Here is a 49,767-nt window from a genome sequence, read left to right on the forward strand (position 1 = left end):
GAAAATAAATAACAAGTCCAAAGTTGCCATGGATATTTTTCATCAGGCAAGAAGATAAATAGCCCTCATAGCGGGCTATTAGGTTAATTTGTAGCCGTAGGATGATGGGAAATGAGCTGGCAAATGGACTTATTATTTATTTGATTGTGCCTTATTAAGTTAAATTGGATGATATTAAAATGATTCCAGTTTAACTTTTTTTATTAAATAATTAATTAAAGGGATAATTATGACTATAGGCCATAGAACTACTTCTTTAAGAATAAAAAAACAAAACAGACAGATAATATAATTAGTTATGAGTTAAATAATAATTGTGTGTAGATAATCTAAAAATTACAGGTAATAAATCAATACCTAGACCTATAAAACGAAAATACATACATATTTGCTAGATCTTAAGTTAACACATAAATCTGAGATTAAAGTTGTTTAGTTATAAGCACATAGAAAAGAGGGGATAAGATGTTTAAAGAATTTAAGGAATTTGCAATGAAAGGAAATATTATTGATTTGGCAGTAGGAGTTATTATTGGAGGCGCTTTCAGTAAGATAATTACATCATTGGTCAATGATATTATAATGCCCTTAGTAGGACTGCTAATTGGAAAAGTAGATTTTTCTAATTTATTTTTTACATTAGGAAAGGGAAATTTTAAAACTATTCAGGAAGCAAAAGCTGCTGGTGTTGCAACAGTAAACTATGGTTTATTCATAAATAATGTAATAGATTTTTTAATAGTGGCCTTTTCTATTTTTATTGCTGTTAGGCAAGTCAATAAATTGTTTAAGAAGAAGGAAGAAAATTCTGAGCACAATAAGAAACAATGTAAATATTGCTACAGTGAAATTGATATCAATGCGACAAGATGCCCGAATTGTACTTCTCAATTGCAATGAATTTACTATGATAGAAATTTGATAAATGCAGAAAAATGAAAGAAAAAAATTTAAAAATTTCATATTTGATGAAAAAAATGTATTGAGATCAGAGAAAAAATCATGTAAAAATTAATAGAAAATATAAATAATATGTGTTAAATAGGATTAAATATGATATAATCTATTATGTCGATTTTAGGCAAGTAAAATTTATATTATGGCAATTTATGAGTTGTGAAAATTGCATTTTTTGTATTCAAAATTATTCGCAATTGAAATGATTCATATGAAATATATAAAAATAAGCAATAAAGGAGTTGTATTTTAATTGGGGAAGAAATTTAAAAGAGTACTGGTTGCTAATAGAGGCGAAATAGCAATAAGAATTTTCAGAGCATGTCATGAGCTTGGCATAAGAACAGTGGCTATATACACTGAAGAGGATAAGTTTGCACTATTTAGAACTAAAGCTCACGAGGCATATCAAATAGGGAAAAATAAGGGGCCGGTTGAAGCATATTTAAATATTGATGAAATCATAAACCTTGCTCTTAAGAAACACGTGGATGCTATACATCCAGGGTATGGTTTCTTATCAGAAAATCCTGAATTCGCTAGAAGATGTGAAGAAGCTGGTATAGAATTCATAGGTCCAAAATCAGAAATGATGGAAAAATTGGGGGATAAAATTAAATCAAAAATAGTAGCTAAAGAAGTTGGCGTTCCAGTAATACCAGGGGTAGAAAAACCTATATCTTCTGAAGAAGAAGCAATTGAAATTGCTAAATTATGTGGCTATCCTGTAATGATAAAAGCGGCTGCCGGTGGTGGTGGTAGAGGAATGAGAATAGTAAGAAGCGAAAATGAGCTTCTACCTTCTTTTAGAAATGCTAAGAATGAAGCAAAAAAAGCTTTTGGTAATGATGATATGTTTATTGAAAAATACATAGAAGGACCAAAGCATATTGAAATACAAGTGCTTGGAGATAAATATGGCAACATAGTGCATCTTTATGAAAGAGACTGCTCTATTCAAAGAAGACATCAAAAGGTTATTGAAATTGCTCCAGCATTATCGCTTACACAAGAAAAGAGAGAAGAAATCTGCGTGGATGCGCTTAAAATAGCTAAATCTGTAGGTTATAGAAGTGCAGGAACTCTAGAGTTCTTAGTTGATATGCACGGAAATCATTACTTTATAGAAATGAATCCAAGAATTCAGGTTGAACATACAATTACTGAAATGGTCACTGGAATTGATATAGTTCAAAGCCAGATTTTAATAGCAGAAGGCTATGAGTTAGGCTCTGCAGAGGTAGGTGTACATTCTCAAGATGATATACAGCCAAGAGGATATGCAATCCAATGTAGAATAACTACAGAAGACCCTGCAAATAATTTCTCACCAGACACAGGTAAAATTGATGTTTACAGAACTGGATCAGGTTTTGGTATCAGACTTGATGGAGGAAATGGATATAGTGGTGCAGTAATAAGCCCATATTATGACAGTTTACTTGTAAAGAGTACTGCATATGCAAGAACTTTTGATGATGCTGTTAGAAAATCTATACGTGCAATCAAGGAGCTTACAATTTCAGGTGTTAAAACCAATGTAGACTTTTTAATTAATGTATTGAATAATGAAACCTTCAAAAAAGGTGAGTGCGACACTAACTTTATAGCAGACAATCCACAATTATTTGATATAAGACCTAGAAGTGATGAAGAATACAGAGTATTAAAGTTCATCGGTGAAAAGATCGTAAATGAAACTAAAGGTACTAAGAAAGAATATGATGTGCCAGATATTCCAACTATAACATCTGTAGAAGGCTTAAGTGGAACTAAGCAGATTTTAGATGCAGAAGGTCCAGAAGGCGTAGTTAAATGGATAAAAAATCAGAAGAAACTGCTTCTTACAGATACAACTATGAGAGATGCTCAGCAGTCATTAATGGCTACTCGAGTTAGAACTCAGGACATGAAGAATATTGCAAAGGCAACAGCAGTTTTTGGAAATGATTTATTCTCACTTGAAATGTGGGGGGGAGCTACTTTTGATACTGCTTATAGATTCTTAAAGGAATCTCCATGGAAGAGACTTGAATCGTTAAGAAAGAGAATTCCAAACGTAATGTTCCAAATGCTTGTTAGAGGAGCAAATGGTGTAGGTTATAAGAATTATCCTGATAATGTTATAAGGGAATTCATCAAGGAATCAGCTGACAGCGGAATAGATGTATTTAGAATTTTTGATTCTCTTAACTGGCTAAAAGGCATAGAGGTATCTTTAGAGGAAGTATTAAAATGCAATAAGGTAGCTGAAGTTGCATTATGCTATACTGGAGATATTTTAGATGAAAAAAGAGATAAATATAGCTTAGAGTACTATGTAAATAAAGCTAAGGAAATTGAAAAAATGGGAGCTCATATTCTTGCAATAAAGGATATGTCAGCACTACTTAAACCTTATGCAGCTAAGAAGCTTATAACTGCACTAAAGAATGAAGTTTCAATCCCTATTCATCTTCATACTCATGATACTACTGGTAATGGTGTTGCTACAGTATTAATGGCAGCAGATGCAGGAGTTGATATTGTTGATACAACGTTTAATGGTATGTCAGGACTTACAAGTCAGCCAGCTTTAAACTCAGTTGTTGCGGCTCTTCGTAATACAGACAGAGATACAGGTATTCACTTAAGCGGAATTCAAAAGATATCTGATTATTGGGATACAGTAAGACCAGTATACAGCCAGTTTGAATCAGACTTAAAATCAGGAAGTGCTGAAATTTACAAATTTGAAATTCCTGGTGGACAATATTCAAACTTAAAGCCACAAGTTGAAAGCTTTGGTCTTGGACATAGATTTAATGATGTAAAATACATGTATAAAGATGTAAATGATATGCTTGGAGACATAATCAAGGTTACTCCATCATCAAAAATGGTTGGAGACTTAGCTATTTTTATGGTTAAGAATGATTTAACTCCTGAAAGTATAGTTGAAAAGGCTAAGAATATGGCCTTCCCAGATTCTGTAGTTTCATATTTCAAAGGAATGATGGGTCAGCCAGAAGGCGGTTTCCCTAAGGATTTACAAGAAATTGTATTAAAAGGAGAAGAGGCTATAACTGTTAGACCAGGTGAATTATTACCACCAGAAGACTTTGGAAAGATTGAAACATACTTAAAAGAAAAGTATAAGTTCACACCATGCAAAAAAGACGTAATAAGTTATGCATTATATCCAGATGTATTTGAAGCATATATAAAATCTATATTAGAGTACGGTGATGTAAGCCGTATGGGTAGTGATGTATTCTTCCATGGACTTGCAGAGGGAGAAACCAGCGAAATTGAAATAGCAGAAGGAAAGACTATGATTGTCCAATTAGTTAAAATAGGAGATCTTGATGCTGAAGGAAATAGAACCTTAGATTTCGAAATCAATGGAAATAGAAGAGAAATAAAAATAAAAGATAAAACTGAAAGAATTATCAGTAATTCAGGTAAGGATGATTCATCTAAGATGGCTGACCCTGATAATAAGCTAGAAGTTGGAGCAAGTATCCCTGGAACCATAATCAAGGTACTTGCAAAAGAAGGGGACAGTGTAAAAGAAGGAGACAGCTTACTTGTAATAGAGGCAATGAAGATGGAAACAAATATTGTTGCATCTACCACAGGAACTGTTGAAACTGTACTGGTAAGTGAAGGACAGCAAGTTAAGACCGGTGAGTTATTGGTAAAAATAAAATAATATAGTTAAATAAAAGGCTGCTTCAAAAGTTAAGAAATTCAACTAAAAGTTTTGATTTTCATGATGCTTTTGGAGCAGCTTTTACCTATATATCTATAGGGTGTTTAAAGGTCTTTTATAATGGAAAATATAATAGATGTAAATATTTCAAATTTATTTACAGAGAAAAATAAAACTGTTAGTATAAAAGTAGGGAAATTTATAGAAAAATTTAAGATATTGTGTTGTTTATTTAAACTTAAATTACAAGATATGTAAGGAGTAATAATAATGCCAAATATGATGCAGATTCTAAAAAGTCAGACTTTCAAGCGAGTAATAACATTTTTGTTAATATTCATATTTTTATATTTAATGGAAAGTATGATTAGCCTTATGCTCTTAATTTTTGTATTCACGTATTTAATTGATAGTGTTTCAAAATTTTTAATACGTAAGTTGGAAGGGACAATAAGGATTAATTATAAAGTTACAATACTCACGGTGTCGTTATTAGTAACAGCAATGTTATTTGTAGTAGCAATAGATTTTCTACCATTAGTGATTCATGAATTTAGACTGGTTATTTGGCAGATAAATAAAATATATTCTACTCCTCAGGACAATGAAATTATTAATTTTGCAAAGGAAAAACTGGATCAAGTCTATGGAACAATTTTTTCAACAGAGGGTATAAACTATATTGTATCATCAGTATCTAATATAGGAAGAATAGGGTTTAATATTGTAATAGCTCTAATTTTAAGTATCTTCTTGCTTTTAGAAAAGCAAACAGTAATAAAGTTTTCTGGTAAGTTTAAACAAAGTAAAATAGGACCAATATTTAGTGAAATGGAATTCTTTGGAAGAAAGTTTGTATCATCTTTTGGGAAGGTTATTGAGGTACAAATAATCATAGCAACCGTTAATGGAATGCTTTCAGTTATAGGCTTATCTATAATAGGTTTTCCACATTTATTAGGTTTTGGTATGATGGTAATGTTACTTGGACTTATTCCTGTAGCTGGAGTGATTATATCATTGGTACCATTAAGTATAGTAGCATTTAATTATGGTGGGTTTATAGATGTGGTATATGTTCTTATTATGATTGCAATACTGCATGCTTTTGAAGCATACATATTAAATCCAAAGTTAATGTCATCTAAAACTAAGATGCCTATATTTTATACTTTAAGTATACTTATAGTGTCAGAGCATATTGGTGGAGTTTTAGGTCTGATTATTGGAATACCTATATTCATGTTTATTTTAGATATAATTGGAGTACCATTAACGGAAAAAAAGAGAGAGGATAAGCCTGAAAGTTAGATTTGAATAATTTAGAAAAAGTGAATTTTTATTATTAAAATACTAAATTTTGTTGAGCAATGTTGAATTTTAAAATATAATATTATTATAGGTTTATTCACAATTTAATGGAATTAGATATATAAAATAATTATCATATTCAGCTTATGTGAATCGACTATATCTTAGGATAAAGGGTAGGTGTAATTATGAAAAAAGTGAATATTGTAATAGTTGATGACTCACCTTTTCAAATTGCTTTATTGAGGGATTTGTTGACGGAAAATGGATTCAACGTTGTAGGAGAGGCAAGTTCTTTAGAAGAAACCATTGAAGTGGTAACTAGCACAAAGCCAGACTTAGTAACAATGGACATGACTATCCCAGGAACTGATGGGTTTGAATGCACAAAAGAAATACATAAAATTGACCCAAATATAAAGGTGATAATTGTTAGTTCTATGATGGATGATGAAATTGTAAAGAAAGCAAAAAAAATTCATGTGAGTGGATATGCTCAAAAACCAGTCGATGCAGAGGAGCTAACTTTATTAATTAATAGAGTAATGGCAGATGAAGAATTATTTGCAGAATTAGATGGAATGTATTCTTCAGTGTTTAAAGAAGCGATAAAAGATGTTTTGAATAGACTTACTAAGACTATTCCGGAAATTGTTAATGAAAATAACGATAATGAGGAAAAAGTCAGTCAAGGAATTTCAATTGTCATGGGTATCATAGGAAAATATTCAGGCAGAATTATTTTTGACATGCCATTTGAGACAGCAGAGAATTTAGCCAAAAAATTGTTAAAGAGAGAAATCAAAAATAATGAGGAAATGCTTAATGTTATGTCTGAAGTAGCTAATATGGCTGCAGGAAACGCATGTTCAATGTTAAATAAAAAGAACAAGGTATTTGGCTTAAGGGTTGCACCACCAACTACATTCCATGGAGAATCAATTAGTATTTCAAAGGGAGAATTGAAAATCACTTACGCTGCAAATGTTGAAACTCAATTTGGAGATTTATCAATAAGCATAGGTTTTGGAAGAGGTGAAGGGGAATGGATGTCAATTATATAAATCCTATATTAAATGCCTTTACAAATGTTATGCCGCAATTAGGACTGTCTAATGTGGAAAAGAAAGGTATGACTCTTAAAGGAAGATTTATTGAAAGTCCAGGAGTTGTTATTATTCTTGGTATTATTGGAGATATAAAAGGAAATATCATTTATGGACTAAGCATAGAGGATGCAAAAAAGATTGCATCAACAATGATGATGGGTATGCCAGTAAATGATTTTGATGAATTAGCACAAAGTGCAATTTCAGAATTAACTAATATGCTGACTGCAAATGTAGCAACTAATTTTTCACAAGATAATATTATGATAAATATTTCTACGCCAACTCTTGTACATGGAAAATTTACTGCAAATGCAAGCTCGGACAAGGTTATTTGTGTAACAATGGGAGTAGGAGATATGACCATTGAAGTTAACATATCTATGGAGAAAAATACAATTTAATATATTTTAATATACATATAAAACCATTTATAATTTATAATTATAAATGGTTTTATTTAAAGATTACAAGAAAGAGGTGAATTTATATTAATAATTTTAATTCAAACATATTAAAAAGAACATCGCAAATTTTAATTTGTATATTTTATGCTATATCTATTATTTCTATTGCTGTTTTAGTTGTTTTAAATATAACAGACATATATAAGTATGTTATATTTAAATATGATCTGATTCAATATACTGGATTATCAGCAGAAGTTTTGATGGATAATTATAAAAGAGCAGTTTATTATGTTCAAAATCCATTTATTAAAGAATTAAAGTTTAATACTATACCTATAAGTAATTTTGCACAGATTCATTTTTATGAGGTAAAACGGATATTTATAGCTCTATATATCTTTAGTATTGCTTTTATAATAGTAATGATTATTAAGGTATTATCAAAGAAAAATGATGAATTTGGGAAGAATATTATAAATAGTTTTAGTAAAAGTACAAATATCATAGCTTTAATATTCATATTTGTTTCTGTAAGCTCTGCAATAGATTTTGATAAGACTTTTTATTTTTTTCATAAAATATTCTTTAGAAATAACTATTGGATTTTTGATCCAGCCATTGATCCTATAATAAATGCCTTGCCAGAGGAACTTTTTGCTATAGAGCTTGGGTTAATAGTAGCGGTGCTTGTAATATTTACAATAATAATTAAAATATTAAGTAGAAAAATTAAAGCAGTTAGAGGTTAAGAGTTGAAGATGAAGATCATATAGAAAGTTTAAGAAAATCAAAACTGTAAACTGTTAATTGTTAACTGAGAGAGCAGGGGTGTTAATTTGCAAAAAATAATTTACGTAGGAATAGGGGGTTGCATAGGAGCAATACTCAGATATATAGTTACTATGCAGTCAGCGAAGATGATGAATTCAAGTTTACCAATTGGAACATTAATTGTAAATGTAGTTGGCGGTTTTTTAATAGGCATGATAGCAGAGCTTAGCATGTCAACAGATTTAATATCGCCTAATTTAAAACTTTTTTTAACTACAGGAATTATGGGAGGGCTTACAACCTTTTCTACCTTTAGCTTAGAAACAATAACTTTAATGAGCGATGGGAGATATATCCTTGGAATGATCAATGTCTGTTTAAACGTATTTTTAAGCTTAGGCGGAGTTGTTTTAGCAAGGTTACTATGCAGGGTAATTGTATAGAGTGAGAAAAATATAATATACATACCTTATAAAATCTAGAGGCGGTGAATTATTTGAAGTGCAAAATATGTGGTATGGACATAAATGAAAGGAACTATAATTATAATGAATCAGCGTTCCTTAATAAAAACTCAAAGGATAACATTATATATTGTCCATTTTGTGGAGTAGGGCATGAGTATTTAAGTGATGAAAACGAAATTATTAATTTAGAGAGTAGTGTGCTTGATGAAAAGACCTTAAAGATCTTAGACCATGCTGTTAAACTTGAACTTTTTAATGGTGATTTTTATAATACAGCAGCAAATATGGCTAAAGATGTTGAAGTAAAGAGGGTATTTGAAGCATTAGCCAAAATAGAAATATTTCATTCTAGAATACATCAGAGACTAGGGGGCTTTAAAGAAGCACCTAACTTAAGTAAGGTAAGTTATGATAAATATGACACAGATAGAGCTCTTTTAGAGTTAGCAAAGCTGAAAGAAGAACATGCGGTGAGTTACTACGAAAGATATAAGTATGAAGTAAATAATGAAAAGTTATTTGAAATTTTTGAAGCTTTAGCAGGTGTTGAAAAGGAGCATATTGTTCTAGTTAAAGAAGAATAAAAATATGATTTTTTTATTTTTCAAAAGGTTATACCAAGTATGGAATAAATTTAATTTAAAGACAGAGATAATATTCTTGAATTTAAGGAGTTTATGTGTTATTATTAACAAGTGTCAAAAAATGTGTAGGAAATATTCATTAATAAAAATATGATTTTTGAGAAGAATATTAATAATTAGTGGTTATAATAGATTACATTATTTTGATAGAAGGCAATGATAATATGGTTTGGCGTCCACTCTGGGGGCGGGGATTTTTTTATGAAAGAAATTTCTGAGGTTCAAACCCTCGACATTCCACCATTGCCATGCTAGATGGGGAGTTAGCGGTGCCCTGTAACCTGCAATCCGCTATAGCAGGATTGAATTCCTCGCTTAGGTATTAGCGATTTATAGTCCGACTCTTGTAAGTGGTGTTGATGACTGGGTCCCACGCAATGGAAGCCCATGAACCTCGTCAGATCCGGAAGGAAGCAGCGATAAGTGGTTTCTTTCATGTGCCGTGGATCAATCTGGTCTGAGCTAACTGCAGGAGTAACGTATAGAAAACTAATAACGAAGCGAGGTGCATGGTTTATTTAAATATTTATTTTCGTTAAGAATTAAATTAGGTTATTCTTCAATAGGATTAACATAGGACACAATAGGATAAGAAAGTGAGGGCATTTCAGCGATGAAATACCCTCATTTTCTTTTCATTTAGTATTTAAACTTAATTTATATATGTTTTGATAAGCTTGTTTGAGTAACTAAGTTTTGATTTTTACTCAATAGTATTTTTAAGGCAGCCTATGCCTTCAACTTCACATTCAACCACATCTCCAGGCTTTAAAAATTTTGGAGGAGTAAAGCCCATACCCACTCCAGCAGGTGTACCCATTGATATAATAGTTCCAGCCTTTAAGGTCATTCCTTGAGATAATTCATGAATTACTTCTTCAATAGAAGTTATCATAAGATCTGTCGTACTATTTTGTCTTAACTCACCATTAACTCTTGAACATATTTTTAGTACGGGTGGAGTGTCAAATTCATCCTTAGTGACAATTGAAGGCCCCATTGGTGTAAAACCGTCTAAGCTTTTACCAAAATACCATTGCTTATGTTTGGTTTGAACGTTTCTAGCACTTACATCATTTATTATTGTATATCCGAATACATAATTAAAAGCATCATTTTCAGATACATTTTTAGCATCCTTACTAATTATTACTGCAAGTTCAGCTTCATAATCTAAGCTGTCTACAAGTTCAGGATAGCTAGGTATGTAAGCTCCATCTCCAATTGCAGCGTTAACTCTTTTTGAAAAATATATAGCATCTTCTCTGTCTTTTTCAAAAGCTTCCTTCTTATATCTAGCTGATTCTTTTGCATGCTCTATATAATTTATACCTAAACAGATGATATCTTGCTTAGGAACAGGTATAGGAGCCATTTTTTCAATATTATTAACAGAAATTGCATATTTATTATTGTCCTTTTCTATCTCTGTTTTTAATACTGTCATCTCCTGATCTGTTATATTTTCAATCAAATCATTCATAGAGTTATAATTTATCCCAAGAACTTCAAGTGGATAGACTTGATCCTCATTTTTAGATAAAATACCTACTTGCTCTTTGCTATTGTACTTAAAAGTTATTAATTTCATATATAAAACCCCCTTTTAATTAGTTTACAGTTAATAATTTACAGTTTCGAATTTGATTTATTCATTGAATTCACCATTCTCGTTTGAAATCATAACTTGAGTTGTTTAGGTAATTTAAAGATTAAAGTTTTTTAAAATCTATAAATTTATAATGAAGACCATTTTTTTCGTCTACAAACTGTTCTGACTCATATTCCATTTTGAATTCATCAAAATTAATTTCAGGGAAATGAGTATCACCTTCAAAAGTTTCTTCTATTTTAGTAAGATATAATTTCTCAGCATAAGGAAGAAACTGTTTGTAGATTTCTGCACCACCAATAACAAAGACTTCTTCATCAGAACTTGAATATTCCTTGATAAGAGAATTTAAGTCATAAACTATCTTAACCATATCAGAATCGACCTTGAAATTTTTATCTCTAGTTAAAATTATGTGCTCTCTGTTTGGCAAGACGCCAGGTAATGATTCGAAGGTTTTTCTTCCCATAATCATTTTTTTCCCAGTAGTAATTTTTTTGAATCTTTTTAAATCTTCTGAGATGTGCCACAATAATTTATTGTCTTTTCCGATTACATTATTTTTAGCTATGGCAACACTTATTGATATCATTTATTATTCCTCCTCTTAGAAAAACATGCAGTAAATTTTTGATTGTGCCTTACTATACTGAAACATCCATCTTTATTGTTTCGTGGTGTTTATAATTTATAAGTTTTATATCGTCAGGTGTAAAGTCATAGAAATCTTTAATTTCTGGATTAATCCAAAGCTCAGGAGCTTCGTATTCATGACCTTTTCTTGTTAATTGAAGCTTTATTCCTTCGACTTGATTTTCGTACACATGAGCATTATTTATTACATGAGTGAATAATCCGGGCTTAAGACCTGTAACTTGAGCTACTAAGTGAACTAAAACAGCATATTGTGACGTATTAAATGGAACGCCAAGTCCCCAGTCTCCACTTCTTTGTACAAGCATACAGTTAAGCTTACCATCTGTAACATCCCACATTGTAAGGAAACAGCAAGGATATAAAGCACCCCCATCTAGATAAGGTATCTGCCATAAATTAATCATCATTCTTCTATCCTGCGGATTATTTTTTAAAGCATCAATAAGCTTATCCATTTGATTGAATTTTTTAACTACCCAGCCGTAAGAAGTTCCAATTGTTCCGTCTTCCATCATCCATTCATCCCAAATCTTTACGTTTTGAGCCTGAAGGGCTTTCACATCGTTTGATTGGTCTTTAAAAATCCATAAAAGTTCTTTGACAGCAGTTTTGAAAGCTACAAATTTTGTTGTTAATATAGGAAATTCTTTTTCTAAATTAAACTGCATGATCTGATGTGGCAATTTATAGGTTTTAACGCCTGTTCTATTAGTGTCAAAATAGCCATTTTCTAATATATCATTGGCAATAGATAAGTATTTATCATCATATGAACTCATTCTATGTATTCCTCCTTATTATCCTGCGTGAAATTTAAAATTTTCGAAAACAAATCCATTCATTATACATTTTAACCTAATGTGTTTAACAAGTCATCCTATATATTCTACATTGAGTAACCTGGCCTTTGAGTATTACAGCTTACCATCATTAATTTGCAGCTTAGCTAAAGTCTGTTGAATGCAGTAAATTGCTAATATATACTATAAATATAAAGGAAAGGGAGTGGTTATAATGAAAATTACCATTGAGAATATCCCTGTTGGAAGTGAACCAGAAATAATAATAAAATGTAATGAGCCCGACGAATCATTACTGCAGCTTATTTATTCAATTAAGTCGACGCCTAAAAAGCTAATTGGCTTCACAGATTTAAAGATGCATATTGTTAATCCTAAGGATGTATTTTATTTTGAGTCAGTAGATAATAAGGTGTTTATTTATTGTAAAGAGAAAGTTTTTGAATCTAAACTAAAGCTCTATGAAATTGAAGCACAATATGAGAACTTAGGTTTTTTTAGGGCATCAAAATCAACTATTCTTAATATTGGGAAAATAGAATCTGTGAGTCCAGTGTTTTATGGAAAGTTAGAGGCCTTACTGCAAAATGGAGAAAAGGTATTCATTTCAAGACAATATGTATCTGTATTTAAGAAGAAATTAGGATTGTAAGGAGGATATTATTATGAAAATTAATGAGTATTTAGGAGATTTCTTTAAAGAGTTCTTGGAAGCTTGTGGATTTTTGACAATCGTGAGTGCAGTTTTCTTTGAGGCTAGTTCAAAGGATGCAATTATAACTTCAATGTTTTGGCAGATAATAATAGGTGCTTCAGTATATAGTTTTTTCAAGTTTGCTTTTACTAATAAATATAATTTTCAAAAAAAGCTTCAACTTATGAATTTTACTATTTTCTCTGCTCTCGCAGATATAATGATTATATTATGGCTATGTTTATTTAGTACGAATAGATTTGTTAATAGAAGTCTCATTGCTATCTATATAATTGCAATTTTAGGGGCAAAAACATTTGTATATGTGATGATGTATATTAATGATAAGACACAAGCAAAACAGATAAATGAAAAACTTAAAGATTATAAGAACAACAATGAATAAATTAAAAATAATTCTGTAATATTTTACGGCATAAATAAAAAGTCAGAAAACATGTAAAATATATTTATGAAAAGAGTGAGGCCTAAGAATTATCTAAACAGGTAGGATTTAGGCCTCTTATTTAGTGTTCTTAATTTGCTTTAGCATATTATACAGGAATACAATTGTGTAAGAAATAGTTGCTATTTTTAAACAAAGATGGCATCTCTAGGCAGATAGGAAAATCAGTTAAATATTAAGAATTAGGAGTTAAGATAAAAAAAGCCCTTAGGCTTTTCTTGAAATATATTTTTGGAAATAATAATGGAGAGTTTAACAATAATTCATAACTCTTAACTCATAACTTTCAACTGCATCAAATGTGGTGTATAATAAGTTTATATTTGAAAATAGCGAGGTGGTAGCCCATGGGTTATACGGCACTATACAGAGAGTGGAGACCCAAAAACTTTGAAGATGTTGTAGGGCAGGAACATATAACTACGACTTTAAAGAACGAAATTTTAAATGACAGAATTGCCCATGCATATCTTTTTTGTGGAACAAGGGGAACCGGAAAGACTTCCACTGCAAAGGTAATGGCAAAAGCGTTAAATTGCCTAGACTTACAAGATGGGGAGCCATGTAATGAGTGTGAGATGTGCAAAAAGATAAATCAAGGTTTAGCAATTGATGTGACAGAACTTGATGCAGCTTCTAACAATGGTATTGATAAGATAAGAGACATTATAGATGATACTAAATATCCACCACAAGAAGCTAAGTACAAGATATATATAATGGATGAGGTTCATATGTTATCTGTTGGAGCTGTTAATGCATTTTTAAAGACCCTAGAAGAGCCACCTAAAAATGTAATATTTATACTAGCAACTACAGATCCTCAAAAGCTGCCTATAACAATTTTATCGAGATGTCAAAGATTTGATTTTAAGAGAATAAAGCAAAAGGATATTTCTGATAGACTTAAGAAGATTGTTGACGCTCAGAGTATAAATTATGAACAAAAGAGCTTAGACTTAATTTCAAGAGTTTGTGATGGCGCAATGAGAGATGCATTAAGCATATTGGATCAGGCAATTGCTATGGGAGAAAATGAAATAAAATATGAAGATCTTGTCAGCATATTAGGGCTTGTAACTAATGAACACTTATTTAACATAACTGACGCTGTCATAGATAGAAGTGTTGAAAAGGCAATGGTTATAATAGATAAGCTTGTGTATTCTGGTAAGGATATGCAGCTGTTTATTAAAGATCTGATAGCTCACTTTAGAAATTTACTAATGGTCAAGGTTACAAATAATCCAGAAGAAGTGCTGGATATGTCTCTTGAAAATATTCAAATGGTAAAAGAACAAGGCAGAAAAATCAGAGTAGAAGAAATAATGAGAGCTATAAGAATACTTCAAGATGCGGAGGCAAATTCGAAGGCAAGCAAACAGAGTAGATTATATCTAGAACTTGCTATTATAAAAATGTGCAAAATAGAGTATGATACTTCAAGTGAAGTTATATTATCAAGAATAAATCAACTTGAGGAGTCCTTGAAAAACGGAAATATACAAGTAATTCAAGGAGAAAAAAGTAATGATGGTTCAAAAAATGCACATACTAATACGGGAACAGCTGCAGGCGACAGAAATATTATTAAAAAAGGTATGCAAAAATCTAATTCTGGCAGCATGCAAGAGAACCTTGCTGTAAATCCTAATTCGACGCTCACAATTGACGATGTTGGAAGAGCTTGGACTGAAATATTAGAGCAATTTAAAGCCAAAAGAGCAATGATTATTTATGCATCAATTGTTACAGCTAAACCATACAGCTTTAATAAGGGAATAGTTACATTAGAATATGATGCAATGTATGCTTTTAATAGAGAAAGATTGCAAAAACCAGAATATAGAGAAGTTGTAAATACTGTATTTTCTGAAACATTAAAGGAAAAAGTAATAGTAGACTATATAGTTAAACAGGAAAGTGATACTAAGGGAAAAGAAGAGCTATTAAAAGAAACAATAGATGGAATACCATTTGAGGTATATGACGATTGATATGAAGCTAATTAACAATGTACAATTGACAGTTAATAATTGAGGAACAAAGCCTTACAGACTTTGAAAGATATATTTATATAAATTTCAATTATAAATTGCTATTACATTTAAATATATTAAGTAAAGACTCATAATTTAAATTAGCAGTATGATAATAAAATTTATATAAAAAAATTTCTGAGGAGTTGCCTCAATAATTGTTAATTGTACAGTGTACATTGTCAATTGCGTAAAGTTGTTTTATAATAAAAAAATGAGATTCAAGAAAGAGGAGGATTTTTTATGGCAAAAGGAGGATTTCCAGGAGGCTTTGGAGGCGGAAACATGAACAATCTTATGAAGCAGGCACAAAAGCTTCAAAAGCAAATGGAAGATATGCAAAAAGAGCTTGAAACAAAAGAGTTTGAGGCATCAGTAGGCGGTGGAGCCGTAGTAGTAAAAGTAACTGGTAAGAAAGAAGTTACAGCAATTAATATAAAGCCAGAAGTTGTAGATCCAGACGATGTTGAAATGATTGAAGACTTAATAATGAGTGCAGTTAACGAAGCATTAAGAAAAGCGGAAGAAGAAACTTCAAGTAAAATGGGTAAACTAACAGGTGGAATGCCAGGCGGATTATTCTAAGAATTTTAAGTATTAAGATAGTTAGCATACAGAATTGTTGGATGATCTACAATCTGTATGCTTTTTAAGTATATAATTTTCTGGAGATTTAATCATTATTAAATCTAAATTTAAAGAAGAATGAATTGAAAATGAACAGTATATAATTAACAATGAAGAAAGAAGAAAGGCGTGCAGCTTTAAAAATGAAATTTTAAAAATTCTGGAAGAGAATTTTATATAAAATTGTGTATTATCAATTGTTAATTGTCAATTAAAGTATTACGTAGTTATGTTATTCTTAATAAATGCGTATAAATTATGTTCAAATATAAAGAAAAAGGGGAAGGTTAATAATGATGGAATTTTATCCAGTAGCCATAGAAAAATTAATAGAGGAATTTGCAAAGTTACCAAGCATAGGGCAAAAAACGGCCCAGAGATTGACATTACATATTTTAAATCTTCCAGATGATGAAGTAAAGGAATTTGCAAATGCTCTAGTTCAAGCAAGAGGAACAATTAAGTATTGCTCTGTGTGCGGAAACTTCACAGATAAGGATCCATGCCCATTATGTGAGAATCCAAACAGAGATAAGGGAACTATATGTGTTGTAGAGCAGCCTAAGGATATTATGACCATGGAGAAAGTCAAGGAATATAATGGGGTATATCATGTATTACATGGAAACATATCTCCAATGCAAGGCAGAGGACCACAAGATATAAAAATTAGAGAACTGGTTGCAAGAATGAATGAAGATGTAAAGGAAGTAATACTTGCAACTAATCCTAATATAGAAGGCGAAGCGACTGCTATGTATATTTCTAAAATACTTAAGCCTTTAGATGTTAAAGTAACTAGAATTGCGGCAGGAATACCTGTAGGTGGAGATTTGGATTATGCAGATGAGGTTACATTGTCCAAAGCATTAGAGGGAAGAAAAGAGTTGTAAAAATAGAGGAACCTAAAAAAATTAGGTTCCTAAGAAAAAAAGTGTTACATAGATGGGAGTTAGAAGTTTTTGTCTGACATGAGTGAAAAGCTTCTTATACCTTATAATATACAAAATAATTAAAAAAATGTTACAAAATTAAGCAAAAATATAAATTTATATCATGTATATTTTTACCAACAAATGGATAGAATGGTAATAAGAAGTTTTTGGAGGGATTTACATGAAAAAAAATATTGTAGAATACCTGATGAACAAGGCTGATGATTCTGATATGTATACCAAATTGATAGAAGATATGGAAATTGCAAAGATGGAAATAGATGTTGCACGCAGCATGTTTAATAATGTTAACGATGATAAATTGATAGAAGTAGCAATTTATTCAGAAAATGTTGCAAGAAAGAGATACGATTATCTGTTATCATTAGCAAGAGAAAGAGGAATAAGAGTGGGGAATAATTATGTAACAGGAAATAATGCACAGATAGCTGAGTAAAGGAAATGGGGAGCGTTAAAAATGGAGGTACAATATTTAATTTATGGATTGGTAGGAATAATTGTATTATTTTTTGTATTAAAACTCCTAAAATGGCCAATAAAAATAATTATAAATGGAGTAATAGGTGTTGTTATATTATATATAGCAAATTTTATAATTGCCAATCTTAGTTTAGTGGGAATAAATACTAGTTTTTCGTTAGCAATCAATCCAATTACGGCATTAATTGCAGGATTTTTTGGAGTTCCTGGTGTTATTGTTTTAATTATAATAGGATTATTTTTGTGATTAAGTCTGGAGAATTTGTATTAGAGGAAATTAGGGTGATTCAAAATTTAATAATTATAAATAGAAGATTACCTGTCAAGTGATTATAGAAGACATTCATAAGCACTTGACAGGTTTTTGTTATTGTTCCAAAAAAATTTATACGCTACGTAGTAACGATATATTACTATTATATCTTTCACTTGTTATTTTTTCTTATATGCCGTAATATTTAATGTATGGGATTAATTTGTTCTTACAGCCTTAAACTGGGAAATTGTTAATAAATTAATGGATGAAATATTATATTACATAAGATTAATAAGTTGTAAAATTAATTTATAAAGAGGGGTAGCAGCGAGTGAAACGAGAATTTTTGAGGAAAATAATAGTCGTTGGAATGACAACACTGATAGTTTCAAGTTTAAATTATATGCCGGCTTCTGCAAAATGGATTAGTGATTCAAATAACAGTTGGAATTGGACAGAAGACGGTATCAAGGCAACTGGATGGAAGAATATAGATAATAAGTGGTATTATTTTAATGAAAACGGAATAATGCTTACAGGCTGGATTAAGTACAGCCAAAATTGGTATAGCTTATCTAATGATGGAACTATGGATACAGGATGGAAGAATATTTCTGGAAAGTGGTATCACTTTGACGCTGATGGGAAAATGAGTACTGGATGGATTAATGACAATGGTAACCGGTATTTTATGGAGTCAAGCGGGGAAATGGTAACAGGATCTCTTAATATTGATGGAATTGTATATAATTTTTCAGATAATGGGCAATTAATAAAGGATGAAAATTCAGATAAAGAAAATCAAAGTGAACCACCAGTAGCTCAAGATAGTACTACGAGTGGCGCTAAGCCACGTATAGCTTATGTTACGACTAATAGTGATTCACTAAATGTTCGTGCAGAAGCAACGACTTCATCAGATATTATAGGAAAACTGGCAAAAGGTATACAAGTTAGTATTATAGATGATGCTAAAGACGGTTTTTATCCTTTAATGTTAAATGGACGAAAGGGATGGGTTAGCTCTGATTGGATTAGCTTTAAAGAAAACGATAATTCTACAACATCTAATAGTATAAGTCCTAATGGCGATTCTAGTGGAAGTTCTAACGTAAATTCTTCAGACACTAGTACTAGTGCTAGTAATAGTAACGATAATAAAAGTAACGACGATAACAAAAGTGATGATAATAATAACAAAAGTGATGGTAATAATAATGATAAAAATGTAAAAGAGGTTTCTTTAGGTGGAATAAGAACCACAGAACCAAGCTTAAATAGTAAATATTATTATTCTGATGATAATATTTTTTATAAAGTAAAATTATCGCCACCATTTTATAGTGGAGGAAGTCAAATTAAGGGAAATTGTACATGGTATGCATGGGGACGTGCTTGGGAAATCACAGGAACTAAGCCTACAGATGCCGGATTTATAGGAAATGCTTACGAATGGTGGAATGCAAATAAAAATAGTGGAAAATATCAATACGGCTCAGAGCCTAGAATTGGAGCTATTGCAGTATGGAAGTCTGGTCTGCCAAACTCTGGGGGAAGTGGACATGTAGCTGTAGTAGAAAAAATTGATAATGGAAAAGTTTATATATCAGAATCTACATGGAATGGAGTAACTTTTAGATACAGGGATTTATATGAAACTGATTATTTATATGGTTATATCTATTTGGACAAGCCAAATTATTAAAATAGTGTGAAGAATTTTAATAGTTAGGTTAATAAGCAGAAAAACTTTAAGCAAAGCTGCATAACTATAAGGTGGAGATATAAGTATTAAGTGAAGTTCTTCACTTGGTGGATACATAGATAAATCAGGTACAATAAAAAATAATATTCTTTCGTGTGCCTAACTATTAAGGTCTATGCTGGAAGGAGTTTAACCATGAAAAAAATAAAGAAATTAAGAGTAGCAGCAAGTATGGCAATATTCACGCTAATCATGTCCTTATCTTCATATACTGTTGCATTTGCAGATGAAACAAGTACTGGGAGCAAAAATCAGGAGATTAGGCTGCAAGATGATTTTTACGATGCAATAAACAACAATTGGCTTAATTCTGCAAAGATTGAACAAGGTAAATCAACTGAATCTACTTTTGAGGATGTTAATGATAAGGTGGAAAATCAAATAAAGGACATAATAAATGGACTGATTGCCAATAAAGGCCAGTATGGTGAAAATAGCGATGAAAAGAAAATAATAAATTTATATAATAATACTCTGAATGTGGGAGCAAGAAATACAGAAGGTATAAAGCCTGTTAAAGATATCTTAGATGAAATTAAAGCGGCACAAACAATTGATGATATCACAAAAATGTGGAGTGATAAGAAAATAATGAATTCAACAATACAGTTTTCCGTAGAGAGAGACATCAAGAATGTTTCAACTAATATATTATATATAGATTCTACAGTGCTTAGTTTAGGAGATTCTGATGAATATACTAAACCTAATGAGCTTACAGCTAAAACCAAGAAACTCACAGAAGACTATTATAATAAACTTTTAGTGCTTAGTGGATATTCGCAGGAAGAAGCGAAAACAAAAGTAGATAACATGTTTAAATTTGAAGGAATGATAGCTGAAAACATTATGGGAAGACAAGAAAAGGCTGCAAGTGCAAACTTAATTGATACTATTTATAATGAATATACATTGAGTGAATTGAATAACTTAGCACCAAATTTAAATTTACCTGTTATTATGAAAGATTTAGGGATAGATAAAGCTAATAAGATAATTTTAGAAGATCCAAAATGGTTAAAAGCATTTAACGATATGTATACTCAGGAGAACTTGCCTCTTATAAAAAATTATATGGAAATTGTAAATTTGGTTAATGCTTCAGATTATTTAAGTGAAGATTTTGAGAATGCAAATAAAGAGTATGCCAATGAGCTGCTTGGAATAAGTGGATCAGCATCAAAAGAAGATGACGCTGTTAGTAATGTAAATTCTATGATGGGTATGGCTATAGGAAAGATTTATGCAGAAAAATATGTTTCGCAAAAGACTAAAGAAGATGTAGAAAGCATGGTTAAAGAAGTAGTAGATGTTTATAAGAAGCGAATAAATAATCTTGATTGGATGAGTGAGGCAACCAAAAAGAATGCAATTGATAAACTGGACAAATTAAATATAAGAATAGGATACCCAGATAAGTGGGTTGATTATTCAAAGGTAGATATTAAATCTTATGAAGAAGGCGGTTCGCTTTTTGATAATGCAATAGCACTAAGGATTTCTGCACAGGATGAGAAATTTAATAAGATAAATCAACCAGTGGATAAGAATGATGATTTCAAGCCTCAAACAGTTAATGCGTTTTATGGACCAACAGAAAATGCAATTATTATACCAGGTGGAATAATTCAAGGTCATTTTTATGATCCAAATGCATCTAAAGAAACAAACCTAGGTGGAATTGGTGTAATTATAGGACATGAGATAAGTCATGCTTTTGATAATACTGGAGCTCAATATGATGCAGATGGAAATCTGAAGAATTGGTGGACTGATGAAGATTATAAGGAATTCACTAAAAGAACTCAAAAGGTAGTGAATTTTTATAGTCAAATTGAAGCACTACCAGGTGAGATGCTTGATGGGAACATTACTGCTGGGGAAAATATTGCAGACCTTGGAGGAGCATCTTGTTTATTAGATATATTAGCTGGAATGGACAAGCCAGATTATAAAACATTTTTTCAAAGTTATGCTGTTACTTGGCGTCAAATAACAACAAAGGAATATGCAGAATATGCATTAAAGGTGGATGTTCATTCACCTAATAAGGTTAGAGTAAATGCGGTATTAGCCCAATTCCAAAAGTTCTATGATACCTATGGAATTACAGAGAAAGATGGCATGTATATAAAGCCAGAAGATAGGGTGGGAATTTGGTAAATAAACTTTAAGTAATAGAAGAATTAAATATACTTATTACGCATAACTTGTTAATTGCATAGTTTGACATTCTGGGACTTTAGGTTAAAATATTAAATTAGTATATGAAAAAGGAGCAGTGATGTTATTATGCCAGCAGGGAATGGAGTAAATTGTGGAGATTGTCCAGAATTAAAGTCTGGAAAGTGTGATGGAAAAGATTTGACTTGCTTATGCTACAAGTGTCCACGAAAATTAGCACAATGTATGTGCGTTAAATATTGTAGAGAAACAGAATCGGTATTATATTTTGATGAAGATAATTAACAAAATATAGATAATATAAATGTTAAAAGAGGTATATATGATAAATTCGTATATGCCTCTTTTTGAACAATGAAATTATAAGAAAAACAAATTATGAAATGCTGATTAAATCTACAGTAATTGAAGACAAGCAAATTGATAATGAACAGTAGTGTTCATTGTAAAATTATAATTTGTAATTAGTAAAGTAAAGAATTGGAAAAGGGATAAAAAGTTGTTGGAGTAGAGTATCCCAGTAAATCCGGATACAAGTTTTGAGGAAAATAAATTAATTCTCATGCGCTATTTGTGGTGAGATTTTTTATGCATGGAAAAATAAGATATGCAAGCATATTACTTGATATATTGTAAATATCCGTATAAGATATGGCATTGGTGAAAATCAATAAGCATATAAAAGGTGATAAATTTGCAGACTATTTTGTCCTGCAATACAAAAAATAATTGATAAATTATAAAAAAATGGTAAAATATCTAATAAATGATAAAATAAATGAATAAATATTTTGGATGAATCATATAAAAAAACAAGATTAAATTAATATGAATAATAGGAATAGTGCGTATAACAGAATTATATATAAAATTATGAATTTATTAAATTTAAATAAAATATTGACACAAATAAATAAAAATATTATTATAATTGTATTATGTTAATACATAGTTAAATTTTATTATATAAAAATTAAAAAATTGATTAATGATTAATTAGAATAACAACGGAGTTATTGAACAAATTAAGAGATGTGTTTAATGACTCCTTATATGTTATATGTTTTGATAAACATGGAAGCGCTTCCAAGTATAACGACATATTAATAAAATGTTTTCTAAATTTAAATTAGAAACCTTGTAATAAATTAAACACTATTAATTCATACATAAAGAAAAAAGAAGGAGAGAAATATATGTTAAAATATATTGGAAAGAGATTTCTTATAAGCCTGTTAACAATATGGGTTGTAATAACAGCAACATTTTTTCTAATGAGGCTTATGCCTGGAGGTCCATTTGATGGAGATAAGATGTTGGCTCAAGTTAAGGCGAATATGGAAGCAAAATATGGACTTGATAAGCCTTTATCAGAGCAATATGCTATGTATTTGAAAAATTTGACTCATGGAGATTTTGGTGAATCAATGGTTTTCCCAGGAAGAGAAGTATCAGATACAATAAGCAAGTCATTCCCAGCATCGGCTGAAATAGGTGCAGTAGCAATAATTATGTCGATAGTAGGTGGGATACTGCTTGGAACACTTGCGGCACTTAAAAATGGAAGATGGCCGGATAGGCTGGTGGTGTTCTTGGCAACTCTTTGTATTACAATACCAAGTTTTGTAATAGGTGCAGTATTAATCTATGTAGTAGGTGTTAAGTTTGAATTATTGCCACCAACAGGATTCGGCGAATGGAAAAATGATATTATGCCAGCTATAGCATTGGGAGCAGCATCATTATCATTTATTACAAGACTTACAAGAAGTAAGTTAATAGATGTTTTAAAGTCAGATTATATAAGAACTGCAAAAGCTAAAGGGCTAAGTAGGACAACTATTATATTTAAACATGGCTTAAGGAATTCATTAATTCCAATAGTAACATATGTTGGACCATTAATAGCCGATATATTAGCAGGGTCATTTGTAACTGAAAAAATTTTTGCAATACCGGGACTTGGTAATGAATTTGTTCAGTCAGTTTCAAATAGAGATTATAGTATGCTCCTTGGAGTAACTGTGTTCTATTGTTCAATGTTAATATTCTGTACATTCATAGTAGATATACTATATGTATTCATTGATCCTAGAATAAAATTACAAAATGCAGAAGTTTAGGAGGAGAAAAGAAAAATGGAAAATCAAGCTAAAATAGAAAAGGAATTATTTACTCCTCTAAGTGCAGAAGAAAAAAAAGTAAATGTAATTGTCAGGCCTAGTGTAGGGTATTGGAAAGATGCTTGGACAAGATTAAAAAGAGATAAAATGGCACTTGCGTCTTTAATAGTAGTAATAGTAATAGTTTTAGCTGCAATTTTTGTCCCTATATTATCGAAGTATGATTATGCAGCAAATGATTTATCGCAAACATATTTACCACCTTCTGCAGAACATTGGTTTGGAACAGATAATCTCGGAAGAGATTTATTTGTAAGAAATTTTTATGGTGCAAGATATTCATTATTGATTGCTGTTTTTTCAGCTATTATAAACTTATTTATCGGCGTATTATATGGTGGAATAGCAGGTTACTTCGGAGGAAAAGTAGATGCTGTATTAATGAGAATAGTGGATGTAATATATTCAATCCCATTAACTATATATGTAATAATATTTATGGCTATTTTAAATAAACCAGGATCTGCTGGAAGTGGACTTCTTACAATTGTTTTGGGACTCTCCATAACATATTGGATTAGTATGGCCAGAATAATAAGAGGTGATGTACTTCAATTAAAGCAACAGGAATTTGTTCTTGCAGCGAAATCTTTAGGAGCATCAAATGTTCGAATATTAGCAAGACACTTAATTCCAAACTGTATAGGATCAATAATGGTTACATTAACTCTATTAATTCCACAAGCCGTATTTGCAGAAGCATTCTTAAGCTTTATAGGTCTTGGAATTGCAGCACCAAGAGCATCTCTTGGAACTTTGGCTAATGAAGCAATGCAGGGAATTTACACTTATCCTTATCAATTATTATTTCCAGCAGCCATGATCTGTTTAATAATATTATGCTTTAACCTTTTTGGTGATGGATTAAGTCAGGCATTAGATCCAAAGAATAAGAGATAGGAGGTAGTATAGCAATGGAAAAATTATTAGAAGTAAAAAACTTAGAAACCTCCTTCAAAACCAGTGCAGGTGAAGTGCATGCAGTAAGAGGTGTAACATTCGACCTAGAAAAAGGAGAAGCATTAGGTATAGTTGGAGAATCAGGTTGCGGTAAAAGTGTTACTATGATGTCAATAATGAGATTATTGGCTGATAACGGAAGACTTGCAGGAGGGGAAATATACTTTAATGGTAAGAATCTTTCTGATGTTAAGGAATCAATGATGGAAAATATAAGAGGTAATGACATAGGAATGATATTCCAAGATCCTATGACATCTTTGAATCCGGTATATACAATTGGAGATCAATTGATGGAGCCTCTATTAAAACATAAAAAAGTAAGTAAGGCAGAAGCGAGAAAAGAAGCTATAAAAATGCTTGGAATGGTTGGAATACCAAGTCCGGAAAAGAGAATGAAGCAATATCCTCATGAATTTTCAGGTGGTATGAGACAAAGAGCAATGATTGCTATGAGCTTAATTTGTCAGCCTAAACTTATCATAGCCGATGAACCTACAACAGCGTTAGATGTTACAATTCAAGCTCAAATACTTGATTTGATGAAAGATTTAAAGGAAAAGCTTGATACGGCAATAATATTAATAACCCATGATTTAGGAGTCGTTGCGGACGTATGTTCGAGAATAAATGTAATGTATGGTGGAATAATAGTAGAGACAGGAACTACTGAAGATATATTCTATAGAGGAAAGCATCCATATACTTGGGGACTTTTAAGAAGTGTTCCAAACCCTAAGGAAGACGTTAAAGAAAGACTTATTCCAATTGAAGGGCAGCCACCAGATTTATTAAATCCACCAGTTGGATGTCCATTTGCGGCTAGATGCGATTATGCCATGAGAATTTGTATTCAAAAACAGCCACCGCTATTTGAATTGGGAGAAAAACATCAGGCAGCATGCTGGTTATGTCATCAAGACGCGCCGGAAGTTGAATCACCTATAAGGAGGATGAAGTAGTGGAAGCTAAAAAAGAAGTAATTTTAGAAGTTAAAGACTTATGCAAATACTTCCATGCAAAGAAGGGCATATTTGGTGGGAATAGTTATGTTAAGGCAGTAGATAGAGTTTCTTTTACACTTAATAAGGGAGAAACTTTAGGTCTTGTAGGTGAATCTGGATGCGGTAAGACTACTACAGGAAGAACAATATTAAAACTTTATGAGCCAACGTCAGGACAAATAATATTTAATGGAAAAGATATTACTAAAAATTCTGTAAAAGAAATGGTTCCATTAAGAAAAGAAATGCAAATGATTTTCCAAGATCCATATGCATCATTAGATCCAAGAATGACTGTTGGAGATATAATTGGAGAAGCAATTGATATTCATAAATTGTTAACAGGTGAAGAGAGAACTGAAAGAATAAGAAGTTTATTGTCGAAAGTTGGTCTTGCAGGAGATCATATAAATAGATATCCTCATGAATTTTCAGGAGGACAAAGACAAAGAATTGGTATAGCAAGAGCTCTTGCTGTAGAACCATCATTAATAGTATGTGATGAACCAATTTCAGCTCTTGATGTTTCTATACAGGCACAGGTTATAAACATGCTTGAAGAACTTCAAGAAGAATTAGGATTAACTTATTTGTTTATAGCCCATGACCTTTCAATGGTTAAACATATATCAACTCATATTGGAGTTATGTATCTTGGAAGAATGGTTGAAAGAGGAGAAAGTAATAAGGTGTATTCAGAAGCTTTACATCCATATACGCAAGCATTACTTTCAGCAGTACCAATACCAGATCCAGATATAGCAAAAAATAACAAAAGAATAGTATTAGAAGGTGATATACCATCACCTATAGATCCTCCACCAGGATGCAGATTTAAAGGGCGATGCAGATGTGCTAAACCAATCTGTTCAGAGATTGATCCTGAATTAAAGGAAGTTAAACCGGGGCATTTTGTGGCATGTCATTTATATGACTAAGAAAATAGAAGAATAAGTAATTTGCTATTATGCTGTTAATAAGTTTTAGAAATAACAACTTAAACAGTTATTATATAATCAATATTTAAATTAAGGGGGAAATATCAATGAAAACAAGCAAAATGAAAAAATTATTTGCAGTGTCTTTAGCAGCTACATTATCGCTTTCAGTTTTAGCTGGTTGTGGTGGCTCTAAATCTTCTGATAAATCAGGTTCAGCTGCAGACAAACAAGAATTGGTTTACAACTTAGGTTCTGATCCAAAAACTTTAGATCCAGGATTAAATGCAGCGGTTGATGGTTCAATTGTAGACAGTAATCTTTTTGAAGGTCTTGCAAAATTAGATGACAAGGATAAAGCAATTCCAGGTCAAGCTGAAAAATGGGAAGTTTCTGATGATCAGTTAACTTATACTTTCCATTTAAAGAAAGACCTTAAATGGTCAAATGGAGACCCAGTTAAGGCAAGCGACTTTGTATATGCATGGAAGAGAGTAATAGATCCAGCAACAGCTGCTGAATATTCATATCAAATGTACTACATTAAGGGTGCAGAAGCAGCTAATACTGGAAAAGGATCTATGGATGATGTAGGAGTAAAAGCTACTGATGATAGTACAATTGTAGTTACATTAGCAGCACCATGTGCATATTTCCCAGAATTAACAGCATTCCCATGCTATTATCCACTAGATGAAAAGGCTGTATCAGCTAATAAGGATTGGGCAACTGATGCAAAGACATTTGTTTCAAATGGTCCTTTCAAATTAACAGATTATGAGATTAAAAATCAACTAGTATTAGAAAAGAATGACAACTATGAAGCAAAAGATGATGTTAAGCTTTCAAAAGTAACTATGAAGATGGTTTCCGAACCAACATCAGCTTGGGCAAGTTATAAAGCAGGCCAATTTGATATGGTAGATGCTGTTCCAATATCTGAAGTTCAAGGTGCACTAAAGGATAAAAGTGCAACTAATTTCAAAGCTTTAGGAATTTCTTATATTTCTATAAATGTTTCTGATAAAGCTGCAGCTGTAGATCCAAATGCTGCTAAGGTTTTAAGTAATTTAAAATTCAGGCAGGCATTAAACCTTGCTATAGATAGACAATCACTTGTTGACAATGTAGTTAAAACTGGTAATACACCAGCTCACAGTTATGTTCCAGAAGGAATGACTGGTCCAGACGGAAAAGATTTTGCAAGTAAAAACTATTTTGATCCAAAGGGTAATATAGATGAAGCTAAGAAATTATTAGCAGAAGCTGGATATCCAGATGGTCAAGGATTACCACCACTTGTAGTAATGTATAATCCAGAAGGTGGAGTAAATGGTCCTGTATATCAAGCTATTCAAGATATGTGGAAAAAGATTGGTGTAAATGTAGAACTTCAATCTCAAGAATGGAAAGTATTCCAAAATACAAGAATTCAAAAACAATATGAAATTGCAAGAGATAACTGGTCAGCTGACTACACTGATCCAATGACATTCTTAGATATGTTCTTATCAAATTCAGATAACAACAATCCAGGATACAACAATCCAGAATTTGACAAAACAGTTCAAGCTGCAAAGCAAGAAAAAGATGCTAGTAAGAGAATAGATTTAATGCACCAAGCTGAAGATATGTTGATGGCAGATCAACCAGTTATTCCATTATGGTATACATCATATCCAAAAGGTGTAAAAGAATATGTTAAAGGTGTAAGAGTATCTCCACTTGGTCAAGTATACTTTGACAAAGCTTATATAGAAGGTAAAAAATAATTCTAACTTAAAATAGAATTAAATATAGTTAATAAAAAGAGGTTATTTCAAATATGGATTATATATTTGAAAATAACCTCTTTTTGCTTTATGAAATGAATAATTTTTTTGACAGAGTAGGTGTTATGTATTTATGATTTTTATTGGATATATCTACTTAAAATCTAATAAATATATCAATATAATGAGTCAACTTTATAAATTAGGTATATATATTTAATAGAAGAGGAGGTGAATGGATACAGTTGAAGGAAGAAGTAAATAGAAAATTAAATGATGTACGGGAGCATATTACTAAAATTGAAAGCCTTATTAAGCTGTTAAACCTTGCTTATTGGGATATGAAAATAACTATGCCTGCGAAAGCATTAGAGCAGAGATCAGTCACAATGGGAATTGTGGCAGAAGAAATTTTTAAGTTATCAACAGAAAGTGCAGTAGAAGAGTTTATAAAATATTTTGAACTCATTAATAATGAACTGTCTGAAATAGATAGAGCAATGATTCGTGAAATGAAGAAAGTATATGATGAATCAAGTAAAATTCCAGCAAATATGCATATGGAATTTACTATTGCCGCAGCTTTATCAGAAGCCGCTTGGGAAGAAGCAAGAGAAAAAAATGATTTTAAAATATTTGAACCATATTTAGAGAAAATGGTGAGCTTTAAAAGACAATTTGCTGAATATTATGGATATAAAGAAAATAGATATGATGCGCTACTTAATCAATATGAGGAAGGGATGACTGTAAGAAAATTAGATAAACTGCTTGATGAATTAAAGATTGGAGTACTAAAATTACTGGATTACGTTAAAAATAGCAAAAAACATATAGATAGAAAATATATAAGTGGAAAATATGAAATAGAGAAACAAAAAAGGCTCAGTTTATTTTTATTAAATATGATCAAGTTTGATATGGAAGCAGGAAGATTAGATGAAACTACTCATCCATTAACAATTGAAATTGGAAATAGAGATGTTAGAATAACAACTCACTATTATGAAAATGATCTATTAGGAAATATTTTTAGTATTCTTCATGAAGGTGGGCATGGATTATATGAACAACACATACCAGATGAACTTCAGGGGACAGGATTAGAACATGGAGCTTCTGTAGGTATACATGAATCTCAATCTAGATTTTATGAAAATATTATTGGAAAAAGCAGAGAGTTTTTAAGTGTTATCTTACCTTTTATTAAAATGCAGTTTGAAAATTTAAAAGATATAACTGTAGAGGAATTTTATGATTCAGTTAATTATGTTATTCCTTCTTTGATAAGGACAGGAGCAGATGAAGTAACGTATAATCTGCACATAATAATTAGATATGAGATTGAGAAACAGCTAATCAATGGTGAGATTGAAGTTAAAGATTTACCAAGAATTTGGAATGAGAAATATAAAGAATATTTAGGAGTAGAACCTAAAAGTTATAGTGAGGGAATTTTGCAGGATATACATTGGGCTTCAGGTCAGTTTGGATATTTTCCAACTTATGCACTAGGCAATATTTATGGAGGACAATTCCTCAATCAATTGCTAAAGGACAATGAAAATGCTATAAAAGATTTAAAATTTGGTGATTTAACATACATCAATAATTGGTTAAAGGATAATATTCATAAGTATGGAGCTATATATACGCCAGAGGAATTAATTAAGAAAGTAACGGGAAAAGATATATCAACAAAATATTTCTTGAAATATTTAGAGTGTAAATATAAAAATATATATTAAGTATTACTTATTTTAGCAGATTAAAGAGCTGTCTTGTTACAGATATATTTTTTCTATGATGAATAATTAAAATAATAAAATAGTCTATCATAAAAGGGAGTATATAATATGTGAAAGGCAGCTTTTTTAATATTCATGGATATGCGAAGCTGTATAGGCCGCGATGATGGATTTATACTAGTGATTCCAATGGGTGTAAATGTTAAATAAGCATTCTAAAATTTTTAACGCAATTTATATAGGATGGACTAACATGCCAAATTACAGTAAACCATAATAAATATTTATTAATCAAAAAGTATTAAGATATAATATTATAAACTAAGAAAAAATTATAATGTTTTTTGGAGAATTGTGTCCGTTTACAGAGAATAGGATATAAAAGCATAATCAAAATCATAATTTGGTCTGTAAAGTATTGAATTGAAAGCAAATAAGTAGTAGAATAAAACAAATGAGTTTTAAGTATATAAGATAAATATTATAAATTTAGAAACTAATAAATTACAACCATCATATGGGGACTTATACAATTGCAGGAATTTAAAAGTTATTAGGAAATATAGTAAAATTTAGATTTATGCTATTTTTTTAGCCCTATAATTCAGATGGTTTTAATAGGATATGTAATTTTATAATACTTTATTTCTATATGTCTTAAATTCTTGTTGAATAAAAAAGAATATAAAGCAATAAGCAATTTAATAATCAAGGGGGATTCTTAAAATGATCAAAGTATTAACAAACGACGGATTAGAAAGTACAGCAATTGCGGCTCTAGAGACACTTGGGGCAGAAGTAGTCAATGAGCATTTTGGGCAGGATGTACTAGGAGAAAAATTAAAGGAATTTGATGCGGTAGTTATAAGATCAGCTACTAAGCTTACTTCAGATGTATTTGAAGTAGAAGCAGGTGGAAATTTAAAATTAGCTATCAGAGCAGGAGTTGGAATTGATAATATAGATATTCCAGCGGCTCAAGGAAAAGGAGTAACAGTTAGAAATACTCCAGCTGCAAGTTCAGATTCAGTTGCAGAACTTGCAATTGGACATATGTTTGCGCTTGCAAGATTTATTGCTATAGCTAATTATACAATGAGAAATGGTGAATGGAATAAAAAGAAGTATCAAGGAACTGAAATTGCAGGAAAAACACTTGGAATTGTTGGAATGGGAAGAATAGGTCAATCTTTAGCTAAAAAAGCTACAGCTTTAGGCATGAAGGTTGTATATTACACAATTGAAGGAAAGCATGATGAGTTAACTTATGATTTTGTATCATTGGAAGAAGTATTAAAAACTTCAGACTTTATTTCACTTCATGTTCCATACGATAAGAATGCAGGTTCATTAATAGGAAAGAAAGAATTGCAATTAATGAAGAATACAGCATACCTTATAAATTGTGCTAGAGGTAAAGTTGTTGATGAAGCAGCGTTACTTGAAGCGCTTGATAACGGAGAAATTGCCGGAGCAGGTATTGATGTATTTGAAGAGGAACCAACTAAAAACGAAAAATTAATAAACCATGCAAAAGTAAGTGTTACACCACACATTGGGGCTGCAACTGAAGAAGCTCAAACAAGAATTGGTGAAGAAGTAGTTTCAGTAATTAAGGAATTCTTTAATCTATAGTATTTGGGAGGAATTTTGAATGGCAGTAATTAAAGCTTTTAAGGGAATAAGGCCGGTTAAAGAATTAGCCTCAAAAATAGCAGCTTTACCTTATGATGTAATGAGCAGCGAAGAAGCAAGAGAAATGGTAGTGGGGAATCCCCACTCATTTCTCCATGTTGATAGAGCTGAAATAGATTTAGACCCATCAATAGATATTCATGACCCAAAGGTGTATGAAAAGGCTAGGGATAATCTTTATGGAATGATTTCGGATGGAGAGTTTATTAAAGATGAGAAACCTTGTCTTTATATATACAGACAGATTATGAACGGGAGATCTCAAACTGGAATAGTATTTTGTGCATCAATTGATGATTATATGAATAATGTCATAAAAAAGCATGAATTTACTAGAGCAGATAAAGAGAAGGACAGAATTAATCATGTTGACTATTGCGATGCCAATACCGGTCCAATTTTCTTAACGTATAAAGAAGACCAAATTGCATCAGAAATAATAGATGCATGGATTCAAAATGAGAGTAAAAGAAAACCTGTATATAATTTTGTAGCTGAGGATGGAATAACTCATGTTGTATGGGTGGTAGATAATGATATTATAATAAACGAATTAATTGATTTGTTCAAAGAAATAGATTATCTATATATCGCAGATGGACACCATAGATCAGCATCAGCTGTAAAAGTCGGACTTAAGAGAAGACAGCAAAATCCTAATTATACAGGAGATGAAGAATTTAACTACTTCTTAGCAGTTGCATTTCCAGATAATGATTTAATGGTTATGGACTATAATAGAGTTGTTAAAGACCTAAATGGCTTAACTAAAGATGAATTATTGGAAAAGCTTAAAGATAAGTTTAATATAATAGAATCAATGAGTAAAGAACCAGTTAAACCATCTAAAAAGCATACCTTTGGAATGTATGTAGAAGATAAATGGTATTTGCTTGAGGCAAAGGATGGAACTTATAATACAGAAGATCCAATAGAGAGTCTTGATGTTGCAATCCTACAAAATAACGTCTTAACGCCTATCTTGGGTATTGAAGATGTAAGAACATCAGATAGAATAGATTTTATTGGTGGAATAAGGGGACTTAAAGAACTTGAAAAAAGAGTTCATACTGATATGAAGATAGCATTCTCAATGTATCCAACTGAGGTTGGTGACATAATGAGTGTTGCAGATATTGGAGAAGTAATGCCTCCAAAATCAACTTGGTTTGAGCCAAAGCTAAGAAGTGGATTATTTGTTCATGAATTAAAGTAATTGTCCCTGTCAAAAAATCAACTAAGAAATAAAAAAGACTGGCTGCCAGGTGAAGCAGTCATACAAGATGGAATAAAAAATAGAAGAAAAGAGAGAGCATCAAAGCGAGTAGAGCAGAGCCATTAGGTTGGTTCTGGCAATTCGAATTTATGCTCTTTTTAAATTCAAAATTTAATTAAAAAAGCCAAGTATAATTTTTAAGATTAAACTGATGATAAATGTTTTAAGTATGCTGTGATATAATTTAATTGGAAAATTAAAACGTATACAATTATTATTGGTATTGTAATCCCAAAGTGATATATAGGGGTGATGTAATGAGCTTAAAATATGAGTGGCTTAAAATTATAGAAACAAAGAAGAGAGCATATAGAAAAATTTATAGCTTATTTTATTCAAAGAGAAATAGCATTAAGTTTAAAATTCAATGTTATTTAACAATATTTTCATTGATACCACTTTTGGTAATAGGAATTGTTAGCTATACAATTTCGAAAGCTGCTATAGATAATAAAGTAAAAGATTATTCAAGGCAGTCCATAAGGCAGACAGCAGAAAATATTGAAACCATGCTAAATAATTGTAAGGACAGCCTTATGCAGATAATTTCTAATCCTGATGTAATATCGAGTTTAAAGTCTGTTGTAAAAGATGAAGAAAATTCAAACTATAGCGGTGAGATTTTAAGTAATATACCATTAGCAACTAAACTTGCATACCATATAGCAACTACACAAGAGGTTCAAACAATCTCATTTATTTCACCTAAGTACTATTTAAAGGGGACTTATTATTGTTCAGATGATGTACTAAAAGGGAACTCCTCGTACTATCAGGAAATCATAAGTAATGATAATAACTACACTTGGTTTTCTACGAGAGCAGCAAGGTATGGATACCAAGACAATCAGAGAGTGAATGTATTTTCTCTTGGAAAGCAGGTATATAACTTAGATGATATGAGACCATTGAACCTTGCAGCTGTTATTGACATCAGAGAGGACAAACTGTCTGAGATCTGTAGTAAATCAAGTCAAGGAGATATGACGGATCAATGTTTTGTAATTGATGAAAAAGGAATGATAATAGCTCATCCAGATAAGAGCATGCTTTATAAAAATATAAATGAATTATTTAGTAGCAGAGATATTTCTAATATTATGAAAAGTTCTGAAGACATATCAAGCTTTGAAACAAAATATTTAGATGAATCAGTTGTAGCAAATTCGTTAAAATTAAAGGGATGTAATTGGAGAGTTATTAATATTGTAAAAAGTAAATATTTATATAGAGAATCAGATCAAGTTGTACGAATAATATTTATTGTGGCATTTATTTGTGTAATTTTCTCATCTATTTTTTCAGCATTTATAGCAGCTGGAATTTCAAGGCCATTAAAAGATATGAGCAAAATTATGAGGAAAGTAGTTGCAGGAAGTTTGAATGAAAAAATAGAAATCAATAGAAAAACTTCAGAAGAGGTTATAATACTTCAGCAAAGCTATAATTTTATGATACATAAGATTCAAGAATTACTAGACAAAGTATATGAAGAGCAAAGTAATAAGAGAATAGCCGAGATTAAAGCATTAGAGGCACAAATAAACCCTCACTTTTTATACAATACTTTAGATGCGATAAAATGGACAGCATTATTTCAAAAAGCAAATAATACGGCAGAAATGGCAAATATGCTTTCAAGGCTGCTGCATATAAGTTTAGGTAGAGGAAATGAAGTTATTCCATTTGAAGAAGAACTTGAACATGTTAAGTGCTATTTAGGAATTCAGAAATTTAGATTTAATTTTAATATAGATGTAAATTTTAATATAGATGAAGAAACAATGAAATTAAAAGTTCCAAAGATAATATTACAGCCTATAGTAGAGAATTCCATTTTACATGGATTGTCGGATAAACTTAAAGGAGGAATAATAGAGATTAGTAGCTCAATTAATCAAGATAAAGTTAATATTGAAATAATTGATAATGGATGTGGCTTTGATATTAATGAGAGTGATATTACTAAAGAATCAAAACGAAAGACTGGCGAATCATTTTCAGGTATAGGTATTGCAAATGTTCAGGAAAGAATAAAACTTATATGTGGAAAGGAATATGGAATTACTGTAGAAAGCGAGATAAATGAAGGAACTAAGATTAAAATTTCTTTACCTAAAATGGAATGAGGTGTGTACTATGTTTGGTGTTTTATTAGTTGATGATGAGGTAATTGTGCGATTGGGTATAAAATCCATGATTGATTGGGAGCGATTAGGTTTAACAGTTATTGGAGATACCTCAAATGGACAAGAAGCTATGGAAGTTTTTAAGAAATTCAATCCGGAAATCGTTATAACAGATATAAAAATGCCCATAATGGACGGGATAGAATTTATTAAGAATATAAGAGCTATAAACTCTGAGACAAAGATAATAATTTTGACTTGTTTGCAGGATTTCGAATATGCAAAAGAAGCAATAAGCCTTAGAGCCTCTGAATACTTTGTAAAATCAGATATGATGCCAGCTGATATGGAACGTATCTTGATTAAAGTAAGAGATTCTATTGTGATAGAGCAGGATAAGCAGATTAAATTAAATGAAATGAGAATTAAAGCCTTAAAAAGCAAAGTTGTTGAAAAGGAACAATTCTTATGGGAACTCTCCATGAATGCTGTTTCGTGGAATGAAGCTACAAAAAGCATAATACAGCAAATGGATTTAAGTTATTTAATGAATGGATATTTTGTTTTTAATGTGAGTGTGGACTACTATGAAAAAGTGACTGCAGGAATGCTAGAACAGGAAAAAATAAAATTATTCGAGAAAGTTCATAATATTGTAGAGAGTACAGTTAATGGTGAAGTTTCATGTAAAGGTGAAGTATATAATGGAAACGGTGGAGAAGTAAATCTTATTCTAAAGGTAATGGATTATGCTAGTGAATTAAATAAATTTGAAATTCTAAATTCTATAGGAGAAAAGATTATAAAGGCCATAAAGACGGAATTGAAATATAGTATAACAATTGGAATTAGTGATGCTGTTAATAATTTAGAAAGTTTAAACAGAGGGTATACTCAAGCTAAAAATGCCAGTAATTTTAAGGTTTTTAATGGTTGCGGAAAAATTATTAGTTACGCAAATACAATTTCACAAAATGTTATTAATAGACAAATTAGCTTAGACTTTAAAAAAATAAGAGATTATATATATTTATTAAAACGTAGCGAAACAAATACATTAATAGATGATATATTTAATCAAATTGCAGAATTAAGAGATTATGAAGCACTTAATACAATACCATTGGAATTGGTAGTTTCGCTAATAAGTATATACTCAGAAATATGTAAAGATGTAGATATTATAAATAACAAGAAAAAGGCTTTTTATGAGCAGATTAAATATCTCGAAACGATTGGAGATATAATAGATTGGTTTAAATTAGTATTCAATGAGGCTATAGACATGGTTATGGATATATATAATTCTGATAAAAATAGTGTTTCAAAAGCACGAAGTTATATAGAAGAAAACTTTGCAATGGAGATTTCGCTGCAAACAATAAGTAACCATGTTCATTTAAGTAAAAATTACTTTGTAAATTTGTTTAAAAAAGAGATGAATGAGAGTTTTGTTGATTATCTTACAAAGGTAAGAATTAAAAACGCTAAAAGTTTATTGGAAAATTCGGAGCTTAAAATTAATGACATAGGAATACGGGTTGGAATAGAAGATCCAAGATATTTTTCTAAGGTTTTTAAAAAAAGTACTGGCTATACACCAAAGGAATATAGGAAAAGAGCATATAGTATGAAATGATTTTAGAGAGTTTATTAATTAAATTATTTTCTAACCAAATTATTGCAGGACATTAGAAGTATTAGTAATGTTCTGCAATTTTTTTATTATTATCAATACTCTGCCTAGCTTATGTTCAATATAAAACTATTAGTAAAAGATAACTAACACTTACTATCATGACAATCAATCTTTAATTTTAAATGGTTTCTAGGTATTTACAAAGTTTGAGAAATAAAAATCTTTAAATATTACACTTATATGTAAATAATGCAGGTAAGTGAATTAATTTATAGATGTTTATTAATGATTAACTTTAAGTATATTTATTTATTGCACAAATTTGATTATTTTTTTGATTTGCTATAAATTCATATTTTAGTATTATAATAGCATGAAATGAAACTTTAAAAACATTAGAGGGGGAAAAACATTATGAAATGTAAACGGTTAGTGTGTACAGTGATAGCTATTGCGTGCACTTTGTCATTAGGAATTACAGGCTGCTCAAGCAGCAGTTCAAAAACATCTGCTGAAAATTCACCTGCTAAGACAAGTGATTCTCCAGTAGAACTTGTATTTTGGAATCCTTTTGGTGGTGGTGATGGAGATTACGAAGATAAGATTGTTAAAGATTTTAATGATTCCCAAAAAGAAGTTGTTATTAAACAATTAAGGCTTGATTCAGCAGATTATTATGCAAAACTTGGAACAGCTCTTGCTTCTGGAAAAGGTCCAGATATTGCTATAGCTCATGTCGATAAAATAGCACCTTTTGTGAAAGCAAAACAGGTATTGGCTTTGGATGATATAGTTTCTAAAGTTGGACTTAGTTATGATGAAATAACAGATTCTAATGCTAAAAGTGTAGTGTTTAATGGAAAGCATTATGCAGTACCAATAGATACACATTTTCATGTGATGTATTACAATACGGATATACTTAAAAAAGCAGATTTACTTACTGATGATGGAAAACCTAAACTTGAAGATGTATCAAAAGAAGGATTTGTAAAATTCCTACAACAGATAAAGGAGAAGGTACCGGATGTTACACCTATGTCTGTTAATACTCCGTATTTTCAAGAACCATTCTATAATTTGTATTATGAAGCTGGAGGAAATTTACTTAATGATGATTTGACTAAGGCTGCAGTTAATAATGATAAAGCGCTTGATGTTTTGAATTTTTATATGAATTTATATGATACAAAACTTAGTGATGTTAATGATAAAACTCCATGGCAGACCTTTAGCGATGGTAAATCAGCAATATGGTTTGGAGGAGTTTGGGAGGCAGGCCAGCATTTTGATGATAAAGAACACAAGATTGCAGCTGTACCACTTCCACCGATATTTGGAAGTGAAACCCATTGGGCTAGCTCTCATACATTGATAGTTCCTTCTTATGTAGATTCAGCAAAACAAGAAGCAGCAATGAAATTTGCTAAATATTATACAGAAGTTGGTGGAAAGACATGGGGACAAGCTGGACATGTACCTGCAGGAAAAGCAGTTGCTGAAAGTTCAGAATACACTGGGTTACCTTATAGAAACGAATTTATAGCAGCTCAAAAGACAGTTAAGTTTGCTCCGCCAACAGATAAATATAATTCAATAGATACAGCAATACAAGAAGTTTTACAAAACATAGTATTTAAAAAGGTTACCCCTCAAGAAGGGCTTCAGACAATGGAGAAAAATATTAATGATATATTAGGCAATTAGTTGTTATTAAAAAAGTATAAAAATTGCAGCTTATGGTGCAATTTTTATGCTTAAGTTTAGGAGGCGAAATGTTTATATGGGCACAAAATTAGAGGTATCAAACACAGATCCTAAAGTAGTTAAAGAGAATAAAATGGCTAAGATAATTAAGAATGAAATGTCAGCCCTAGCATTTTTGGCCCCATTTCTTGTAGTTTTTATTATATTCTACATTTGGCCTGTGATAAAAGGCGGATATATGAGCTTTTTTTCATGGGGAGTAGCTGGGGCAGATGAATATGTTGGATTCAAAAATTATATTAGTATTTTGAAGAATAAAGATTTCTATAGTAATCTATGGCATTCTTTTTACTTTTTAATCATATCGGCGCCAATTATAATTGCTTTGGGACTTGCGCTTGCTATGATAGTCAACCAAAAGATAATGTTTAGAACTGCAATTAGAGGAATATATTTTATGCCATATGTGTTATCAGTTTCTGTAGTAAGTTTTATTTGGCTCAGAATGTTTGATTCCAACAATGGATTAGTCAATGCAGTTCTTTCCAAGATAGGCATTCATGGAAATATAAGCTGGTTAACAGATTCAAATTACGCATGGTGGGCAATAGATATAACAACGGTCTGGTGGACAGTTGGCTTTGTAATGGTTTTATTCCTAGCAGGCCTTCAAGAAATACCTGAAGAATTATATGAAGCAAGTGCTATTGATGGAGCGAGTTCATTTCAAAAGTTTATACATATAACTTTACCATCTTTGTCAGGTGTAATTCGCGTACAAATATTTTTTCAAGTAATAGCAGGTTTAAAAATTTTTGGACAACCACATATTATGACTCAGGGTGGTCCTGGAGATGCTACCAATACAATAATAAGATATATTTATATGACAGGGTTTAAGAAAGATGCTTTTGGTATGGCATCAGCCCAATCAATCCTCTTCTGCATCATAATGCTCGTAGTAGCAGCACTTCAATATAGATTTGTAAATAAGAAAGATTAAGGAAAAGGAGGAGTATGATTAAAATGAAAAAAGCATTACTTAATATTTTGGCTATAGCTATAGCAGTTATTTTTCTTGTTCCTCTTTTATGGATGTTTATTGTAGCACTTAAACCTAATGGTGTTAATGCAATAGAGCTAAAGGATTGGTTCAATTTTTCGGATTTGACTCTGGAAAATTATATAAAGGTTATAACAACCTCAAAAATCTTTTTATGGACATTTAATAGCTGCATTATAGGATTAATCACTACAGTAATTTGTGTTGTAACAAGCTCCCTTGCTGCTTATGCGTTCTCAAAAAAACAGTTTAAGATGAAGGCTCTTATTTATCTTGTAGTGGTGTCAGGGTTATTAATACCAACAGAAGCTATTATGATACCATTATACGATACAGTTTTACATTTAAAGCTTATTGATAATATCTGGGGAATAATTTTGCCAGGTCTCACAAATCCTCTTGGAATAATTTTAATGAAACAATTTATGGATGGAATTCCTAACAGTTATATTGAGGCTGCAAAGTTAGATGGATGCAAGGATTTTAGGATATGGTATAAAATTTGTGTGCCTCTTACGAAATCAGCAATGGTTTCCATAGGAATATTTTACTTCATCCTATCTTGGAATAACTTCATATGGCCATATATAGCTATAACCTCAGAGGAAAATATGGTTTTGGCAACAGGTCTGCCAACTTTCTTAGGAAGTAATATTAGCCAAATAAATACGATTATGGCCGCTAGTTCAATTGCAGCAGTACCTACAATCATAGTATTTATAATTTTACAAAAGCACATTATTAAAGGTGTGGCACTTTCAGGAGTAAAAGGATAATTGAGATACGTAATAGCAGTGTCTCTAAAAAGATGTGATTTTATATTAAAGTAAAATAAAAATGTTTAAAAGTTAGGGGGAATGATGTTGGAAAATATGATTAGAAACGAATATCCTAGGCCTCAATTCCAAAGAGAACTATGGGAAAACTTAAATGGTGAATGGGAATTTGAATTTGATGATAAAAGAGTGGGTGATAAGGAAAAATGGTATTTATCTGAAAAGCATTTTTCAATGAAAATTCAAGTCCCTTTCTCATATCAAAGTGAATTAAGCGGCATCGGCAAAACTGATTTTCATGATCTTGTTTGGTATAAGAAAGAATTTAAGCTTCCAATAACTTTTTTAGGTTATGACACAATACTTCATTTTGGAGCAGTTGATTATAAAGCAGATATATGGATAAATGGACAGCATGTGATGTCTCATCAAGGTGGAAATACTCCTTTTAAGATAGATATAACCAATGAATTAGTTGAAGGCGATAATGTTATAGTTGTAAGGGCTGAAGATTTTAGCGAAGATTTGACATTACCTCGAGGGAAGCAGTATTGGAAAGAGAAATCTGAGGCTATTTGGTATACCAATACCACAGGTATTTGGCAGACTGTTTGGCTGGAAGCAGTTTCACAAATCAATATTGAAAAAGTAAAATATACCTCTTTTATTGATACGACTGAAATTGAAATTGAGTATTTTATTAATGGTTATGAAAATTTGAAGGATATTCAATTGCAGGTGAATATTTGTTTTGATAAAAAAGTCATTGTAGATGATATTTATAGAATCAAATCTAAGGTTGAGTCTCGAAAAATAAAACTTAACGAATTTAATGAACATCACTTTTCTCATTTATGGACACCAGAAACACCATTTCTTTATAATGTGGAATTTAAGCTTATATGTGATGGTAATTTAGTAGATGATGTCAAGAGTTACTTTGGAATGCGTAAGGTGTCGGTAGAAGGTGGTAAAGTATGCCTTAATAATAGACCCTATTATATGAGATTGGTATTAGATCAAGGATATTTTCCAGGTGGAATTCTAACAGCTCCATCAGATGAAGCATTAAAAAGGGATATAGAATTGACGAAGGCTTTAGGGTTTAATGGAGCTCGGAAGCATCAGAAGGTTGAAGATCCGCGTTATCTATATTGGTGCGATAAGCTTGGTCTGATAATTTGGGGAGAAATGGCAAATGCTTTTGATTATTCTGAGGATTATGCAAAAAAGATTTCTATAGAGTGGCATGAAGTAATAGATCGGGATTATAATCATCCGTCAATTTTTGTTTGGGTGCCTCTTAATGAAAGCTGGGGTGTGCCTAAAATATTGACTGAAGTAAAACAGCAAGAGCACGCTCTAGCTTTGTATCATCTTATAAAATCTCTAGATGCAACTAGGCTAGTTGTATCTAATGACGGCTGGGAGCTTGTTGAAACTGACTTGTGCAATATCCATGATTATGAGTGGCGTTCAGAGATTCTTAAGCAGAGATATAAAGCAGTTGAAAATTTGGTTGATACGATGCCATCAGAAAGAAGAATATTTGTTGGTGAATATAAATATAATGGGCAGCCAATACTTGTTTCTGAATTTGGAGGAATAGCATATAAGAACCAAGAGAAAAATGGCTGGGGATATTCGGGAGCTGTAAATGAAGAAGATTTTATTAAAAGAATAAAGTCAGTAGTTGAACCTTTAAAAAGCTCAGAAATTGTTCAAGGTTTTTGCTATACCCAGCTTACAGATGTAGAACAAGAGATGAATGGGATTCTTACGTTTGAAAGACAACCAAAGGTACCTATTGAAGAAATATATAAAATAATAAAAGAGTAACAAGATAACAGGAGTAAATGTCAGTAATAAATTAAGTCTTATAATAAGCTGAATTTAATAAAGAGGGTATGTTTTAAATTTAGCTGTTATATATAGAAACTTAAAATAAGTATAGAGGAGATGTTAGAATGTTTAAAAAGAAAAGATTTAAGTTTTCTATGTGTTTAATGTTAGTTTTATCTACTTTTTTAGCTGTGTCTCCAGTAAGTGCTGCAAATACTGCAACTTTTGGAGAAGCAAAGATTATTACTAATATTAATACTTTTGATGATGCAGGGCCTGATGCACGAGGAATAAGACCTGGAACCTTTGGATCAGAATATGCAAGGCTTACTAAGCTGTCAGATGGTACTTGGTTATGTGCATTAACAATATATGATAATAATGGGTATACTCACATGTCATCATGGGGAGGGACAAGACTTCAGGTATTCAAAAGCACTGATAACTGCAGGACATGGAAACTTATATCAACAATCGCAGATAATAATAGAGATTTAGATAATGCTCAAATTGTTCAATTACCAAATGGAGAATTAAGATTGGCAGCAAGATCAGTTAGATGGCAGGAATCCTATAGAATTTATATTTATAAGAGTACTGATGGAGGAGTGACATGGCCATATCTTTCAACCTTGGATTCAAATGAAGGAACAGCAGGAAGTCTCGGAAATCCAGATAAAGGTATTTATGAGCCACATTTTCAAATATTAAATGATGGAAGTTTGGCTTGTTTTTATGCTAACGAAAAACATGTAACTGAAAATCCTTCATATTCTCAGATTATTTCAGAAAGGATTTCTAATGATGGAGGTGCTACTTGGGGGAAAGAGATATGGGTAGCTTGGGATAATAATTCAGCTGGAAGACCTGGTATGCCTGTAGTGACGAAGATGACTAATGGAAATTACATTGTAGTTTTTGAAGTAGTTGGTACTCAAGATGCTAATATATTCTGCAAAACTTCAAGTGATGGCAAAACTTGGACTTCAGGGATAGGGACAAAGATTCCGGATCAAAAAGCAGGACCTTATATTACATCTCTTTCTGATGGAAGGCTAATGGTTACATCTTGTACAAATAATCTATCCTTTAGTCTTGACTATGGCGCTTCCTGGTATACTAATGATCAGCAGCCTTGGACTTTTGGATATAACCTTGACTGGAGTAGTGTTTATCAGACAGGTACGAATGAAATAGCAGCAGTAACTAGCGTACCAAGAACAGAAGGCGGTCATAATGTCCAAATTAAGTTTGCAAGCATTCTCCCTCTTAAGTCTATAAATTCAGGCAAGCAGTATAAATTATCTTCAAAGTGTAGCAATGATACTATGTGTCTTGATGTTTCAGAGGGGTCAACAGCTGCTGGAGCAAATGTGCAGCAGTGGAATGATAACGGATTAAATCCTCAGAAGTGGACTATAATATCAACTAATGATGGTTACTATAAGCTTATTAATGCTCAAAGTGGTATGGCATTGGAAGTCGTGAATGCATACTAATGATGGCGCAAATGTACAACAGTGGAATGACAATGGAGCTGATTGCCAAAAGTGGAGAATAGAAGATCTTGGTAATGGTTACTGTAAAATTGTTAATAAGAATAGTGGTAAATGTCTTGATGTCAATGCTAACTCAGCGACTGCTGGAGAGAACGTACAACAGTGGACTGATAATGGATATGATGCACAGTGCTGGAAGCTGGTTCAGTTAAACTAAGTATTTTTTATTAAGTTTTAAATAATTATAAACCTAAAATAAAAATTAAATAGTCAATTAAGAAGTCTGAGAGAGCAGTCACAAAATACTATATACAATTTAGTATGTTTTGTGGCTGTTTTTGAATTATAGTCTAGCAAAAATTTATAATTATTAGTATCTTTCCATGGAAAGGAAAAAAATGCTTTCGTAGAAATAATACAGGCAATAATATATAATGATATAGATAAATATATTGTTAATAAAAATAAGTAAGTATATGATGGATTTAAATTATATACTTAAATCTTAATATAAAGTGAAGAGAGGTCAGGTAATGAACAGTATTTTAATTAGACCAGTAGTAAGAGAAGATATAAAATATGTTGCAGATATAGAAAATTTATGTTTCCCAAAGGCTGAAGGGGCATCTTTGAAAAGTTTTTATGAGAGATTTGATGCATTTCCAGAAAGTTTTTTTGTTGCAGAAATTGATAATAAAATTGTTGGATATATTAACGGATGTATAACAGATAAACCAAGCCTGCCAGATGAATTATATCATGATGCATCGTTGCATAATCCAAGAGGAGACTATCAAGCTGTTTTTGGATTAGCTGTAGCTCCTGATTATCAGCATGAAGGTATTGCAGGAAAATTAATGGATTACTTGATAAATATTTCTCGTGATAGAGGGAAAAAGGGGATTATTTTGACTTGCAAGGAACATTTAATTCATTTTTATGAGGGATTTGGATATGTACATAAGGGAATTGCTGATTCAACTCATGGAAATGCAGTATGGAATAATATGCTTCTAGAGTTTTAAGGTTTACAAATAAACTTATTTAGGAAAATTTAAAGATTAGAGGAATTTTACTGATGCAATGGTGATGGCATATGTCGTTGCATCAGTATTTTTGTTCTAAAAATAGTTATAAGCTTTCATTAAATTAAGTAGCACTAAATGATTTTAGAATATTTATATAATAATTTGATATCATTCTATTCTCCTAAATAGTATCTATATCTTTATTAATATATTCAATACAATGAATTAAGTGATTGAGTGTATTAGTAGAATAACTATTTTACTTGACAGAGATAAACTGAGTGATATACTGTATGATATATATTTTGAAGGTAAGGACAAGCTATTCGCGTGCTTGTAAAAAGATCATGAGTTGTATAGCGAGGATGCTTGAAAACAACATAAAAAGGAGTTATATATTATGATGATTGTAGATAATGAAAAATGCGTGGGCTGTGGACTTTGTGTTAAAGATTGTTTTGCCAATGATATTAAGATAGCTGATGGAAAGGCTAAAGTTAGAAATATTGCATGTTTTAAATGTGGTCATTGTATTGCAGTATGTCCTAAAGGTGCTGTATCTACAGATGAGTATAATATGGAAGAGGTAAAAACTTATAATGAAACTGAATTTAAAATAGATTCAGAAACATTATTAAATTTCATAAAATTTAGAAGGACTACAAGACAATTTAAAGATAAAGATGTGGAAACAGAAAAGATTTCTAAGATTATTGAAGCAGGAAGATTTACTCAAACAGGTAGTAATAGTCAAAACGTTTCTTATGTAGTAGTAAAAGATAAGATAGATGAACTTAAGGAATTAGTTTTTGATAGTCTTAAAGTTAAAGGTGAAGAAATACTTAATAACTTAAATGAACAAACTAGACCATTTAAAAGATATGCACAGATGTGGATAAAGATGTATGAAGGATATAAAGAAAATCCTAAAAATGACAGGCTATTTTTTAATGCTCCAGCAGTAATTCTTGTAGTGTCTGATTCACAAGTAAATGCATCTCTAGCATCTTCTAATATGGAACTTATGACTAATGCTCTAGGGCTTGGAACATTTTTTAGCGGGTTCTTTACATTTGCAGCACAAGGGAATGAAAAGATTAGAGAATTAGTTGAACTAGAGGAAAATAAAGAAGTTGTAACTTGCATGATAATTGGATATCCAAATGTAAAGTATGTTAGAACAGTTCCAAGAAAAGCTGCAAATATATTATGGAAGTAAAATTTTAATAACTTATATTGAGTTTTTGGGCTGTTTATTAAAGCAGATGAAATTCTGCTTAATGGACAGCTTTTATAGTGATATTTAGAAAAAAAAGAAGAATAAGAGATAAGAAAACGTTATCTAGACAAATTACAGCTAATAATGTATAAGAAAATATAATATTTTTATAGTAATATTATATTATTTAATTGAATAAATGGTATAATGCTACAATACTATGCATTGTTGTTAATATTTCCTTAAAGATAAGTTATAAGATGATTAGATAGTTAATTTAACATGATGAGGGGTGCGTAAGGGATGAAAAAAAATAGTAAACTATTTCGAAAAATTGTTATAGGAATTGTATTATTTATTATAGTACCTATATTATTAATAGGAGAAATTTCGATTTATAAATTAAAATCAGCATTAGAAAGTAGCTTAAAAACAACTAGTATACAAACGATTAAGGAAGTTGATAAAGGATTTTCCGAGTATCTACAGGTGTTAGGTACGCAAATGGATGTAGCAGCAAAAAACATACATATTAAAGATCTGACTAATTCAGGTGCAGATCACAAGCTTACAGTAAACTATGTTCAAGGAATGTTTAAGGATACTAAAACATCAATTGATGGAATCATAAATGCAGGTTTTGCTGGAGAAAATGGCGAACTAGTATTAGATAGTGGAGTCTTAACTTTAAATGATTTGAATTTTAAGGAAAGAGAATGGTATGTAAAAGCAAAAGCAGCTAATGGTAAGATAGTATATATTAAACCGTATAAAGATGCTGTATCAGGAAAGCAGGTTATGACAGTTGCTCAAGCAGTTAAAGATGATAATGGACAGTTTATAGGAGTTATAGTAATTGATATGTCCCTTGATGCGATGCAGAAATACATAGGCGGAATACAATTATTAAATACAGGCTATGTTTTACTTGCAGATGGTGATGGAGATATTATAGTAAATAATGATAAAAATACTGTAGCAGAAGACAATGTTACTGGTTTATCGTTCTGGAACTCAGCCAAAGGGGAAGACCTTGGAGTATACACTTTTGAAAGTAATAAAAAATCATTTTATGTATGCCAGGAAACTGATGAAAAGACTGGATGGAAGCTCATTGGAATCATTGATGGCAAAGAAGTTGAAGATGGAGTAATGGCTATACATGGAACAATGATTATAATTTCAATTGTATTAGTTATTATAGGAGTTTCCATAGGAGTTATTGCAGCATTGTATCTTATGAAAGAAATAAATAGATTGAAGAGTGTAATTAACAAAGCTTCAAAGGGAGACCTTACAGGAAGAATTACTGTTACAGCAAATGATGAATTTAAGGAACTTGGAGATGACTTTAACACTATGTTGGATAGCTTATCTGATTTGCTGGACAATGTTCAAAATACATCTGAAAGTTTGATTGAGGCATCTGTCAATATAGCAAGTATGTCAGAGGAAACTACATCGTCAGTATCAGAGGTGACAAATGCTATACAAGAAGTATCAACTGGAGCTACAAGTCAAGCACAATTTGCGACTGAGATTGCAGCTAATGCAGAAGAATTATCAGATAGAATAGATGAAGTTGATAAGCATACAAGTAATATTAATAATTTATCAAATGTAACTAAAGATTTAAGTAAGCAGGGAATTTTTATAATCCAAGATTTAATAGATAAGGCTGCAAGTGCTAAAACAAATGCTATTAAGTCCGCAGGTATGGTTGCAGAAATGATAGAAAGTATAAATAAAATTAATTACATATCAAATGTAATTGAAGAAATTACTGAGCAGACAAATCTTTTAGCATTAAATGCTAGTATAGAAGCGGCGAGAGCAGGGGAAGCAGGAAAAGGATTTGCAGTAGTTGCTGAAGAAATAAGAAAGCTTGCAGAGGAATCTAAGAAATCTACTGATGAAATAAAAACTATTGTTACAGAGATAGGGGTTAATGGAAATAACACTAAAGCTGCAATGGAAGCAAGCAGAGAAATGTCTCAGGCACAAGGCCAGGTTATAAAAGAAACAGAAGATATATTCGCTAAAATAGTTGAATCAATAATACCTTTAACAGATGCAATTAAAGAGATCAAAGATTTAAATGAAAAAATGCATGTAAATAAGGAAAAAGTAAAATCACAAATAGAAAATATAGCAGCAGTATCAGAAGAATCAGCATCTATATCAGAAGAAGTTACAGCATCAGCAGAAGAAGTAAGCGCAACAATGGATGAACTTACACAGTATGCAAGTAACCTTGAAGATATTGCGGGTAACTTAAAGGAAAAGATGAGCAAATTTACTTTAAAGTAAAATAATAAAGATCATACTTTTATTGAGCATATATGTTATATAGCTTATACAAAGTATGATCTTTATTTATGTAGAGAAAATTAACGTTAGGCATATTAAAGAAAATAACAAGTTCAAATATGCTGAGAATATTTTTCATCAGACAAGGAAATAAATTGACTTGTTATTTTTGATAATGCCTTACATCATTTCAAGCATTTGCTTTAATATTCTAGTTGAATTCTTAACTGCAATTGGAACAAACTTTTGATAATCCATGTGTGCTCCGTTATTTGCATTATCAGAAATTGATCTTATAACTACAAATGGAATTGAATTTAAGTAGCAGACTTGTGCTATACTAGCACCTTCCATTTCGCAGGATATTGCTCCAAATTCCTTATCTAGCCATTGAATTTTTTCAATATTAGCAACAAATTGATCACCAGAAGCAATTCTTCCAACAAAGCTGTTTAACTCTGAGATTTCTTCGCAAGCTTTTTTAGCTAAAGTGACCATCTCTTTATCGCATTTGAAATCAAAAGTATCAAGTCTTGGAATTTGTCCCATCTTATCTCCAAAAGCTGTAGTATCCATATCGTGTTGCACTAAATTTTCAGCAACAACTATGTCACCTGGATAAATTTCTTTACCAATTCCACCAGCAACACCAACATTGATAATCTTATCTACATTGTATTCTGATGCTAATATCTGAGTACAAATAGCTGAATTTACTTTACCAATTCCGCAAACTACAGCTACTACATCTTTGCCATATAATTTACCCTTGTGAAAAGTCATGTTAGCTTTTTCTTTCTTTGTTTCAAGATTTAAGTCTTGTAATAGAATCTCTAATTCCTCTGCCATAGCAGCAATTATTCCAATAGTCATATAATAATTGTCCTCCTAAAATAATATAATTAAGTACAAAATAATGTACATTTATAGATATCCAACTTTAAAATTAAACTTATGTGGTAACTTGCCGAAATCACATATATTTTTATTCCTCAGGACTTGTGAAATTTTCGCTGGAAAGTTCTAAATGCCTGCTTCACAAAATGTATATGATTTCTAGTATAGATACACACAAAAGTT

Annotated in this window: 42 protein-coding genes and 1 other RNA gene; 39 read left to right on the forward strand and 4 right to left on the reverse strand. The window is 31.2% G+C overall.

Annotation, left to right across the window (positions count from 1 at the left end; genetic code table 11):
- Nucleotides 1-465 precede the first annotated feature (465 nt).
- The 9 genes from mscL to ffs all read left to right on the forward strand — a co-directional run bounded on the left by mscL (nt 466) and on the right by ffs (nt 9,876).
- Nucleotides 466-900: a large conductance mechanosensitive channel protein MscL gene (gene mscL, locus CLOBL_RS16265; RefSeq protein WP_077860001.1), complete on the forward strand. Its 435-nt coding sequence runs from the start codon at nt 466-468 to the stop codon at nt 898-900.
- A gap of 310 nt (nt 901-1,210) precedes the next feature.
- Entirely contained in the window at nt 1,211-4,651 is a 3,441-nt protein-coding gene (locus CLOBL_RS16270; protein WP_077860002.1) for a pyruvate carboxylase, read from the forward strand.
- 270 nt (nt 4,652-4,921) lie between these two features.
- Nucleotides 4,922-5,962: an AI-2E family transporter gene (locus CLOBL_RS16275; RefSeq protein WP_077860003.1), complete on the forward strand. Its 1,041-nt coding sequence runs from the start codon at nt 4,922-4,924 to the stop codon at nt 5,960-5,962.
- A gap of 188 nt (nt 5,963-6,150) precedes the next feature.
- The gene (locus tag CLOBL_RS16280; protein ID WP_077860004.1) at nt 6,151-7,026 is read left to right on the forward strand and encodes a response regulator; all 876 of its coding nucleotides are present in this window, start codon (nt 6,151-6,153) and stop codon (nt 7,024-7,026) included.
- Complete coding sequence (locus tag CLOBL_RS16285; protein WP_077860005.1) at nt 7,008-7,475, forward strand: chemotaxis protein CheX; 468 nt, start codon at nt 7,008-7,010, stop codon at nt 7,473-7,475. Before CLOBL_RS16280 ends, CLOBL_RS16285 begins: the two co-directional genes overlap by 19 nt.
- Before the next feature lie 128 nt (nt 7,476-7,603).
- Entirely contained in the window at nt 7,604-8,230 is a 627-nt protein-coding gene (locus CLOBL_RS16290; RefSeq protein ID WP_077860006.1) for a TIGR01906 family membrane protein, read from the forward strand.
- An 87-nt stretch (nt 8,231-8,317) separates the two neighbouring features.
- On the forward strand, nt 8,318-8,695 hold the full coding sequence (gene crcB, locus CLOBL_RS16295; protein ID WP_077860007.1) for a fluoride efflux transporter CrcB: 378 nt from the start codon (nt 8,318-8,320) through the stop codon (nt 8,693-8,695).
- 53 nt (nt 8,696-8,748) lie between these two features.
- Nucleotides 8,749-9,303: a ferritin-like domain-containing protein gene (locus tag CLOBL_RS16300; protein ID WP_077860008.1), complete on the forward strand. Its 555-nt coding sequence runs from the start codon at nt 8,749-8,751 to the stop codon at nt 9,301-9,303.
- A 306-nt stretch (nt 9,304-9,609) separates the two neighbouring features.
- Nucleotides 9,610-9,876, forward strand: an RNA gene (ffs, locus tag CLOBL_RS16305) — signal recognition particle sRNA large type.
- Nucleotides 9,877-10,066: 190 nt separating this feature from the next.
- Here the strand turns inward: ffs and CLOBL_RS16310 are convergent.
- From CLOBL_RS16310 to CLOBL_RS16320, 3 genes are all read right to left on the reverse strand, one after another.
- On the reverse strand, nt 10,067-10,954 hold the full coding sequence (locus tag CLOBL_RS16310) for a fumarylacetoacetate hydrolase family protein (protein WP_077860009.1): 888 nt from the start codon (nt 10,952-10,954) through the stop codon (nt 10,067-10,069).
- Nucleotides 10,955-11,075: 121 nt separating this feature from the next.
- Complete coding sequence (locus tag CLOBL_RS16315; RefSeq protein ID WP_077860010.1) at nt 11,076-11,567, reverse strand: dihydrofolate reductase; 492 nt, start codon at nt 11,565-11,567, stop codon at nt 11,076-11,078.
- A 52-nt stretch (nt 11,568-11,619) separates the two neighbouring features.
- A complete protein-coding gene (locus tag CLOBL_RS16320) occupies nt 11,620-12,411 on the reverse strand; it encodes a thymidylate synthase (RefSeq protein WP_009173049.1) in 792 nt (263 codons plus the stop codon).
- Nucleotides 12,412-12,646: 235 nt separating this feature from the next.
- Between CLOBL_RS16320 and CLOBL_RS16325 the strand changes: the two genes are divergently transcribed.
- From CLOBL_RS16325 to CLOBL_RS16460, 30 genes are all read left to right on the forward strand, one after another.
- Nucleotides 12,647-13,084 (forward strand): LytTR family DNA-binding domain-containing protein, encoded by a 438-nt coding sequence (locus CLOBL_RS16325; protein ID WP_009173048.1) that lies wholly within the window; start codon nt 12,647-12,649, stop codon nt 13,082-13,084.
- Between the two features lie 13 nt (nt 13,085-13,097).
- Nucleotides 13,098-13,532, forward strand: coding sequence for a hypothetical protein (locus CLOBL_RS16330; protein ID WP_077860011.1), 435 nt, complete (start codon nt 13,098-13,100; stop codon nt 13,530-13,532).
- A gap of 407 nt (nt 13,533-13,939) precedes the next feature.
- Nucleotides 13,940-15,589 carry a DNA polymerase III subunit gamma/tau gene (gene dnaX, locus CLOBL_RS16335; RefSeq protein ID WP_077860012.1) on the forward strand — a complete coding sequence of 550 codons (1,650 nt, stop codon included), beginning with the start codon at nt 13,940-13,942 and terminating at the stop codon, nt 15,587-15,589.
- A gap of 285 nt (nt 15,590-15,874) precedes the next feature.
- Entirely contained in the window at nt 15,875-16,216 is a 342-nt protein-coding gene (locus CLOBL_RS16340; RefSeq protein ID WP_009173045.1) for a YbaB/EbfC family nucleoid-associated protein, read from the forward strand.
- 338 nt (nt 16,217-16,554) lie between these two features.
- Complete coding sequence (gene recR / locus CLOBL_RS16345) at nt 16,555-17,151, forward strand: recombination mediator RecR (protein ID WP_035302665.1); 597 nt, start codon at nt 16,555-16,557, stop codon at nt 17,149-17,151.
- A 223-nt stretch (nt 17,152-17,374) separates the two neighbouring features.
- Nucleotides 17,375-17,650 (forward strand): YaaL family protein, encoded by a 276-nt coding sequence (locus CLOBL_RS16350; RefSeq protein ID WP_077860013.1) that lies wholly within the window; start codon nt 17,375-17,377, stop codon nt 17,648-17,650.
- A gap of 21 nt (nt 17,651-17,671) precedes the next feature.
- The gene (locus CLOBL_RS16355) at nt 17,672-17,941 is read left to right on the forward strand and encodes a pro-sigmaK processing inhibitor BofA family protein (protein ID WP_077860014.1); all 270 of its coding nucleotides are present in this window, start codon (nt 17,672-17,674) and stop codon (nt 17,939-17,941) included.
- 340 nt (nt 17,942-18,281) lie between these two features.
- Nucleotides 18,282-19,655: a CHAP domain-containing protein gene (locus tag CLOBL_RS16360; protein WP_077860015.1), complete on the forward strand. Its 1,374-nt coding sequence runs from the start codon at nt 18,282-18,284 to the stop codon at nt 19,653-19,655.
- 195 nt (nt 19,656-19,850) lie between these two features.
- Nucleotides 19,851-21,878 carry a M13 family metallopeptidase gene (locus CLOBL_RS16365; RefSeq protein WP_077860016.1) on the forward strand — a complete coding sequence of 676 codons (2,028 nt, stop codon included), beginning with the start codon at nt 19,851-19,853 and terminating at the stop codon, nt 21,876-21,878.
- Between the two features lie 129 nt (nt 21,879-22,007).
- Nucleotides 22,008-22,184 carry a hypothetical protein gene (locus tag CLOBL_RS28085; protein ID WP_179117776.1) on the forward strand — a complete coding sequence of 59 codons (177 nt, stop codon included), beginning with the start codon at nt 22,008-22,010 and terminating at the stop codon, nt 22,182-22,184.
- Nucleotides 22,185-23,095: 911 nt separating this feature from the next.
- Entirely contained in the window at nt 23,096-24,022 is a 927-nt protein-coding gene (locus CLOBL_RS16370) for an ABC transporter permease (protein WP_077860017.1), read from the forward strand.
- Between the two features lie 15 nt (nt 24,023-24,037).
- Nucleotides 24,038-24,982, forward strand: a complete 945-nt coding sequence (locus tag CLOBL_RS16375; protein ID WP_077860018.1) for an ABC transporter permease — start codon at nt 24,038-24,040, stop codon at nt 24,980-24,982.
- Between the two features lie 14 nt (nt 24,983-24,996).
- Nucleotides 24,997-26,004: an ABC transporter ATP-binding protein gene (locus tag CLOBL_RS16380; RefSeq protein ID WP_077860019.1), complete on the forward strand. Its 1,008-nt coding sequence runs from the start codon at nt 24,997-24,999 to the stop codon at nt 26,002-26,004.
- Nucleotides 26,004-26,984: a dipeptide ABC transporter ATP-binding protein gene (locus CLOBL_RS16385; RefSeq protein ID WP_077860020.1), complete on the forward strand. Its 981-nt coding sequence runs from the start codon at nt 26,004-26,006 to the stop codon at nt 26,982-26,984. The genes CLOBL_RS16380 and CLOBL_RS16385 overlap by 1 nt, the downstream gene beginning before the upstream one ends.
- Before the next feature lie 107 nt (nt 26,985-27,091).
- Nucleotides 27,092-28,756: a peptide ABC transporter substrate-binding protein gene (locus CLOBL_RS16390; RefSeq protein WP_077860021.1), complete on the forward strand. Its 1,665-nt coding sequence runs from the start codon at nt 27,092-27,094 to the stop codon at nt 28,754-28,756.
- Nucleotides 28,757-29,001: 245 nt separating this feature from the next.
- Nucleotides 29,002-30,504 carry a carboxypeptidase M32 gene (locus CLOBL_RS16395; protein WP_077860022.1) on the forward strand — a complete coding sequence of 501 codons (1,503 nt, stop codon included), beginning with the start codon at nt 29,002-29,004 and terminating at the stop codon, nt 30,502-30,504.
- 726 nt (nt 30,505-31,230) lie between these two features.
- Nucleotides 31,231-32,139, forward strand: a complete 909-nt coding sequence (locus tag CLOBL_RS16400; RefSeq protein WP_077860023.1) for a D-2-hydroxyacid dehydrogenase — start codon at nt 31,231-31,233, stop codon at nt 32,137-32,139.
- A 19-nt stretch (nt 32,140-32,158) separates the two neighbouring features.
- Nucleotides 32,159-33,415: a DUF1015 family protein gene (locus tag CLOBL_RS16405; protein WP_077860024.1), complete on the forward strand. Its 1,257-nt coding sequence runs from the start codon at nt 32,159-32,161 to the stop codon at nt 33,413-33,415.
- A complete protein-coding gene (locus tag CLOBL_RS28980; protein ID WP_278281338.1) occupies nt 33,416-33,541 on the forward strand; it encodes a hypothetical protein in 126 nt (41 codons plus the stop codon). It abuts the gene before it with no gap.
- A 191-nt stretch (nt 33,542-33,732) separates the two neighbouring features.
- Nucleotides 33,733-35,604, forward strand: coding sequence for a sensor histidine kinase (locus CLOBL_RS16410; RefSeq protein WP_077860025.1), 1,872 nt, complete (start codon nt 33,733-33,735; stop codon nt 35,602-35,604).
- 10 nt (nt 35,605-35,614) lie between these two features.
- Nucleotides 35,615-37,243: a response regulator gene (locus CLOBL_RS16415; protein WP_179117777.1), complete on the forward strand. Its 1,629-nt coding sequence runs from the start codon at nt 35,615-35,617 to the stop codon at nt 37,241-37,243.
- Nucleotides 37,244-37,657: 414 nt separating this feature from the next.
- A complete protein-coding gene (locus CLOBL_RS16420; protein WP_077860027.1) occupies nt 37,658-38,950 on the forward strand; it encodes an ABC transporter substrate-binding protein in 1,293 nt (430 codons plus the stop codon).
- Between the two features lie 76 nt (nt 38,951-39,026).
- Nucleotides 39,027-39,953 carry a sugar ABC transporter permease gene (locus CLOBL_RS16425; protein ID WP_179117778.1) on the forward strand — a complete coding sequence of 309 codons (927 nt, stop codon included), beginning with the start codon at nt 39,027-39,029 and terminating at the stop codon, nt 39,951-39,953.
- Between the two features lie 23 nt (nt 39,954-39,976).
- Entirely contained in the window at nt 39,977-40,789 is an 813-nt protein-coding gene (locus tag CLOBL_RS16430; protein WP_077860029.1) for a carbohydrate ABC transporter permease, read from the forward strand.
- An 84-nt stretch (nt 40,790-40,873) separates the two neighbouring features.
- Nucleotides 40,874-42,628, forward strand: a complete 1,755-nt coding sequence (locus tag CLOBL_RS16435; protein ID WP_077860030.1) for a glycoside hydrolase family 2 — start codon at nt 40,874-40,876, stop codon at nt 42,626-42,628.
- Between the two features lie 128 nt (nt 42,629-42,756).
- Nucleotides 42,757-44,130: an RICIN domain-containing protein gene (locus CLOBL_RS16440; protein ID WP_077860031.1), complete on the forward strand. Its 1,374-nt coding sequence runs from the start codon at nt 42,757-42,759 to the stop codon at nt 44,128-44,130.
- Nucleotides 44,120-44,347: an RICIN domain-containing protein gene (locus CLOBL_RS16445; RefSeq protein ID WP_077860032.1), complete on the forward strand. Its 228-nt coding sequence runs from the start codon at nt 44,120-44,122 to the stop codon at nt 44,345-44,347. Before CLOBL_RS16440 ends, CLOBL_RS16445 begins: the two co-directional genes overlap by 11 nt.
- A gap of 316 nt (nt 44,348-44,663) precedes the next feature.
- On the forward strand, nt 44,664-45,155 hold the full coding sequence (locus tag CLOBL_RS16450) for a GNAT family N-acetyltransferase (protein WP_077860033.1): 492 nt from the start codon (nt 44,664-44,666) through the stop codon (nt 45,153-45,155).
- A gap of 403 nt (nt 45,156-45,558) precedes the next feature.
- Nucleotides 45,559-46,377, forward strand: coding sequence for a nitroreductase family protein (locus tag CLOBL_RS16455; RefSeq protein ID WP_077860034.1), 819 nt, complete (start codon nt 45,559-45,561; stop codon nt 46,375-46,377).
- Between the two features lie 303 nt (nt 46,378-46,680).
- Entirely contained in the window at nt 46,681-48,687 is a 2,007-nt protein-coding gene (locus CLOBL_RS16460) for a methyl-accepting chemotaxis protein (RefSeq protein WP_077860035.1), read from the forward strand.
- 180 nt (nt 48,688-48,867) lie between these two features.
- Here CLOBL_RS16460 and CLOBL_RS16465 read toward each other — a convergent pair whose 3' ends face one another.
- Nucleotides 48,868-49,560 (reverse strand): 5'-methylthioadenosine/adenosylhomocysteine nucleosidase, encoded by a 693-nt coding sequence (locus CLOBL_RS16465; RefSeq protein WP_009172982.1) that lies wholly within the window; start codon nt 49,558-49,560, stop codon nt 48,868-48,870.
- Between the last annotated feature and the right edge of the window lie 207 nt (nt 49,561-49,767).

The sequence above is a fragment of the Clostridium sp. BL-8 genome (genome assembly GCF_002006495.1).
Taxonomy (GTDB): domain Bacteria; phylum Bacillota; class Clostridia; order Clostridiales; family Clostridiaceae; genus Clostridium.

Excerpts from the sequence above, each read along its gene's own strand:
- CLOBL_RS16310 (WP_077860009.1), bottom strand. The coding sequence starts at position 10,954 with ATGAAATTAATAACTTTTAAGTACAATAGCAAAGAGCAAGTAGGTATT.
- CLOBL_RS16430 (WP_077860029.1), top strand. The coding sequence starts at position 39,977 with ATGAAAAAAGCATTACTTAATATTTTGGCTATAGCTATAGCAGTTATT.
- CLOBL_RS16410 (WP_077860025.1), top strand. The coding sequence starts at position 33,733 with ATGAGCTTAAAATATGAGTGGCTTAAAATTATAGAAACAAAGAAGAGA.
- CLOBL_RS16315 (WP_077860010.1), bottom strand. The coding sequence starts at position 11,567 with ATGATATCAATAAGTGTTGCCATAGCTAAAAATAATGTAATCGGAAAA.
- CLOBL_RS16420 (WP_077860027.1), top strand. The coding sequence starts at position 37,658 with ATGAAATGTAAACGGTTAGTGTGTACAGTGATAGCTATTGCGTGCACT.
- CLOBL_RS16340 (WP_009173045.1), top strand. The coding sequence starts at position 15,875 with ATGGCAAAAGGAGGATTTCCAGGAGGCTTTGGAGGCGGAAACATGAAC.
- mscL (WP_077860001.1), top strand. The coding sequence starts at position 466 with ATGTTTAAAGAATTTAAGGAATTTGCAATGAAAGGAAATATTATTGAT.
- CLOBL_RS16375 (WP_077860018.1), top strand. The coding sequence starts at position 24,038 with ATGGAAAATCAAGCTAAAATAGAAAAGGAATTATTTACTCCTCTAAGT.
- CLOBL_RS16445 (WP_077860032.1), top strand. The coding sequence starts at position 44,120 with ATGCATACTAATGATGGCGCAAATGTACAACAGTGGAATGACAATGGA.
- CLOBL_RS16460 (WP_077860035.1), top strand. The coding sequence starts at position 46,681 with ATGAAAAAAAATAGTAAACTATTTCGAAAAATTGTTATAGGAATTGTA.
- dnaX (WP_077860012.1), top strand. The coding sequence starts at position 13,940 with ATGGGTTATACGGCACTATACAGAGAGTGGAGACCCAAAAACTTTGAA.
- CLOBL_RS16400 (WP_077860023.1), top strand. The coding sequence starts at position 31,231 with ATGATCAAAGTATTAACAAACGACGGATTAGAAAGTACAGCAATTGCG.
- CLOBL_RS16390 (WP_077860021.1), top strand. The coding sequence starts at position 27,092 with ATGAAAACAAGCAAAATGAAAAAATTATTTGCAGTGTCTTTAGCAGCT.
- CLOBL_RS16370 (WP_077860017.1), top strand. The coding sequence starts at position 23,096 with ATGTTAAAATATATTGGAAAGAGATTTCTTATAAGCCTGTTAACAATA.
- recR (WP_035302665.1), top strand. The coding sequence starts at position 16,555 with ATGGAATTTTATCCAGTAGCCATAGAAAAATTAATAGAGGAATTTGCA.
- CLOBL_RS16275 (WP_077860003.1), top strand. The coding sequence starts at position 4,922 with ATGCCAAATATGATGCAGATTCTAAAAAGTCAGACTTTCAAGCGAGTA.
- CLOBL_RS16365 (WP_077860016.1), top strand. The coding sequence starts at position 19,851 with ATGAAAAAAATAAAGAAATTAAGAGTAGCAGCAAGTATGGCAATATTC.
- CLOBL_RS16455 (WP_077860034.1), top strand. The coding sequence starts at position 45,559 with ATGATGATTGTAGATAATGAAAAATGCGTGGGCTGTGGACTTTGTGTT.
- CLOBL_RS16280 (WP_077860004.1), top strand. The coding sequence starts at position 6,151 with ATGAAAAAAGTGAATATTGTAATAGTTGATGACTCACCTTTTCAAATT.
- CLOBL_RS16330 (WP_077860011.1), top strand. The coding sequence starts at position 13,098 with ATGAAAATTAATGAGTATTTAGGAGATTTCTTTAAAGAGTTCTTGGAA.
- CLOBL_RS16380 (WP_077860019.1), top strand. The coding sequence starts at position 24,997 with ATGGAAAAATTATTAGAAGTAAAAAACTTAGAAACCTCCTTCAAAACC.
- CLOBL_RS16415 (WP_179117777.1), top strand. The coding sequence starts at position 35,615 with ATGTTTGGTGTTTTATTAGTTGATGATGAGGTAATTGTGCGATTGGGT.
- CLOBL_RS16325 (WP_009173048.1), top strand. The coding sequence starts at position 12,647 with ATGAAAATTACCATTGAGAATATCCCTGTTGGAAGTGAACCAGAAATA.
- CLOBL_RS16440 (WP_077860031.1), top strand. The coding sequence starts at position 42,757 with ATGTTTAAAAAGAAAAGATTTAAGTTTTCTATGTGTTTAATGTTAGTT.
- CLOBL_RS16405 (WP_077860024.1), top strand. The coding sequence starts at position 32,159 with ATGGCAGTAATTAAAGCTTTTAAGGGAATAAGGCCGGTTAAAGAATTA.
- CLOBL_RS16450 (WP_077860033.1), top strand. The coding sequence starts at position 44,664 with ATGAACAGTATTTTAATTAGACCAGTAGTAAGAGAAGATATAAAATAT.
- CLOBL_RS28085 (WP_179117776.1), top strand. The coding sequence starts at position 22,008 with ATGCCAGCAGGGAATGGAGTAAATTGTGGAGATTGTCCAGAATTAAAG.
- CLOBL_RS16425 (WP_179117778.1), top strand. The coding sequence starts at position 39,027 with ATGGGCACAAAATTAGAGGTATCAAACACAGATCCTAAAGTAGTTAAA.
- CLOBL_RS16285 (WP_077860005.1), top strand. The coding sequence starts at position 7,008 with ATGGATGTCAATTATATAAATCCTATATTAAATGCCTTTACAAATGTT.
- CLOBL_RS16435 (WP_077860030.1), top strand. The coding sequence starts at position 40,874 with ATGTTGGAAAATATGATTAGAAACGAATATCCTAGGCCTCAATTCCAA.
- CLOBL_RS16320 (WP_009173049.1), bottom strand. The coding sequence starts at position 12,411 with ATGAGTTCATATGATGATAAATACTTATCTATTGCCAATGATATATTA.
- CLOBL_RS16465 (WP_009172982.1), bottom strand. The coding sequence starts at position 49,560 with ATGACTATTGGAATAATTGCTGCTATGGCAGAGGAATTAGAGATTCTA.
- CLOBL_RS16350 (WP_077860013.1), top strand. The coding sequence starts at position 17,375 with ATGAAAAAAAATATTGTAGAATACCTGATGAACAAGGCTGATGATTCT.
- CLOBL_RS16355 (WP_077860014.1), top strand. The coding sequence starts at position 17,672 with ATGGAGGTACAATATTTAATTTATGGATTGGTAGGAATAATTGTATTA.